Origin of the sequence: Collinsella sp. SGI.095, assembly GCF_050314535.1 — a bacterium.
In the GTDB taxonomy this organism is placed as follows: domain Bacteria; phylum Actinomycetota; class Coriobacteriia; order Coriobacteriales; family Coriobacteriaceae; genus Collinsella.
Genome location: NZ_JBNPNG010000010.1, coordinates 1 through 57,671, shown reverse-complemented (window position 1 = coordinate 57,671; position 57,671 = coordinate 1). Strand labels below are relative to the sequence as shown.

Sequence of the window (57,671 nt, the reverse complement as noted above, 5' to 3'; positions counted from 1 at the left end):
GACACGATGGGAAGCTCAAAGGCAAACCCCATCGCCAGCAAAAACCACGTGAGCGCATAGGTTGCAATTAAGGCGGCAACGAAGCCGCTCGCTACGGCGCGTTGGGAAAACACGGTGCATGCAACCGCGATCAGCACCGGAACCTCGCAGGCAGAAAGCGCCAGTACGCCTTGCAGGAACCCCGTGCGACGATCGTGTGCCATGGCGCCGGCAGCGATGCCCACCATGCCCGGCGGTGCCAACGCCAGTGCGGCGATAATGGCCGGCAGCTTCCCGGACCACATAAGCGGTCCTACGACGAGCGTCACATGGGCGCCCGACGCCAACAGCGCAGCTGATACCACGACCACAGCCCAAAGCACGCCGCATACCGCCGTCGCACCAACCATCGCCGCACGCCGGGCCGTGTGCCCCGATACCTCCATCGGGCACGGCATGAGCGGCTCGGCGCGAAGCGAGCGGGCGACATTTCGCGCATAGTGGTCGCAAAATGCCGAGAGCGCCGCCTCCACCGCAGCCGGCTCGGGACGATCTTCCTGATGGCAGGACAGGCAGGCCATGACCACGTCGAACAACTGGGCATCGACAAACGCCAGCGCATCGCGCAGATCCTCGGAATTTGGATCGAGTCCCAGCTGCTGAGCCTGTTCGGCCGCGGCAAGTGCCACATCGGGCTCGCGTCGCAGCAGTTGCGTCAAGTCGCAGCCGGGCGCGTGGGCGCCAACGGGATAATCGGGCAGCGTATCCATCTTGAGGCGATAAGGGCTGGCGATATCGCACGTCTTTTTGCGCGAGCCCGAAGTACCCGACGCACCCGGCGCTACTTCGTACGGCGCGACACCGGCGATGAGTTCGTAGACCGTACTCGCCGCTGCATACACATCGATTGCCGGCGACATGCGAAGCATGCGCAGGTCGGGGATATCGTCGGTGAGCATCTCGGGCGGGGCGTAGGCCACCGTCGCGCGGCGCAACGTGGCATAGCGCTCGGTAAACGACGCCTTGCCGCCGGTGCCGGCCACCGCAGAGGCGGGCTCGAGCGCCAGCGAAGAGCCAAAGTCGATCAAGCACAGGTCGAAGGTGCCTTCGGCAAGCTGTCGGTCGAGCGGCAGGCGCGCCGTGCGCACCATAATATTAGCGGGCGAGATATCGCGATGGACGAACCCCTCGCCTACCAAGCTCATGCGGCAGAGCAGATCGAACAGGTCGCGACCCAGGCGCGCCGCCAGGAGCGGCGACAGACGCCCGGCATCGTCCACGGCAAGGCGCGAGCGCAGGCGAGCGAGCGTCTCGCCCTCGACCCACTCCATGACAATCGCGGGTACGCCGTCAACCTCGCCCCATCCATACAGGCGGGGAAAGCCTCTAAGGCCCGAAAGGGCGCGATGGCATTCATATTCCTCGCGAAACGCCGCCTTGAACTTGGTGACCAGCGCCTCGTGGGCGACATCGTCATCAAATTCGTCGCGCGTTGGCAAGATGAGCTGCTTGAGTGCCACGGCCTCGCCCTGCGCGTTGACGGCACGCGTCACACGGCCGATACCGCCGCGGCGCATGGTGGCGTCATCGGCAAACAGCATCGTAAAACGGCGCAGGTAGGTGGGAAGCTCGTCCGGGCCCAGCGCAATGGCGGGCTCAAACCCTCCAACGCGCGCCAGGCGCAGGCCCACCATAGGGTCACGGCTGAGCGACTGGGTTGCCACAGAAGCAAGGCTATTCGTCATAGGGCGATCGCCGCCACTTTGGTATTGAAGTTGTTGAGCGCGACGTCGTCATCGCCATAATGCCCCACCCATTGGCACAGATTGGTGTAGCAACCCCATAGGTTGGCGTATTGCTGATACCACTTTGACTTGGGAGAAAACGTTTGCCGGCCAAACTCGGCACGGATGACAAACATATCGTTGGTCAGGCTATCGCACGGTCCGGTATCGCCCGTAGCGTTATAGGTCGAAACCACGCTGTTGGCGCGGGCGACATAGCCATCGAGCATGTTGTATTTGGTCACGAGCCAGCTGTGAATACTCTCCTCCTCGGCAGCCGAGAGACCACCCGAGCCCGTGTCGCCGCCGGCACCGCCGTCCGTCGAGCCATCACTCGAAGATCCACCGCCAGAGGCGGAGCCCGAACCGGAACCGCCGCCCGACGAATCGGAGCTGGAGCCAGACGAACCCGAACCGCCGGGCTGGCCTGTCTGTTGGGCGTCCTGCCCCTTCTGCTGCTCGGCCTTATTGACGACAGAAGCCACACTGTTGTTGGAAAGCTTCGTAATGACCTTGGTGTTGGTGAGCACGATGGTCTTGCCGTTTGCCAGCGTAACCTCGTTGTCCGATGTTTCTGGACTGTCCGCATCGTCGCCACCGAACACAACATGCGAGACCACGCTCGCCCACGCATATCCGGTTGTCGTTCCCAAGTCGCTTTTGGCCTTGCGCCCAATATGCAGCTCGCGCTCAGCATGCGCCTGTACCATGGACGGCACCGTCATGCCATAAGCCGAAACACCGGCTATGACCAGCACGAGCGAGCAAGACAGCAGCACGTACGCCCGAGGCGCCAGGCCCAGCCGGCGTCGAATGCGCACCGCGGCGCCATGCTTTGTCTGAGTGCTAGCGGGCCGCATGCGTTCTCCTCCAACAAAAACACGCCGCTTAAAAGCGGCGCATTCTTTCATATCCACATTTGAGTGTATCAGCGAACCCAAAAGGTTGTGCAACGAATGGGCAAATACGAGGTGCGAGTGGACCCATCCACGCGATAAGCGGATGAAAAGCAGGTTTGTTGTACAACAAATGCATGAACGCGTGCCCAATTATGAGCGCCCCGTGCGGCAGGCCGACGGGACATGCCGCGGAGCTGACGCCGCCTAGATCGCACGACGGGCCTCGATAGCACGGCCGAGCGTAAGCTCGTCAGCATACTCCAGGTCGCCTCCCACGGGCAGGCCGCTCGCCAGACGCGACACCTCGACGCCCAGAGGCTTGATGGTGCGGGCAAGGTAGCTCGCCGTGGTCTCGCCCTCAATGTTGGGGTTGGTGGCGATAATGACCTCGTGGATGTCCTCGTGGCCCAAGCGCGCCAGCAACTCGCGGATGTGCAGCTGCTCGGGGCCGATCTTGTCCATGGGGCTGATCACGCCGCCCAGCACGTGGTAGAGGCCGTGGTAGCTGCCCGTGCGCTCAATCGCCTGGACATCGCGCGGCTCACCCACCACGCAGATGCGGGTGGTGTCGCGCATCGAGTCTTGGCAGATGGAGCACTCGTCAGCGGTGGCGTAATTAAAGCAGCGGCTGCAAAAATGCACTTCCTGCTTAACCTCTAGAATGGCCTCGGCCAGGCGACGCGCCTCCTCGGCGTCGGCCTCGAGCAGGTAGTAGGCGATGCGCTGGGCCGATTTGGGGCCAATGCCCGGCAGACGGCCCAGCTCATCGAGCAGTTTTTGCAGACTATGGTTGGCACTCATATATGTGCGCGTCTTAGAACGGCATGCCCGGGATGTTGAGGCCGCCGGCGATGGCGCCCATCTGCTTGTTGGCGAGCTCGTTGACGCCGCGGACGGCCTCGTTGACGGCAGCCATAATCATGTCCTGCAGCATATCGACGTCCTCGGGATCGAGCGCATCGGGGTCGATGGTGAGGTTGACGAGCTCCATCTCGCCGTTAACGGTCACCTTGACCATGCCGCCGCCGGCAGAGGCGTCGACGGTCTGGGACTTGAGGTTCTCCTGCGCGGCGGCAAGCTGCTCCTGCATCTTGCGGGCCTGCTTCATCATCTGCTGCATGTTCATACCGGCCATGATGGCTCCTTTACGTGTGGTCGCGCGACAAGCTGCAAGGGCAGCCGGGCACGGCGGGACTTTCAAACTCAAAAATCGTACCACGGCGCGGGGCAAACGAGCGGGGCGGTCGCGCTAACTCAGTCGATGTACATGTCCTCTAGCGTGACGCGCCGCCCAAGACTATGCAAGGTCGAATTATGCAAGGTCTCACAACTCGGCGTATATACCCGCCCGCATAGTTACTCCACCGGCTTGAAGATGGTGGACTGGCCAAAGACACTACGTATGAGGGCTTTGGCCTCGTCCTCGGTCTGCGGGATGCCCGGGGCTGCGCCCTGGTGACCGAAAGGACTGCCAGCACCGGGGTTGGACTCCCAAGGGGCAGCGAGGCCGTCGTCACTTGCAGGAGCGGACGTCGCAGCCGCGGGAGCTGCGGCCGAAGCGACAGGGCTGGGCGCAGGCGCCGCGGCAGGCACGTCGAACGGAGGAAGATCTTCCCCGCTCGCATCGCCGGCGAAGCCGCCGACCATGGCGTCGTCGTAGGGTACCTGCTCGGATTCCCATGGCGCAGCCTGCACAGACGGCTGAATCTTGGGAGCAGACGCGCACTCGGACACTCGGGGCGCGGGCTCGGTCGGGAGCTTGCCCGTGGCAGGAGCACCGGCAGGGTTGTCGGAGCGCAGCCAGGGGGCCTTGGCCAGGTCGGATGACTTGGGTGCAGGCGCGGCAGCGGGCTTGGACGCGGGGATCGGAGCAGCCGGTTTGGGCACGGCGGGTTCAGTCACCGACGGGATCGGTGCCGCTACCGGTGCCGCTTTTGGCTGCGTCGCGCTGGCGCTCGAGGATGCAGGGGCCGCCGAGGACACGGGTTGCGGGTCCGCAGATGCCGCAGCCCGTGCAGATGGAGAATGCTCCTCATGTTGAGGAGCCGGCCTGACACCCCCATCCAGGACATAGTCGACGGTGCGACGACCGAAGACCGCACTGACTGTCGGCAAAAACACCGCCTGTGTATCAGCACGCCCGAGCATCTTGATAGCAAATGCCGTAGGGAACGAGACCGTGAGCTTAGAACCATCGTCTGCCGTAGCGCGAGCGTTCAACAGGAGTGCCGCATAAGAAGGTTGTTGGGCCTTGACGCGCTCGACGACCTCGACCCATTTGCGCTGGAGCTCGCCGGCATCCTCGACCGCAGGGGTCTCGGCGGCGCCGGCGGCAGCAACCTGAGCGGCAGTGTTGGGCTGGGGCTTAGGCGCCGGCGCAGCGGCAGGTACGGGAGCCGAAGCGGCGGTGGGCTGGGGCATCGGAGCCGGGGCAGGCCGAGGCGCAGGCGCAGCGGGCTTGGGGGCCGGCGCGGGCTGGGCCGCCGGAGCGGCAGCGCCGCGGTCCCAGGGCATGCCGCCCTGGTGCGCGGGCGTAGCAGTGGGAGCGGCGGATGCCACAGGGGCAGCAGCTCGGGCACCCGAAATCAGCGTCGGTTGTTGTGTCGCCACAGGTGCAGCCGCGACAGCCGCGGGCGCAGCACCACCAGCAGCAGCCACGCTCGCCGGCACCGCGGCGTTGGCGACCATGGCCTCCAAGCGTGCCACGCGCTCGGCCAGGGCCTCAATGGTCAGATCGGCCTCGGGACGTGCCAGGCGCGTGCAGGCGATCTCGAGCACCAGGCGCACGTCGCTCGCACCCCTCATCTCCAACGCGGCATCGTCGAGCACTGTCAGCACGCGGGCCAGACGGTCGGCCGGATGCCCGCCAAAGGCAGCGGCCTCGGCAGCAAGCGCCTCAGCCTGCTCGGCCCCGCCCTCAAACAGCTCGGCACGGGTACCGGCAACGCAGGCCACATACACGTCGCGCACGTGCGCCACCAGGTCGCGCGTCAGCTCAAGCAAGTCATTGCCCTCCTCGACCTGTGCGCGAATGAGCCCATAGAGTCCAGCAATATCACGCTCGGCGATGGCGCGGGCAAACTCGCCCAGGATCTGGTCCGAAACCTCGCCCAAAAGCGAGCGGGCATCGTCCGCATGCACGGCGCCGTTGCCAAAAACGCTCAGCTGCTCCAGCGTGGAAAGCGCGTCGCGCATGCCGCCCTTGGCATGGCGCGCCACGATTGCCAGCGCCTCGTCGTCGTAATCGAAGCCCTCCTGCTCGCACACGTAGGACAGGCGATGCTCGATATCCTCGTTGCCGATGCGGTGGAAATCGAAGCGCTGGCAGCGCGAGAGGATGGTCTCCAGAATCTTTTGCGGATCGGTGGTGCACAACACAAAGATCACGTGCGCCGGCGGCTCCTCGAGCGTCTTGAGCAGCGCGTTGAACGCCGCCGTCGTGAGCATATGGACCTCGTCGATGATATAGATCTTGTACTTGCCACGCACCGGGGCAAAGTTAACGGAGTTGATGATCTCCTCGCGCACATTGTCCACGCCCGTACGGCTTGCGGCATCGAGCTCGTAGACATCGGGGTGGTTGCCCTCGGCGATGAGCTCGCACTCTTCGCAAGTGCCGTCGGGCATGCAGCCGCTTGCGCCCTCGGCGCGCGCCGCCTCGGCATTGCGGCACAGCAGCGCCTTGGCCAGAATGCGCGCCATGGTGGTCTTGCCCGTGCCGCGCGGTCCGCAGAACAGGTACGCGTGGGACAGGCGTCCCTCGGTGATGGCGTGCTCGAGCGTCGAGACGATATGCTGCTGGCCCACCACGGAGTCGAAGGTGAGCGGGCGATACTTTCGGTACAACGATTCCATGGGTGCTCCCCCGGGTATACTGAGTCTTGTTGCCGCGACGGCCATGCGGTCGCACGGCATACTGCACTCATAATAACCCGTACGGCGAGCCCGCCGCGATAGGAGTCCAAAGAGCATGGCAGACGCAGAGAGCAACCTCGTTCCCTCCGAAGCAGCCGACCAGGTCGAGGTCGCGCTCGAGAAACAGGCAGCAGCCGACGACGGCATCCTGTACCTCAACGAGTATCAGTACGAAAACGACCTCGTCACCGACTTCGCCCGCTTGGTCGCCTCGCCCAGGCGTCGCGGCTCGCTGTATGTCGCCGCGGCAATTGCCGCGCTGCTCGGCATCGGCATGTTGGTGGCCGGCGGCAACTGGATCAAGTTTGGCGTCGTCCTGATCGTGTTCGGCGCCTTTTTGGCCTGGTGGAGCAAAAACCTGCACCACACGCTCGCCCGCGACTTTATCGACGCCGTCGAGGCCGACAAGTCCATGGGTGGCCGCTATCGCCGCGTCGCCGCCAACGAGGACGGCTTGATGGTTTGGGGCAAGAGCGGCAAGTCGCAGTTCTTCCCGTTTGAGAAGCTCGACCACGTACTCGACGGCGAGCGCATCTTTGTTGCCATGTTCGCAGACCAGGGCGTGACGATCCCCAAGGACACCTTTGTTCGCGGCGACGCCGAGCAGTTTGGCTCCTTCCTTAAGGCGCGCATCAACAAAAAGCTCCGCATCGAGACCAAGAAGAAGAAAATGAAGGCCGAGAAGGCTGCAGCCGAGGCCAAGCAGGGAGACAAGGCAGACAAGCCCCAGGACAACAAGGGCAAGCAGTGCAAGCAGAAGAAGGGCAAGAAGAAGCGCTAAGGCCAAGTCAGACAGGCAGCCTCGCATCCCGCTATCCTCCCCATGCACCAGAGCGTGCTACACTAGCAGCATCTATGCCACCGCGAATGGCTCGGCACCGCGCCCGCCGCTCGCAAACGAACTTTAAACGCACGAGGGTTGGCCATGCCGCTTTTCTCGCAACATACCGCCCGGTTCTCGCCGGACGTCCCTTTGGAGGGCACCAGCTCTCGCGAGCTGCTCAAGCGGTACCAGCCGCTCGAGACGCTTGCGACCGGCGGTTTTGGCTCCATCGAGATTTGCCGCGACACGCACCTGCGCCGTCGCGTGGCCATTAAGCGCATCCCTCTTATCAACGGCTCCGGCATGCCCGCCAGCGACATCATGGATGTACTGCGCGAGGCACATACCGCCGCCATGCTTCAACATCCCAATATCGTGCAGGTTATCGACTTTACGCATGACACCGCCTATGCCTACCTGGTCATGGAGTATGTCGACGGCATGTCGCTGGCCGAGTTTTTGCATCGCGTGGACGGCCACTCGCTCACCTTTGACGAGGCAGCGACCATTGCCGACGCGTTGGGTCAGGCGCTCACCTTTGCCCATGCAAACGGCGTGCTTCATCTGGACATAAAGCCCGCCAATGTGCTCATTGACCACTCGGGCAATGTAAAGCTCACCGACTTTGGCATGGCGCGGCTGTCATCTGCCGGCGGCTTTGGCGGATCGCGCGGCGGCACCATCGGCTACATGCCGCCCGAACAGCTCGATATCGAGACCGGCACGGTCGACGAGCGCGCCGATGTCTTTGCCCTTGCCTGCGTGATCTACGAGGGCCTGTGCGGCAGCGCCCCCTTTATGGCGGCAACGCCTGCCGACTCGCTCGACCGCATCATCGGCGGCGCCACCTACCCCAGCGAGCTGATCCCGCACTTTCCCCCGGGAGCCGAGGCAGCGCTCATGAGCGCCCTCTCCCCTATGCCGCAAGACCGCCCCGATAGCATCGAGGCATTCTGCGACCAACTCCTTGCCGGCTTGGGGAGCGTGCGCGAAGGCCGTCGCAGCTTGGAGCAGATGGTAAGCGAGCTTTCGGACGACGAGCACGCAGCAGACGATATGGAGTCGCTGCCTTACGAGGATAACGCCATCGAGGTCGACCCCGCGCTTGGTTGGGCGGGCACGCGCTGGAGCTGCGCGCGCGATTACACCATGCGCGGTATCTCGGCGCTAACGTGTGCAACCTTCAGCTTTTTGCTTATGCAGACAGCGGGCGTCGCGGCGCTTCCCGGGCTGGTCGCCGCGGCCATCGCTATTGGCGCGGCGGCAGGCTTGGCACCGCAGATCGGCTCGGCTATCTCGGCCGTGGGCTTTTTGGTGCTCATGGCCAACGCCACCATGCAGGCGCAGGGCATCCTGTCGATGCTGCCGGTCGCGGTCATTTTTGCCGCCGCCATGTCCGGATGGTGGATTGCCTGGGGACGCACCGAAGCGGCCGCGAGCGCGGCACTCACCTGCGCGCTTGCGCTAGGTTGTCTAACCGGCGACGCCATCCTTGCCGCCGGGGCCGCCGCGGGCTTCGCGGCGTTTTGGCTCGGCCCGGCAAGCGCCGCTGCCGCCACGGGTATAGGCGCGCTTTTTGCCCGCCTGGCCGCAGCTGCCCTCCCTACGGGAGGCGTGCTGGGGCTTGGCAATGTCGCCGCAGCGCTGGGCGACGCGTTCCTCTGGGCCGCCTTCGCACTGATTGCAGCAGCAGCCGCGGCAACGTCGCTGCTGCTCAAAGCCCATGCCAAGCGCGCCGAGCAGGGGTCAAACCTCGCCGCCATCGTCGCAATTGCCGTCGCCGGTATCGGCTCGGCCGTATCGTTTTGTCTTGCACACCATATGGAAATTGCCAGCCTTGCGGGCACGGTCGTCGCCAAGGCGGCGGTTGCGGGAATCCTATCCTCTATAATCGCTGGGATATGCCTGTATTTGCTCGGATACCAAAGAACCTATACGGAGAGTGATCTTTCGTGAACTTCCTGAACATCTTCGAGGACCACGTGGCCGGCATCTTCGGTGCCACCCGTGCCCCGTTCTCCTTTAAGAAGCTTGCCAAGCAGGCTGCTCGCGACATGGAGGATCAAACTCTGGTGATCAACGGCGTCAACACCGCGCCGGCGCTCTATACCATCCTGATCGCCACCGATGACGATCCCATGCTTGCCCCGTTCTATCCCGAGCTTTCGCGCGAGGTGCGCGAGTTTGTGAAGGCGCAGGCCGAAAAACGCCGCTACGTCTTTGTCGGCGAGCCCCTTGTTCGCTTTATGATCGACCCTCAGCTGCGCGCCGGCAAGTTCTCGGTCTTTGCCGAGAACGTCGACGCTCCCACGCTCGGCCGTCTGTACGAGGAAGAGCGCGCCTATCAAAATGGCCTGGGACAGAACAGCTCGGCCACAAGCCGTGCCGCAAGCGCCCCCCGCGCCGGTCAGCAGCAGTTTGCATCGCCGCAGCAACACCCGGCCGCCATGCCCCAGCAGCAGCCGACACCCCGCGCTGCCACTCCCGACCCGCTCGCTGTGGCCGACCCCTTTGCACCCAATGTCCCCGATCCCGCAGCCCCCATCCCTGTGCCGCAAACCGTCTCGCGCGACGCACTTGCCGGTATGGGCGGAGCGGCTGCCACTGGCGCCGCCGTGGGTCTTGGCGCTGCGACCAGCATCGCCTCCAACATGGCAAGCCCCCGCGCCCCGCAGCGTCCGCTCGCCCAACTCGTCGACGTCGTGAGCGGCGAGAGCCACAACATCACCTCCGCGCAGGTGACCATCGGTCGTGAGCGCTCGGTATCCGACATCGCCCTGCGCGACCCCAACGTGTCGCGCCGTCATGCCCAGCTCACCTTTACCGGCTCTGACTGGTCGATCGAGGACCTCAACTCCACCAACGGCACGCTCGTCAACAACCGTCGCATCACGCGCTGCCCGCTGCGCAACGGCGATCTGCTAACGTTTGGCCTGAGCACCTTTGAATTTAGGGGTTAATCGCTTATGAACATCGATATCGTCCTTTTTGCAGGCCGCATCGTACTGGTCGTCCTGCTTTATATCTTCTTGTTCGCCGTCATGAAGACCGGCGTGGGGCTCGTGCGCGGCCAGCGCCGCGACTCTGCCATCTGGACGATCGATGTGGACAAGGGCCCGCGCGGCATTCGCGGTATTCACGTGGATATGCTTGGCCCCGTCATCGTCGGTCGTTCGCCGTCATCTGACATCTGCATCAACGAGCCGTTTGTCTCTGCCTCGCATGCGCGTTTTTCGCTGCAGGGCCCGGCACTTATTATCGAGGACCTCAACTCGCTCAACGGCACCCTTGTTAACGGCCGCCAGCTGGTGGAGCCCGCAACGCTGCGCGAGGGCGACGAAGTCCAGATTGGCGACGTGGTCATGAAGGTGAACCGTCGATGATCGACGAGGAGAACAAGTCCGCAACCATGTCCGAGGCACTGGCTGCCCCCGCGGCCGTGCCGGCTCATGCCGCCCCGGCGGGCCCTGCGCCCGTTGAGCCCGAGGACACCGTGTTCTCCCTGCCTCTTTCGCATGTAACGCAAGACCATCTGATGCCCATCGATGGCCAGGATGAAGATAATTCCACCGATGCCCCCATCGGCGCGCACGCCGTTGCCGATCAACCTTCGGCACCGGAAACTACACCTGCGCCGGCCCACTTTGCCGAGTCTGTCGCCGCGGCAATCGATGAGAGCGCCGCGGTGTTTTTGGCCCCCGAGCCCACGGCACCGGTGTTTCCCGTAGTTCCAGCACCCACCGCAGCGCCCGAGCCCGCATCTACACCGGCACCCGCGGCGGCATCCTCCCCCGCGGCCGCATCGGCGCCCGAGGCCGTGCAGCCTACGGCCGAAGAGATGCCCGTCGCAGCGACGGAGGACGCCTCTCAGCCCCACAGCACGCCCGCGCCCGCGCACTTCGCGGCACCCGAGCCCGAAGCCGTCGCCCCGCAAGACGAAGAGCCTGCCGACCACACAACCAAAGTGCCCGCCACGTCTAAAGTCGACGACCCGAGCAACGAGGCCAACGCCGTCTCGCCCGGCGACACGGCCGAGATTGATGTCGCCGCCGTGGAGGCCAAGCTCAAGGACCCTGGTTCGACCATGAGTTTTGAGCCGCTGGCCGACGAGCGCATCGAGACCGATTCGACCTACGATGCCGGCACCACCACGCAACTCATGTGGGGCGCCCGCTCCGATGTTGGCTGCGTGCGTCCGCACAACGAGGACTCCTACCTGGTACAGTCGCCGCTCTTTTGCGTGTGCGACGGCATGGGTGGTCACGCCGCCGGCGAGGTAGCCTCATCCATCGCGGTCGAGACCATCGCCAAGACGGCGCCACAGGCTGCCGACGCCGCGCGCCTAGCCGCAGCCGTCGAAGCTGCCAACGCCGCCGTCATCGAGGCCGCACTCAACGGCCTGGGCAAGCCCGGTATGGGCTGCACGGCGACCTGCGCCTATATCGAAAACGACATGCTCGCCATCGCCCACGTGGGCGACTCGCGCGCCTACCTGCTCCACGAGGGCACGCTCATCCGCGTGACCCGCGACCACTCCTATGTGGAGGAGCTCGTGGACGCTGGCGAAATTACGGCCGACGAGGCGCGCGTCCATCCCAACCGCTCGGTTATCACACGTGCACTGGGTTCGGACCCCGCCATGTATGCCGACCACTTTACCCTGCACATCGAAGAGGGCGACCGCCTGATCCTGTGCTCGGACGGCCTTTCGAGCATGATTCCCGATAGCGAAATCGAAAACATCGCCACGCAATCGTCTACGGCGCAGATTTGCGTCGATAACCTGGTGGACGCCGCGCTCGCTGCCGGCGGCCACGACAACGTGACGGTAGTCGTTGTGGACCTGGTCGACGACGGCGTCATGCGCGAGGCGAAGCGTGTTCGCCGCCGCAACGTCACCATTGCCGCCATCCTGGGCATCGCTTTTGTGCTGGCGGCAGCCATCTGGGCCTACGCGGGCGTCACCGGCTCGTATTACCTGGGCACCTACAAGGACACCGTCGCGGTCTACCGGGGCATTCCCGGCAAGCCGCTCGGCCTTAAGCTGCACTGGCTCGAGAGCACGACCGCCATCAAGCTATCCGACCTACCCGAAGACACGCAGAATCGTCTGAAAGCAGGCATTCCGCAAACGAGTGTTGACGACGCGCAGGACACTATCTCCAAGTACCGTCATCAAATCGATGAGGAACAGACCCGCCAGGTGATCGACGCGCAAACGATTCGCGACAACACCGACCAGGAATCGACTTCCAAATCGAATTCCGAAAAAACCGCCGAACAGTCCGCCGAGGCCGAAGCCTCCGATAAGAATTAGAAAGGGAGTGCCGCTTATGAGTCGCCGCAACACCGAAATGCTCTTGCTCATCGCCTCGGCGTTCCCCGTCATCCTGCTGTATGCGATGTACGTGCTCACCGCAGGCGCTTCCATCTCGTTTGAAACGCTCGCCGTGCCGATCGGTCTTTTTGCCGCCTTCGCCGCGGCGCATATCGCCGTGCGCATCCTGGCGCCCGGTGCCGATCCGGCCATCCTGCCCATCGTCTTTGTGCTTTCGGGCATCGGCATCACGTTCGTAACGCGTCTGGCACCCGCCCTCGCCATCTCGCAGCTCGTCATTCTGTTTGTCTCGGTGGCACTGATGGTGGGCACGCTCGCGATGATCAAGAATCTCGATGTGGTCATGCGCTACAAGTACACCTTTGGCATCATCGGCATCATCTTGCTGATGCTGCCCATCTTTATCGGCACCACCATTTCGGGCTCCAAGCTGTGGATTCGCATCGCCGGCTTCACCATCCAGCCCGGCGAGTTCGCCAAGATTTTTATCGTATTGTTCTTGGCCGGATACCTAGCCGAAAACCGCGAGCTACTCTCCATCTCCAATCGCAAGATCTTGGGCCTCAAGGTCCCGCGCCTGCGCCTGCTGCTACCGCTGTTCGCTGTGTGGGGTGTATGCCTTCTGGTCGTTGTCTTCGAGCGCGACTTGGGCTCCGCTGTGCTGTTCTACACCATCTTCTTGCTGATGCTCTACGTCGCCACGGGACGTTTCTCGTATGTCGTCATCGGCCTTGCGCTTTTGGCAGTGGGTGCCGTGGGCGCCTACAAGTTCCTGTCGCATGTCCAGGTACGTTTCCAGATCTGGGCCGACCCCTTTAAGGATGCCCAGGGCCAGGGCTACCAGATTGTGCAATCCCTTTTCTCGTTGGCTGACGGCGGTCTTATCGGCGTTGGCATCGGTAATGGCATGGCCAATAACATCCCCGTCGTCGAGTCCGACTTCATTTTCTCGGCCATCGGCGAGGAAATGGGCCTTTTGGGCGGCGGCGCCGTACTCGTCCTGTTTATGCTCTTTGCCGTGCGAGGCCTGACCACGGCCGCCCGCGCTAAGTCCGACCTTGCCGCATTTAGCGCCACGGGCCTCACGGCCGCCATTAGCTTCCAGGCCTTCTTGATCGTTGGCGGCGTTACCCGCCTGATTCCGCTGACCGGCGTCACCCTGCCCTTTATGAGCCAGGGCGGCTCCTCGCTGCTGGCGAGCTTTATCATTGTCGCGCTTTTGCTGCGCGCCGGCGATGAGGCCACCGGTCGCGAGGCCGAGCTCACCGGTACCGGCACCATGGCCGCCATCACTGACGACCAGGTCGCTTCTGCCGCGGCGCATGCCGGCACGCGCTTCGCTTCTTCGTCTTCCTACGGCCGTGGCAGCCACTCCACCGGCTCGCGCATGCGTCGTCGCCTGCTCGATACGCCCGAATCTGGCGTGCTCGGCCGCGTGGCGCTCGCCAACCGCCTAACCCGCGCGGTGTTTGCCTTTACGGCCCTGTTCGCCATCCTCATCGGCAACCTCACCTATGTCCAGGTCATCAAGGCCAAGGATTACCAGGATATGCCGACCAACAATCACACCATCGCCCGTTCCAAGTACATCCAGCGCGGCTCCATCATCACGTCCGACGGCGTGACGCTGGCCGAATCGCTGCAACAGGAGGACGGCACCTACGTACGCTCCTACCCTAACGGCAACCTGGCCGCCCATGTGGTTGGCTATGTGAGCCAGCAGTACGGTACCGCCGGCATCGAGAGCGTGATGAACGACACGCTCACCGGTTCCAAGGATTACTCCAGCTGGAACAACGCCATCGCGTCGCTCGCGGGCCAAAACCAGCCGGGCAACACCGCCAAACTTACCATCGACTCCCGCATCCAGACGGCCGCCGAACAGGCTCTCAAGGGCTTTAAGGGCGCCGTTGTGGTCATGGACCCGCGCACTGGCGCGGTGCTCGCATGCGCCAGCTCGCCCACCTACGACAACACCAACATCGACGCCCTGCTGCAATCGGGCGGCGGTGAGGATGGTTCTATGTACGACCGCGCCATGGACGCCCTCTATACTCCGGGCTCCACGTTTAAGGTCGTCACGCTTTCGGCGGCACTCGAGACCGGCACCGCAAGCCTTTCGAGTACTTATCAGGCGCCCGGTTCCATGGATATCGGCAATGCACCGGTCACCAACTCCGCCAATGAGAGCTACGGCACGATTAGCCTGCAGCAGGCCTTTGCCGTGTCGTCCAACGTCGTCTTTGGTCAGGTGGCAAACGAGGTCGGCGCCAGCTCGCTCGTACAGTTCGCCAACGCCTTTGGCTATGGCCAAAAGCTCGGTCAGGACCTAACCGCCGCGGCGTCCATCATGGCCGACCCCTCGCTCATGACCGAGTGGGAAACCGCCTGGGCCGGCGCCGGCCAGCCCGTCGGCATGGACCACACGCCGGGCCCGCAGACCACCGTCATGCAGAACGCCGTTATCGCGGCGGCCATCGCCAACAGCGGCGTCGTCATGGACCCGTTCTTCGTTGCCCAGGTGCTCGCCCCAGACGGAACCGTGGTCAAGACCACGCAGTCCCGCTCACTGGGCCAGGCCGTCAGCGCCACCACGGCCGAACAGGTCAAACAGGCCATGCTCGACGTCGTTCAATCCGGCACCGGCACCGATGCCCAGATTCCGGGCGTCAAGGTTGCCGGCAAGACCGGCTCTGCCGAGACCGTCGGCACCAAGGTCAACTCGATGTTCGTCGGTTTTGCGCCTTACGATTCACCCACGGTCGCCATCTCGGTAGCCTTGGAGGATTACGACAAGCACGACGTCGAGGCGGCAAAGATCGCCGGCATCGTCCTGACCGCGGCGCTTGCCGCCCAGGGAGCGTGATGCCCGTGATTGATGCGCAAGCATGGGGCGTGCCGCGGCCGATAACACTAGCGGCAATGCGCCACACGGCCCCAGCGGCCTCAAATTTGGTACTACACACATCGTTGAGCGAATAGTCATGTTAGGAGCAGGAATGGAACAGAGGGTCCTCGGGGGAAGATACCTCCTCAAGGATAAGGTAGGGACAGGCGGCATGGCGACCGTCTACCGTGCACAGGACCAGGTCCTCGACCGCACGGTAGCTATCAAAATCATGCTGCCGCAATATGCCGGCGACGCCACCTTTGCCGCACGCTTTAAGCAGGAGGCCCAGGCAGCCGCCGGCCTCTCCTCCCCCTATATCGTCGGCGTCTACGATTGGGGCAAGGACGGCGACACCTATTACATCGTCATGGAATACCTGCGCGGCACCGACCTTAAGAGCGGCATCAAGAGCCACGGCGCCCTTGATCCCAAAAAGGTCGCTCAGATCGGCTCGCAGATCAGCTCCGCACTTTCGGTCGCCCACAAGCACGAGATCATCCACCGCGATATTAAGCCGCAGAACATCATGGTGCTGCCCGACGGCAACATCAAGGTCATGGACTTTGGCATCGCGCGCGCCAAGAACAGCCACCTTACGCAGGACAACAACGTTTTGGGCACCGCCCACTACGTAAGTCCCGAGCAGACCCGCGGGCAGGATCTAGGCCCCACCTCGGACATTTACTCGCTGGGCGTCGTGATGTACGAGTGCGCCACCGGCCGCGTGCCTTTCGACGGCGACGATGCCATCTCGGTCGCACTCAAGCAGGTCAACGAGCTGCCCGTGCCGCCGAGCCAGATCAACTCCGGTGTCGATGCCGATCTTGAGCGCATTATCCTCAAGTGCATGGAAAAAGATCCGGCTAACCGTTTCCAGACGGCCGACGAGCTGCGTCAGGTGCTCAACAGCTACCTGTCTGGTCGCGCCGTCAACGTGCCGGAGCCTACGCGCGTTATCGGCGCCGTTGGCGACCTGGGTGCCACCAAGACCCGAGAGCTATCCGACCAGACGCGCGCCATGGTACGCCCCGTCTCGGGCGTGAGCGGACAAAATAACGCTCGCAGCTCCGTCTCGGGTTCAACCGGCTCTTACGCCACCGAGCAGCCCAAATCCAACAAGAACAAGATCATCGCCGCCGTAGTTGCTGCGGTAGCCGTAATCGGCGTCATCGTGGCCTTTGCCACCGGACTCTTTGGCGGCGAGCAGGTCCCGGTTCCCGATGTGTTGGGTAAGGACCAGCAGACCGCCGTCGAACTGATTAAGGATGCCGGCCTTGACGTCGGAACCATTGACCAGAGCTACAACGACGACGTCGACGAGGGAAAGGTTGTCGAGCAGACTCCTAACGGTCACACCAAGAAGCCCAAGGGCACCAAGGTGAATCTGGTAATCTCCAAGGGTCCCAAGCCCTCCGAGAAGGTTGATGTCCCGCAGCTCGTTGGTCTGACCAAGGACCAGGCAGAGGCGGCGCTGGCAAGCGTCGGCCTTAAGGGCAATGCCACCGAGGAAGCCAACGAGGCCGAAAAGGGCGAAGTCTTTGAACAGGGCACCGATGCGGGCAAGGAAGTCGAGAAGGGCACGACCATCTCGTACAAAGTCTCGAGTGGACCCGACACCACCTCTGTCCCTGATCTGACCGACATGACCGAGGCTCAGGCACGCAACGCCCTCGATATGGCCGGCTTCGGCGTCGATGTAACCTACCAGGAGAACGATTCCGTCACCGAGGGCACCGTCATTAGCTGGAACCCCAGCGGTAAGCAAAAGCCCGGCGCCACGATTACCGTCGTCATCGCCAAGAAGTCCGGCAAGGCAAACGTTCCGGGCAACCTGTACGGCAAGAGCATCTCCTCCGCCGTCACCGCGCTCAACAACGCCGGATTCTACAACATCGCATTCTGCGATCAGAACGGCAACCCCGTGAGTGGTAACGAAAACGCCACCGTGACGGGCGTCTCCCCCACTGGCAAGCAGTCCACCGACAGCACGATCACGCTGACGGTTTCGATTTCTGGCTCTGGCACCGATTCAGGCGACGATTCCGGCACGACCAACTAGTCATCGAGACATTGCCCACAGCGGCTGATGCCGCAAACATATTCGCTCACAGGCGCCCGCTTGCTCCCCCAGCAAGCGGGCGCTTTCTTTATCCGAAGCAGCGAAAACTACGGCATGCCTTTAAACCAGAAGAGCCCGGTACCGCAGCGGTACCGGGCTCGATATTGCTCTGGTGCCCCCGGGCGGATTCGAAAACTCCCCCCGCGGGGAAATCGGTGACGCGGGTGTCGACGGCCCGAATCCGGCCCTTAGACCAGAAGAGCCCGGCACCGTGGTGGTACCGGGCTCGATATTGCTCTGGTGCCCCCGGGCGGATTCGAACCGTCGACACCCGCTTTAGGAGAGCGGTGCTCTATCCCCTGAGCTACGGAGGCATGTTGTACTAGTGTAGCAGATTTGCGCCACTGCCATGCAGCGCATAGCCACTCTTCGAAGTTACGGTGGGACAGCCTTCCGGAAAGCGTGTCCCACTATCCAGACGAATTCTGGAACGGGCTTTCCGGATGGGGCCTCTCTAGGAAACTACGACCCGAAATTTGAGCTCGAAACGGGATATGGTTTCCCAAATGAGCATGTTCCGGAAACTGCATCCCAGAATAGGCGCTCAAACTGGGATGATATTTCCCCAGCGAATCCCGCGAAGAGCTACAGGTAGTCATTGGGGACGTTCTTAAATGACTAGTCGTATAAGAACGTCGCAGGCGACTAGTTGCCTTTGTGGAAAAGGCCTTTGATGACGGAGGGGATGCTCTTGGCGCCCTTGGCCGTCACATCGATAAAGTCGGGCGAACGCACAAGCTTATCCTCGTCGACGTACTTGCGAACTGCACGAAGCGTCTCTTTGTCGTCGCGCGTCGAAAACGTAAAGTGGCCGTTATCCTTGGTAAAGATAGCAAAACGCGTGATCTTCTTAGTGCCGCGCAAAACCTCGGCGGCAATATAGTCGACCTCGTCCCACGGAATTTGAATAAAATCCTCGGGATTGCGCTCGTTGTAATACTCGAACGCCTTATTGCCCACCATCACGTTACCGTGGCTGGTAAGCCCCATCAGGCAGGTTGCCGGTGTTGCCAGATCGACCGTGCTGTTCTGAGATTGCGCCATGCGCGCCTCGCCCTCCAAATAAAACAATCGGACCGCATCCAGTGTACCCACCGGGTGCGGTCCGTTTCAATGGCTCAAAAGCCCTTGCCTAGCAACTCTCGGTCTTAAGCCGAAGCGCGATTACATGAAGCCGCAAACGCGACCGATGATACCGACGGCGAAGAGAGCCAGGATGATGACGATCGGGCTGACCTTCTTCTTGAGCAGCTTGCAGACGAACAGCGTCAGGCACACGGCAGCAAGGCCGGGGATGAGCTGATCGAGGTTAGCCTGAAGCGTGGTGACCTTCACCTGATCAAGGGCGGTAGCACCGACGGAGTTGTACATCGTCAGCGCTTCCTTGATGCCCTCGGCACCGGAAGGCAGGTTAGCCCAGTCAATGAAGGCGCCGGCAGACTGCGTGACCTTGGAGACGACCGGGGTGAAGGAGATGGACACCCAGCGCTCGACCAGGGCGCCGATGATGAACATACCCAGGATGGAAGCACCCTCGGTGACCTTGCCCATCAGACCGCCGGAGAGGTCCTTGGCGATGGAGGAGCCGACCTTATAGCCAAACTCCTGCGTGTACCACAGGAAGGCGTAACGGATGATGTTCCACGCGAAGAAGAACAGCAGCGGACCGGCGATGCTGCCGGACAGGGCCAGGGAAGCGCCCAGAGCGCCCAGGATCGGGCGAAGGGTGAACCAGAAGGCGGGGTCGCCGACGCCGGCGAGCGGGCCCATCATACCGACCTTGACGCCCTGAATGGCGACGTCATCGATCGGTGCACCGTTGGCGCGCTCCTCCTCGAGAGCGAGGGTAACGCCAATGACGGGGGCGGAAACATAGGGATGGGTGTTATAGAACTCCAGGTGGCGCTTAAGCGCGGAAATCTGGTCGTCCTTGCTGGTGTAGAGCTTCTTGATCGCAGGGATCATTGCGAAGCACCAGCCGCCATTCTGCATACGCTCGTAGTTCCACGAGCCCTGAAGGAACTGATGACGGAAGCAAACCTTCTTGCGGTCAGCCTTGGTGAGCTGAATCTTGTTCTCTGCCATATGTATCACTCCCCTCCTACTCGTAATCGTTCAGAATGTCGCCGAGCGGGTCACCGGAGCCACCGCCCATGCCGCCACCCTGCTTGGCCAGATCCTTGAGGCCAAGGTAGATGAGGGCAAGGGAGATGCCGATGAGGCCAAGAGCGATCAGCGTGAGCTGAGGGATGGCAGCAAGGACAAAGCCGAGGATGAAGAACGGCCAGGTCTCCTTGGTGGCCATCATGTTGATGACCATGGCGTAACCGACGGAAGCGACCATGCCGCCGCCGACAGCCATGCCGCCGGACAGCCAGTCGGGCATAGCGTTAAGCGCGTTGGTGACCGCCTCGGCCGGGATGATGCACAGAAGTACTGCCGGGATGGCGATACGAAGACCCTGCATGAGGATGGCGGCGTACTGCCAGCGCTCGATGCCGGCGAAGTCGCCCTTCTCGGCGCAACCGTCCATGGCGTGAGCGATAGCGGTAGCCAAGGTACGGCAGATCATGGTCAGGAACAGACCAGCGACCGACAGCGGGACGGCGACGGCGATGGCGGCGGTAACGGCCTTGGCCGAATCGGTGGCGCCACCGTTGAGGGCGAGCACCATGATAATCGAAGAAGCGACCGAGGCCAGAGCGGCGTCAGGCGCGACGGCGGCGCCGACGTTAGCCCAGCCAAGGGCCATCATCTGGAGCGAACCGCCCAGGAGGATGCCCTCCTGAAGGTGACCGGTTACGAGACCGATAAGCGTGCATGCCACGAGCGGCTGATGGAACTGGAACTCATCCAGAATGCCTTCCATACCGGCAAGCAACGCGACAATCGCAACAAGCAGAATAGTGATTGCAGACATGTATCGGACCCTCCTTTACTATGCTTGAGCGGCCAGTTCGGCCTTAGCTTTCTTCAACATGGCGTCGAGATCCTCGGAGGAATCCGAAGGAACCTTGCGGACCTCGAACTTGACGCCCTTGGCCTTGAGGGCCTCGAGAGTCTTAACGTCGTCATCGCCCATAGCGACGGCGTTGGTGACGACGACCTTGCCCTTGGAGTGAGCCATGGAACCGATGTTGACTTCCTTGATGTCGACGCCGGCCTCGATAGCCTTGAGCAGATCCTGCGGGTTCTCAAAGAGCAGCATGGCCTTGGTGTCACCAAAGCGCGTGTCCTTGACAACCTCGGCCATCTTCTTGATGGGCACGACGTTGGCATGGACTCCCGGAGGGGCAGCCTGCTCGATCATGGTCTTGCGGAGCTCGTCGTGAGCAACGCCGTCGGAAACCACGATGATGCGGTTGGGGTTGATCTGCTTGGTCCACGTGGTGGCCACCTGACCATGCAGCAGACGGGTGTCGATACGGACGTGGGCGATCTTGATGTGCCCATCGCCGATGACCGTTCCCGGAGGGATGGCGCCTGCAGGAGCAGCGGCGGCCGTGGCCGGCTTCTTCTCCTCGGGCTCCAGAGACTCGGGCTTGACGCGCACGCCAGCCTTAGCCTCAGTCACGAGATGTTTTGCGATCGCATGTGCAGTGTTCTTTGCGTCAAAGCGCTGCGAATATGCCTCGATGAGCATAGGCAGGTTGACACCGGTGACGATAGCCCAGGAATCGTGGCCCTCGATGAGACCGCTGATCTGGTTGAACGGCGTGCCGCCCCACAGATCAACGAGGAAGAGCACCTGCTCCTGGTCCTCGAAGGAAGCGATTGCTTCCTCGACCTTGGCACGGAAGTCGTCGGGGCCCATGCTCGGCTCGAGCGAGACCACAGCCACAGACGGCTGATCGCCAAAGACCATCGAGCCCGTCTGCTTGATTCCGGCTGCCAAGTCCCCGTGGCTAGCAAGAACAATACTTACCATCACATAACCTCCTCTTTGTCTACGTATTTCCTACACGACATGAAAGGAGTATACCTGTTCGTCCTGTAAAATTATAGAGAAAAATGCGAATGATTGGATAATTTGTTTAAACGTCTAGGTTTGTTACAAGTTGATTACGTTACTGCTTTTTGACGGATTACACGCCAAGGCGTCACTTATCAAGCCATTCATTTTACAGATACAAGCAGGCTGGTCATTAATATCGATTTTAGGCAAGCGCGAATGCGCTTGTACTGCAGTTATTTTGTTTAAACAGACATAACTTGACTATTAGCGTGACTTATGCACTAACGTAAGTAGTCATTGGGGACGTTCTTAAACGACTAGTCAAACAAGAACGTCCCCAACGACTAGGGGCTAGACGATGTGGAGGGGGTTGGCAGCGTCGACGGCATCGGGGGCGTCGGAGAGGCCGTCGGGAGCAGCATCTGGCGGGTCCTCGTCGGGGGTCTCAATCTGCTTGATCATGACCTCCTGGCCCTGCAGCAGGTATGTCTCGCCGCTACCGCAATGGGGACAGATCTTGCCGTGCTCGACCGTCGCATAGTCGCGGCCGCACGCCTCGCAATGCGTCACGGCCTCGACAGGCTCCACGATAAGCTCCGCGCCCTCGGTGATAGGCTTTTTATCTGCCGCCCAGCGCCAAGCGTCGAGCAGCAAGTCGGGAACGACGCCCGAGACCTCGCCCAGCAGCAGCGTGACGCTCGAAACGCGACTCACGCCATTGGCGCGCGCCACGTTCTCGACATCGCGAATAATGTGATAGACGATTCCCAATTCATGCAAGGCGAAAACCCTTCTGCAGCGGTTGATACGATGTCAATCCATATATCAGCGAGCGGCGATCCAGGTGCCCCAGGTTGCCCCGAAACAAGGCGTCCGCTGGGCTTTTTGCCCGCGGCGCCGCAGTTGAGGGGCAAGATGGGGTATCTGGGCGCCGCGCAGCGTCGGCAGTGCCGCCGTTCGTTAGAACGGCGGAGCCTCATTACTTCTTCCCGAATTTGATCTTGATGGCACGCTTGAGCGCGTACTTGCCCAAGCTGGGGAGCTTTTGCTCGTATTTAACCATCGTGGAGCACTCGGGGCGGTCGCGATCCAGATGGATGGCGTCGAACGCGCACTTGGTGGTGCACAGACCGCAGCCGATACACTTGTTGGGGTCGACGATCGAGGCACCGCAACCCAGGCAGCGGGCGGTCTCGGCGCGCACCTGCTCCTCGGTAAAGGTCTCGACGTACTCGCTAAAGGGCGCGGCCTTCTCGCGCTCGCGGTCGACATGTGCCACCTCGCGGGTCGCGTTGTCGTAGCTCTCGATCACGACATCGTCGCGGTCGAGCGCGATGTAGCGGCGCTGGTTGCGGCCGATGGTGAGCGTGGAGCCCGGTTGCACAAAGCGGTGGATGGACACGGCGGCCTCGTGACCGGCAGCGATGGCGTTGATGGCAAAGCTCGGACCGGTGTAGACGTCGCCGCCCACAAAGATGTCGGGCTCAGCGGTCTGGTAGGTCTGAGGATCGGCAAGGGCACCCTGGCCGCGACCAAGCTCCACCTTGGAGCCAGCCAGCAGGTCGCCCCACACGATGGACTGACCGATCGACATGACCACGCGGTCGGCGTCGACACGACGCAGGTCGTTCTCGTCGTACTCGGGCGCAAAACGGCCCTCGTCGTCAAAGACACGCGTGCAGCGCTTGAAGGTGATACCGCACACACGACCGGCCTCGTCCAGATGGACCTCCTTGGGGCCCCAGCCGCAGCTGATGTGGGCGCCGTCCTCAACGGCCTCGCGACGCTCCTCCTCGCTGGCGGGCATCTGGGCCTCGCTCTCCAGGCAGAATATCTCAACGTGCTCGGAACCCAGACGGCAGGCGTTGCGCGCGACGTCGATAGCCACGTTGCCGCCGCCCACCACGATGGTGCGGCCGGACAGCGCGTCGATCTTGCCACTGTTGACCTTGCGCAAAAAGTCGACGGCCACGGTCACGTCCTCGGCATCCTCGCCCGGAATACCGGCGAGGCGGCCGCCCTGGCAGCCAATGGCAACATAAAAGGCCTTAAAGCCCTGCTCGCGCAGCTCGTCGAGCGTCACATCGCGACCGACCTCCACGCCATAGCGGAACTCGGCGCCCATCAGGCGAATGACCTCGACCTCGGCCTCGATAACATCCTTCTGCAGCTTAAAGCTGGGAATGCCATAGGTGAGCATGCCGCCCGGGCGCTCATTCTTCTCGAACACGACGGGCTTGTAGCCCTTCTCGGCCAGGTAGAAAGCGCAGGACAGGCCGGCCGGACCGGCACCGATGATGGCGATCTTCTGGTCGAAGCCGCCGGCACGCGTCGGGGTCACCACAGGTGGGACATAGCGGGTCGCGGCATCCAGATCGCGCTGGGCGATAAACTTCTTGACCTCGTCGATGGCCACGGCCTCGTCCACGCGACCGCGGGTGCAGGCATCCTCGCAGCGGCGATTGCACACACGGCCGCAGATAGCGGGCAGCGGGTTCTCGCGCTTGATGAGCGCTAGCGCCTCGTCATAGCGGCCCTGCGCCGCGAGCTTCAGATAGCCCTGAACGGCAATGTGCGCGGGGCAGGCCGTCTTGCAGGGCGCGGTGCCGGAATCGTGTGTCTCGATGCGGTTGTCGTTGCGGTAGTTGGGCGACCACTTGGTGTGGTCCCACTTGGTGGCATCGGGCAGCTCCTGGCGCGGATACTCGGGCACCTGTCCGCCGGCCTTTTTGCTGCAGAGCTTCTGGCCGAGCTTGACGGCACCAGCCGGGCACACCTCAACGCAGCGACCGCAGGCTACGCACTTGTCCTTCTCGACCTTGGCGACATAGGCCGAGCGCGACAGGTTGGGCGTGTTGAACAGCTGCGAGGTGCGCAGGGCGTAGCACACGTTGACGTTGCAGTTGCAGATGGCGAAGATCTTGTTCTCGCCGTCGATATTGGTGATCTGGTGCACAAAGCCGTTGTCCTCGGCCTGGCGCAAGATGTCATAGACCTCCTCACGCGTCACATAATGGCCGCGGTCGGTCTCAACCACATAGTCGGCCATATCGCCCACGGCAATGCACCAGTCGGCGGGGTCGTCGGCGCAGCCCTCGCCCATCACACGACGGCTCGCGCGGCAGCTGCAGGTGCTGGCGGCATATTTGCCCTCGTATTTGTCGAGCCAATGCTCGATATGCTCGATCGGCACCGAGGTGCTCGAAGCATCGATAGCCTTCTCGACCGGAATGACGTGCATGCCAATGCCGGCGCCTCCGGGCGGCACCATCGGCGTGGCTTTGGACAGCGGCCCCTTGGACGCCTGCTCAAAGAACTTGGCATAGACCGGATGCTCCTCGAGCTGGCTCACGCGCATGTTGAGGAACTCGGCGGAACCCGGCACCAGCATGGGCAGTACCCACTGCTTGGCGCGCTCGGGATTTTCCCAGTTGTACTCGAGCAGACCCGTGTAGCTCATGTCGTCGAGCATCTTCTCGATCTGGGCCTCGGGCATGCCGGTGAGCTTGACCATCTCGGGCAGCGTATAGGGACGGCGCATCTTCATCTTGCAGAGCACTTCGGCCTGCTCGTCGGTTGCGGCCTCGGCAAACGACCAGTACTCGTAGCCCAGCAGCTCGTCGCGATGCAGCAGACGGTTGGTGCAATGCTCGCACAGCTTGACAATGGCCTCGCGCGGATGTTCCGGCAGCGGCGGCACGAACTCCGAACCGATGTCGGGCTCGGTGTAGCTAATTCCCGGTCCGTTGAGAATCATGGTTGTCCCTTCTCTTGCCGCAGCCCGACGAGGCCGCAGCGCCCCTCTTTTTTGCAGGCCGGGCATGCCCCCATGCCGTTCACCCGCCATTGTTGACATTATGTCAAAAATAGTATTGACGAACCGTCAACACTATTCAAGACTATTAGGCGAACGGTCGGGCCCAAACGGATGAAAGGCGGCAAGCGCATGAGCGATAACGCAGCGAACACCCCTGTGGCCGACGCCGTCCCCACGCCCGACAGCGCGGCAAAGCGCCTGACAGGTGACGAGCGCCGTCGCGAGATTCTCGCCGCCGTGCGCGCCGTGAGCTCCGAGCTGGGCGTGTCCCATCTATCCGTCTCGGCCGTGACCAAGCGAGCCGGCTGCACGCGCTCGCTGTTCTACCACTACTTCGTCGACATGGACGCCGCCGTCACCGCCGTCATGGACGAGGCAATCGACGGTTTTATCTCCGAGCTCGAGCAGTGGAATGCCAGCCGCATCGTCGGTGATATCGAGGGCGCACTCGACACCGTCGCCCCGCTCTTTAAGCGCCTGGTTGTGAGCGGCCACGAGCTGCCGAGCACGCTCATCTCGAGCAGCGGCGCGCTCTACGGCGGCTTTCTGCACAACGTGGTCCAGCGCGTGGCGCAATACATCTGCGACACCACCGTGGTGGACTTTGTCGCCCATCATGACCTGCGCATCGACCATGTCTACGAGACGTTTTACACCCTCATCATGGGGCTGTTGATGTACATCCGCACGCACCCCGATGTGCCCGACGAGACGGTTAAGGAGATTATCGCCTCGACACTCCACATCGAGGGCTACACCGCCAAGTATTCCGAGCGCAAGCCCAGGAACTGATGACATTTGGCCAAACTGCCCGCGACGGAAGAGGGGCCGCGGGCGTATGAAAGGAGAGCAGCATGCTGTTCGATGTTTGGGGTAGCGATACCCTTATCCACTGGGCCGGCTGGGCGATGGTCTTTATCGGCTTGATCGTACTCAACGAGGTCGGCCGCCGTACCAAGCTCGGCGCGGCCATCATCTTTGGCGTGGCTCCGCTGGCCATGACCATCTACTGCATCGCCATCGCCGTCGGCGTTTCGCAGGGTGCCGAGTGGGCGCTCACCAACCCCACCCATGTATACCAGAACAGCTGGTTCCATTACGCCAAGGTATACGCGGCGCTGGCCGGCTGCTGGGGCTTCATTGCCATTAAGTACCAGTGGGGCAAGATCGGCAAGGCGCATTGGTTCCGCGCATGGCCGTTTGTGATCGTCGCCATCAACATCTTGATTGCCGTCGTGTCCGACTTTGAGAGCGCCTATCACTTCTTTGTCCTGGGCGAGTCCACCTGGGTCACCTCCGAAGGTGCTACGCAGCTGGCCGGCTGGAACAACGTGTTCAACGGCATCGCGGGCATCATCAACATCTTCTGCATGACCGGTTGGTGGAGCGTCTACGCCTCCGAGGACAAGACCGACATGCTGTGGCCCGACATGACCTGGGTCTACATCATCGCCTACGACATCTGGAACTTCTGCTACACCTACAACTGCCTGCCCACCCACTCCTGGTTCTGCGGCTTTGCGCTGCTGCTGGCGCCCACCGTCGCCGCCTTTATCTGGAACAAGGGCGGCTGGATCCAGAACCGCGCCTTTACGCTGGCCATTTGGTGCATGTTTGCCCAGGTGTTCCCCTACTTCCAGGAGGAGTCCATCTTTGTGACGCACTCCACGCTCGACCCCGGCGCCGCCACCGCGGTCTCGATCGTCGCACTGGTAGCCAACATCGCCGCGATCATCTACGTCGCCTACCGTGCCAAGAAGCTCGGCCGCAACCCCTACAAGCAGGATGTCTTTGAGGGCACCAGCGATTGGGAGAAGGCCACTGCCCGTCGCGCCAAGGTTGATTACGCGCACGCCGAGTAACGCGCCTGACGCAAACATCGCTTGAGCACGAAGCGGCATAGCCGGCTCCGCGCAACTCAACGCACTGCAGAGCCCCCGAAACGTGATTCGTTCGCGTTCCGGGGGCCTTTTGCTGCCGCGAGGATGCGGCTGAACGATACGCTCGGGTTAAATCGGATCTTATATTTCGCATGCGCTTTATATGGCTCCATTTTTGGGTACAGTGTTGAGCCGATATTGCATTGGGGGATATATGAGCGATGAGACACGTGGCCGCGAGGATGCGGCCCAGGATGCGGAAGCATGTGCCGAGGCCCTGGAGAGCCTTGACCGGATTGCGCTAGACGAGCTCTCGTTGAGCGATTTGGCCGTCGACGCGCAGGACGAGGTGCGCGAAGGCACTGAGGACGAAGGCAGCGACGCCAAAGACGCTTCTGACGAGGCCGAAGCCGAAGCCGAAGCCGAAGCCGAAGCCGAAGCCGAAGAGGACGATAGCAGGGACGACGTCCAGTCGGAATCCGCCTCGGGAGAAGAGACCGCCCTGCTTGGCAGCTTGCCTGCCGATGACTCGCTCACCCGCGAGCTTCCTGGCCTGGGTTCTGCGCCGGCCGTCGACGAGACCATCGCCATGGGCGATATTCCCCTGCCGTCCGTTCCCTCGGCACGCGAAGCCGAGGCTCGCCATCACAAGATGTCGCCCAAGCGACGCAATTTGATGGTTGCCGGCGTCGTTGCCGCCGCGCTCGTTGCCGGCGGCGCGGGCTATGCCGCTTGGAACGGATACCAACAAGAACAGGCCGCCGTCGCTGCCGTCAACGCCCACACCATGATGTCGGTGCAGATTGGCGTACATGCCGCAGGGCTCGACTGTTCCACCGGCTCCAAGATTCCCGTGCAGGTGAGCGGGCAAGACTCTGACGGCTCCTCCGTGAGCGAGACGCTCTATGTTGATGAGCACGGTCGCGGTATTAAGCTGCTGCCTGGCGACTATACGCTCTCCATCGCTGGGTCCCCCATCGCAGCTGACGGTACCATTTACACCGTGCCGACCACCAAGGCGCAGGTTAGCGTAAAGAGCGACGGGCAGGACCTGAGCACTCAGGCATCCTTTAAGCTTAAGGTACCTTCGGCAGACACGGTGACCGACGACCAGATCGATGCCGCGGCCAAGTACGCCGAGGAGGGCGGCGCGAGCTCTGCCGCGGTCGCAAAGGTGCTCCAGCAGGCGGCAACCGCGCGCCGTGACGCCGCCGTCAATGCCATGAGTTCCCGCGAGGCGCAGGCGGCCCGCGACGCCGATGCTCGGCATAAGGCAACGAACCTGTATCAGCTCGATATTCCCGTTGAGTGGTACGGCAAAGTCGCGACTTGGCAAAACGGCAATACGCTGTGCATCTATCTTGCCAGCGACAGCAATACGCCGATCGCGACGCTTGTCGCAGTGCGCGACGGCGAGAGCTTTACGCCCGATAAGGGCGATACGGTTTTAGGTGCGGCAAGCCTTGGCAACGGCTACACGGTCTACGCCAGCGGCCCCGTCTATCCGTATGTGGTGCCCCAGACCATCAACGGGCGCACGCAAGACCCCGTGTCGACCTACCCCATGGACACGGCCATTGAGCTTGTCGAGCTTACAACCGGCAACCGCTATACCTATAGCCAGATCAAGAACGTACTGGTCGGTAAAGACGGCAAGGCAGACGCCGCGACCAAACTCGAGACCGACTACCTCGCCCAGATTCTGATGCCAAGCATCAAGGCCCAAGACTAGACGGCCGCAGCGAGGGTAGCTAATTTGGGACGGGGCTTTTTAGCTGCCCCGACCGTTAATCGACTAAACCGGCACATTACCAGCCGGGGCAGCTAAAAAAGCCCCGTCCCAAATTAGCTACCCTGCAGGAGTTAGCGCCACGGATCGGCTTCGAACATCGGCTCGCGCTCGGGGCGGCGATCGCTGTAGGGATCGTAGCCGTCGTCGTCCTCGTTCTCGGCACGGATGTAGGGGTCGCGCGGCTTGGGTGCCGGCTTAGGCGCAGGCTTGGGTGCGGCGGGCGCTGACTCAGGCGCCGGTGCGTTCGTCTCGTTCTCGTCTTTCATCTGCATAGCTCCTTGCCATGTACTCACGTTCAACATCATCGATTGTCGCACGAAAAAGGGCGGCGGACCCAATTGGATCCGCCGCCCTTGGCGTTTGGCTCAAAAGGTAGATTTTAAGGCATGGCCCAACAATCTACTCGGCGTCGGGCACCTCGTAGGTGGCAGACGGCGTGTTATCGCACACGACGGTAAAGGCACCGTCCTTGTCGACGTCAACCGTCACCTGATCGCCCTCGCGCACCGTACCGTCGATGATAGCGGCGGCGATGGCGTCCACGACCTCGCGCTGCACCAGACGCTTGAGCGGACGGGCACCAAAGACCGGGTCCAGACCGCCCACGGCGAGCATCTGCTTGGCCGCCGGGGTGATGGCAAGCGTCATGCGCTCCTTGGCCAGACGTGCGCGGACGTCGGCGAGCTGAATATCGACGATCTTTTCGATCTGCGCCATGCCGAGCGGATGGAACACCACGATATCGTCGATACGGTTGAGGAACTCGGGACGGAAAGTCTGAGCCATGGCCGCGTCAACCTGATGGCGCATCTCCTCCTCGTCCTTGCCCGAAAGATCGGCGATGGCCTTGGAGCCCACGTTGGACGTCATGATGATGATCGTGTTCTTGAAGGACACCTGACGACCCTGACCATCGGTCAGACGACCGTCGTCGAGCACCTGCAGCAGCACGTTGAAGACATCCGGATGGGCCTTCTCCATCTCGTCGAGCAAGATTACGGAGTACGGGCGACGGCGCACGGCCTCGGTGAGCTGTCCACCCTCGTCGTAGCCCACGTATCCCGGGGGCGCACCGATCAGACGCTGAACGCTGAACTTCTCCATGTACTCGGACATGTCGATACGCACGAGCGCGCGCTCGTCATCGAACAGGCACTCGGCCAGCGCCTTGGCGAGTTCGGTCTTGCCCACACCGGTGGGGCCCAGGAAGAAGAAGCTGCCGATGGGCTTGTCCGGATCGGAGAGGCCCGCACGGCTACGGCGCACGGCCGCGGCGACGGCGGAGACGGCCTCATCCTGGCCGATGACGCGCTTATGCAGCTCGCCTTCCAAGCCCTTCAGCTTGTCGAGCTCACCCTGCATCATCTTGGAGACGGGCACACCGGTCCAGGCGCTCACGACCTCGGCGATCTCGTCGGAGGTCACCTGCTCGTTGAGGCCTTCACCGTCCTGCTGCTTTTGTGCCTCGAGCGCGGCCTCGGAATCCTGAATCTGCTGCTGCAGACCCGGAATCACGGAGTAACGCAGCTCGGACGCACGGCCCAAGTCTCCGTTGCGCGTCGCACGTTCCTCTTCGCTCTTGGCCTCATCGAGCTGGCCCTTGAGCTCCTGCACATGGTCGATGGCGTTCTTTTGGTTGAGCCAACCGGCCTTTTGCACGTTGAGCTTTTCCTGGACCTCGGCGATTTCCTGGCGCAGGGTCTCCAGACGCTCCTTGGAGGCGTCGTCGGTCTCCTTCATGAGCGCCTGTTCCTCGATCTGCAGCTGGGTGAGCTGACGCGTGGTGGCGTCGATCTCGACCGGCATGCTGTCGAGCTCCATGCGCAGGCGGCTTGCCGCCTCATCGACCAGGTCGATGGCCTTGTCGGGCAGGAAGCGGTCGGCGATGTAGCGATCGGAGAGGTCGGCGGCGGCCACGAGCGCGCTATCGGTAATGTGCACGCCGTGGAAGATCTCGTACTTCTCCTTGAGGCCACGCAGAATCGAGATGGTGTCCTCGACGGTAGGCTCGGAGACCATAACGGTCTGGAAACGACGGGCGAGCGCCGCGTCCTTCTCGATGTACTTGCGGTATTCGTCGAGCGTGGTCGCGCCGATCGCGTGCAGGTCGCCACGGGCGAGCGCAGGCTTGAGGATGTTGCCGGCGTCCATGGAGCCCTCGGTGGCACCCGCGCCCACGATGGTATGGAGCTCATCGATGAACAGGATGACCTTACCCTCGGACTTCTGTACCTCCTTGAGCACGGCCTTCAAGCGGTCCTCGAACTCGCCGCGGTACTTGGCGCCGGCGACCAGCGCGCTCATGTCGAGCTCGATGAGGTCGCGGTCGCGCAGGGTGCTCGGTACGTCGCCGGCCACGATACGCTGGGCGATGCCCTCGACGATGGCCGTCTTGCCGACGCCCGGCTCGCCAATGAGCACGGGGTTGTTCTTGGTGCGGCGGGACAGAACCTGGATGGTGCGACGGATCTCATCGGTACGGCCGATGACCGGGTCGAGCTTGCCGGCACGGGCCAGATCGCAGATATTGCGGCCGTACTGTTCCAGTGCCTCAAACTGCGTCTTGTCCTCAGCAGACGTCACGCGGTCATCGCCGCGCAGCTCCTCGTAGACTTGCTCGATGCGCTCCTTGGTGACGCCTGCGTCGCGCAGAACGCGGCCGGCCTCGCCCTTGTCCTCGGCAAGTGCCATCAGCAGATGCTCGGTCACTACAAAGCTGTCGCCCATCTTGGTGGCCTTTTTCTCGGCCTTCTCGATGACACGGACGAGCTCGTTGGACAGGCCCATCTGCTGGCCCTCGCCCGAAACCTTGGGTGCGCGGTCGATGGCATCTTGCGTGGAGTGTGCAAGCTGGGCTGGGTCGGCGCCGATGCGCTCGATAATCACGGAGATATTGCGCTCGCCGACACCGAGCAGGGCGGACAGCAGGTGAATCGGCTCCACCGCGCCGGCCTGTGCGTCGGCAGCCGTGCTCATGGCGGTCTGCAACGCCTCGCGCGACGTCATTGCTAGCTTATCGATTCTCATGGAATCACCTCTCTTGGGGCGGCCGCCCTACGGGGCGGCTTCACGTTGTCCGAGAAGTATTGTTGCCAGCTTTGTACGATCTTATACACAAATCTAAGTCTCTATATATAAGATTTTCTGAGTGATTGATGGATAGGGAGCAGGCACGCTCACCCGCTGCGGCCTCGTCCCCTTACTATCTCAATCTGTAACATCTAGCGGCTGTTTATGGCTCCAGATGTTACAAATCAAGATGAAATGGCCAGCGGCAACCGTTTGTCTCAATCTGTAACATCTACTCGGCAAATAGATCTCTATCTGTTACAAATCGAGACGAACAGAAGACACCCGAATCGAAAATCTAAATCTGTAACACCAGACCCACTTTTAGCGGCCAAGATGTTACAGGTCGAGACAAACCGAGAACCGCCAAAAAGGTGCCTGCCCCCTTTGTGGCGGTTCTCGACAAAAAAGAAGCCGCCCCATTAACAGAGGCGGCATCAAGCAAGTCTATTTATTAGCGTCCCTCAAGACCCAACGAGAACGTCGCGGTAGCCCCGGACACACCTTTCCCTCGGGCGACCCTCGCGAAGCGCGTGAGCGGGCGGGAAAGGATAAGCCCCGGGCGGACAATTAAGTGCGTTACTCGGCAGCGGCCTTGAACTTGTTGTAGTTGATCAGGCAGCCGGCCTTGACGATGGCACGCTCCTCAGCCGTCATATCGGCAATGTAGAGCTCAATCTGCTCGACCGCACCATCGGCGCGCACCACGTAGGCGGCGATGTCCTTCAGGTCGCCATCGAGCGCGGCACGGATACCCGGCACAAAGACGTAGTCGCCCACCTCAAAGTTGGGCTCGGCCTCCATCTGGAAGGGCACCATGCCCCAGTTCATCACATTGGAGCGATAGCGCTTGGTGGCGTACTCGTGGACGATGTTGGCCAGACCGCCAATCACGCGCTGGCAGCTCGCGGCCTGCTCGCGGGCAGAACCGTCACCGGGCTTCTTGGCATAGAGCATGGAGCCGTACTCGGTCGCCTTGGCATCTGCCGCGACGCCGGCGCCGGCCAACGCCTCAAACACGCCGGCAAGCTCGGCATCGAGTGCCGCCAGATCGCCCGCCGCCTCGCCGGCAACGCGGCGCTTCTCCACGGCGTCGACCTCCTTGGAACGACCCACGTAGGCCGGATCGCGGCGGCTGAGCGTAAACTCTGCCAGGCCCAGCGGATTGGAGCGGAAGGAGCTCGTCTCGCCCGAGGGAATGAGCTCGTCGGTCGTGGTGACCGGGTCCATGATCTTGGAGCACACCTTGAGCAGGATATCGTCGCCGAGAGGCTCCATCGCGGGCCACGGCTTGATGTTGGGGCCTTCGACCAGCTCGTCGGCAGGCTCGGCCTTGCCAAAGCCCCAGTACACGCGCTTTTTATACGGCGCGTCGTCAAAGGTGTACTCGCAGGCCTCATCCCAAGTCTCCTCGGGCAGGTCGGTCGCCGGCGTCAGGACGCCGCCGTTGGCAGCCGTCGCCGCAATGGAGCGAGCGTCCATTAGGGCCACGGCGCTCAGCTGACCATTGCCCGGCTTGGAACCCTCGCGGTTGGGGAAGTTGCGCGTGGTGTGGCGGATGGACAGGCCGTTGTTGGCAGGCGTGTCGCCGGCACCAAAGCACGGACCGCAGAACGCCGTGCGCACGATCGCGCCGGCCTCCATAAGGTCGTAGATATAGCCACGGCGCGTAAGTTCGAGTGCCACGGGCTGGCTCGTGGGATAGACCGATAGCGAGAACTCGCCGCAGCCGGTGTTGGCGCCCTTGAGCACGCGGGCAGCCTGGACCACGGAGTCGTAGTTGCCGCCCGAGCAGCCGGCGATAACGCCCTGTTGCACGTGAAGCTTGCCGTCGACGATCTTGTCGAGCAGGCTAAAGTGCGTCTTGCCCTCGCCGATCTTGGCGGCCTCGAGCTCCACCTCATGCAGGATGTCCTCGAGGTTCTCGTTGAGCTCCTCGATCTCAAAGCCGTTGGAAGGATGGAATGGCAGCGCGATCATTGGCTCGATGCTCGACAGATCGACCTCGACGCAACCGTCGTAGTAGGCGACATCGGCGGGCTTGAGCTCGCGGTAGTCGTCGCCGCGACCGTGCATGGCCAAAAACGCGTGCGTGTCCTCGTCGGTGGCCCAGATGCTCGACAGGCAGGTGGTCTCGGTGGTCATGACGTCGACGCCGTTGCGGTAATCGGTCGTCATGCTCGCGATGCCGGGGCCCACAAACTCCATGACCTTGTTCTTGACATAGCCCTTGGCAAAGACGGCACGGATGATGGCGAGCGCCACGTCGTGCGGGCCGACGCCGGGACGCGGGGCGCCCGTGAGGTAGATAGCAACGACGCCGGGATAGGCAACGTCGTAGGTGTCGCGCAGCAACTGCTTTGCCAGCTCGCCGCCGCCCTCGCCCACGGCCATGGTGCCCAGGGCGCCATAGCGGGTGTGCGAGTCGGAGCCCAGGATCATCTTGCCGCAACCGGCGAAGTTCTCGCGCATAAAGGAGTGGATGACGGCGATGTGCGGCGGAACGAAGATGCCGCCGTACTTTTTGGCCGCGGAAAGGCCAAAGACGTGGTCGTCCTCGTTGATGGTGCCGCCCACGGCGCACAGCGAGTTATGGCAGTTGGTGAGCACGTAGGGCAGCGGGAACTGCTCCATGCCCGAGGCGTGCGCCGTCTGGATGATGCCGACGAAGGTGATGTCGTGGCTCGCCATGGCATCGAAGCGAATCTTGAGCGCCTCGGGGTCGCCGGACGTATTGTGTGCCTGGAGGATCGAATACGCGATGGTGCCGCGCTTGGCATCCTCGGGCGTCTGCGTAATACCGCGCTCGGCAGCCTCGGCCGCAGGCACAACCTCGCTGCCGCCGCGCAGGTAGATGCCGTCTTCGTACAGCTTGACCATACTGTCTCCCACTCTGCCCAAAAGATTTGGGCGCATAGCATGCATTCGTTCAATATCGTGCCATAGAACGGTTGCGAGTGGGTTACGAATCTGCACGTTCACTTTATCTCGGTAAAGTACAGGACGAGCCCGATGTGGGTCAGCAGATTTGGTGCAAGAGCGTCCCTTACGACTAGTCATTTAAGAACGTCCCCAATGACTACCCATAACAACGCCGCTGCTTTGGCAACGACAGCGAGCGGGCCCCAATGACTACCAACGACTACTGCATCCGGAGCAAGGCAACGCCGCAGGTAGAGGACGGACAGCGAGCGACGTCCAGAGCGAACAAGTTGGCATGAAAAAGGCAAGGCATAGACCTTCTGGTCATGCCTTGCCTTTTGAATGACAAATTGTCGCTCTGGGCGGCGCGCAGCGTCGACCGGTCCGCCGTTCGTTAGAACGGCGGAACCTAGAGATCCCCGCCGGCGCCCAGCAGCTTGCGCATGACCTGTTCGGGATTAACCGAGCCATCGCGCGGGGCCAGGGAGGTGATCTTCTTCTGCATCTTGTACTCGTGCAGCTCGTCCTCGAGCTGGCGCATGCGGGCGCGGAGCTTTTCGTTCTCGCGCTCGCGCTCCTCGGCACGCTCCTTCATATCGAGGATGCGCACCACGCCGGCAAGGTTGATGCCCTCGTCGGTCAGCTGGTTGATGAGCTCCAGGCGCTCGATATCGGCACGCGAATACAGGCGCGTGTTGCCGCCCGAGCGCTGGGGGTTCACCAGACCCTTGGACTCGTAGACGCGCAGAGTCTGCGGATGCATGCCGGTCAGCTCGGCCGCCACGCTGATCATGTACAGCGGTTTGTTCCTATTGTCCTCGGCCATGCTACCTGACCCCTTTCCGTCTCGTTATCGTCCATCATAAGCCCGCGGGCGTGGGCGTGCACCGCGACCGCCCTAGAACGTCGCCTTGTAACGGTTAACTTTCTCGCGGTAGTCGCGCGTGTCGGCCTCGCGCAGCTTGGTCATGGCATCGCGCTCGTCATCGGATAGGTTCGTGGGAACCTGCACCTTGATCTCGACGAGCAGCGCGCCCGTACGGCCACGGTGCTTAACGTCGGGCGCCCCCATCTCCTTAAAGCGGAACTTCTTGCCCGTCTGGGTACCCGCAGGCACTTTCAAACGGACCGTCGCACCGCCGGGCGTGGGCACATCCACCGTGCAGCCGAGCGCCGCCTCGTAGACCGAGACCGGTACCTCCATGGTCACGTCGGCGCCTTTGCGCTTAAACAGCGGGTGCTCCTCCACATGCGTGGTCACGACCAGGTCGCCGCGCTCGCCGCCGGCGACGCCATACTCGCCGCGACGCTTGTAGCGTAGCTTGCCGCCGTCGACCGCGCCCGCGGGCACCGAGACCGTAATGGTCTGCTGCTCGCCTGTCGAGGGAATGCGATAGGTGACCTTGTGCGTCACGCCGCGAAACGCGTCCTCGGCCGTCACATCGACGGTCAGCGACAGGTCGCCGCCCTTGCGAGCGCGGCTGCGACCCGCGCCGGCACCGGCAGCGCCCGCAGCCCCGGCAAAGCCCGAGCCCCAATCGCTGCCCCAGGCGCCGTTGCCGCTAAAGATGCTGTCGAAGATGTCGCCCCAGCCGCTGGCACCCGCGCCGGCACCGTAGCCGCCGCCATACGCGCCGCCTGCGCCCGGCATGCCGCCAAACATGAGCATCTGGTCGTACTCTTTGCGCTTCTTCTCGTCCGAAAGCGTCTCGTAGGCCTCGCTGATCTCCTTGAACTTGGCCTCGTCGCCGCCGGCGTCGGGGTGATATTTTTGCGCGAGCTTGCGAAACGCGCTCTTGATCTCTTTGTCGGAGGCGCTCTTGGATACGCCCAGGATGTCATAGAAGGTTTTGCCTGCAGCCATCGTAGCTCCTCTCCTGTTTTATCCGTCGCCCAGCGGGCGGCGGTTCATGCTTTCATATGGCACTAGGCCAGAAAGGGCCCCGGGTGTTGCCCCGGGGCCCTTCTCAATTACTCCTCGGTGCTCTCGGCCGTATCGGCCGCAGCATCCTCGGGCGCCGCTTCGGGCTCCGGTGTGGGGCGCTTTTCGCCACCGTAGGTCACCGTCACCATCGCGGAACGCAGGATGCGGTCCGCCATGCGGTAGCCCTTCTGGTACACGTCGTTGACGGTCTCGTCGTACTGCGACGAGTCCTCGACGCGACCCACAGCCTGGTGCTCGAGCGGATCGAACGCCTCGCCCTTGGGGTCGATGGGCTCAACGCCCTCGTGCGCAAACACATCGAGTAGCTTGGCATGCACCGCGTCGACGCCGTCGACGAACTGCTTAAAGTCGTCGGCAAGCTCTTGGCTGCGGGCATGGTCGATCGCACGCTCGATATCGTCGACCACCGGCAGCAGCGCAGTGACGAGCTTCTCTGTCGCGCGCTCACGCTCGGCGATACGCTCGTTGGCGGTGCGGCGACGGAAGTTCTCCCAGTCGGCCTGCAGACGGGCGGTGCGCTCGGTGGCGTCCTTCGCCTTGTCCTCGGCAGCCTTCTGAGCCTCTGCCGCAGCATCGAGCTCGTTGCGCACGTCGGCAAGCTCCTTCTGGGCCTGCTCGAACTTGAGCTTAAAGTCGTTGTCGGCGGCTTCCTCACCGGCGCGGATAGCGGCTTCCACCATCTCGTCCTCGGTCATCGTCGCCTCCTTGTTGGAATCCTCTACCTGGTTCTCGACAGCCTCGGCGGCCTCGGCCTCGTTGGCCTCGGTATCGTCGATGGCCTCTACGGGAATCTTCACGTCCTTCTCCTCAGAGTCAACGGGGGCGGCTCCAACGGCAGCCGCCTCCGTGCGAGCTTTACGGGCGGACATGATTACTTGTCCTCGTCGTCCACAACCTCGTAGTCGGCGTCGACGACGTCATCGTCGGCAGGCTGGGCGCCGGCGGCACCGTCGGTCTGCTGCTGAGCGTCGGCGTAGACAACCTGAGCCAGCTCGTAGGCCACGGACTGCAGGGACTCGCCAGCGGCCTTGATGGCCTCGACGTCAGAGCCCTCGAGCGCCTTCTTGGCATCGGCGATAGCGGCCTCGGCCTTGGACTTCACGTCGGCGGAAACCTTGTCGCCCAGCTCGTTGAGGGTCTGCTCGGTGGAGTAGCACAGGCTGTCGGTCTGGTTGCGGACCTCGACCTCTTCCTTCTGCTTCTTGTCCTCCTCGGCATGAGCCTCGGCGTCCTTGACCATACGATCGACTTCTTCGTCGGACAGAGCGGTGGAGCCGGAGATGGTGATCTGCTGCTCCTTGCCGGTGCCCTTGTCCTTAGCGGAGACCTTGACGATGCCGTTGGCGTCGATGTCGAAGGTGACCTCGATCTGCGGCACGCCGCGGCGGGCAGCCGGGATACCGGTCAGCTGGAACTTACCGAGCGACTTGTTGTCGCGGGCAAGTTCGCGCTCGCCCTGGAGCACGTTGATCTCGACGCTGGTCTGGTTGTCGGCAGCGGTGGAGTAGACCTCGGTCTTGGAGGTCGGAATCGTGGTGTTGCGGTCGATCATCTTGGTCATGATGCCGCCCATGGTCTCGACGCCCAGCGACAGCGGGGTAACGTCGAGCAGCAGGATGCCCTCGACGTCGCCGGTGAGCACGCCGCCCTGGACGGCAGCGCCGTCGGCAACGACCTCGTCGGGGTTTACGGACATGTTGGGCTGCTTGCCGGTCATGGTCTTGACGAGCTCCTGGACGGCGGGCATACGGGTGGAGCCGCCGACGAGGATGACCTCGGTCAGATCGGAGAGCTTAAGGTTAGCGTCGCGCAGGGCGTTGGTGACAGGCTGCTTGCAGCGCTCGAGCAGGTCGCGGGTGATCTTCTCGAACTCGGCGCGGGTCAGCGTGTAGTTGAGGTGCAGCGGGCCGGACTGGTTCATGGTGATGAACGGCAGGTTGATAGTGGACTGCTGGGCGGCGGAGAGCTCCTTCTTGGCGTTCTCGGCGGCCTCCTTCAGACGCTGCAGGGCCATGGGGTCCTGACGCAAGTCGACACCGTTCTCCTGCTGGAACTTATCGGCCATCCAGTCGATGACGCGCTGATCCCAGTCGTCGCCGCCCAGGTGGTTGTCGCCCGAGGTGGACAGAACCTCAAACACGCCGTCGGCGAGGTCGAGGATGGAGACGTCGAAGGTACCGCCGCCCAGGTCGAAGACCAGGATGCGCTGGTCGGAGCCCTGCTTGTCCAGGCCATAGGCCAAAGCGGCAGCGGTCGGCTCGTTGACGATACGCTTAACGTTGAGGCCGGCGATCTTACCGGCGTCCTTGGTGGCCTGACGCTGGGCGTCGTTGAAGTAGGCCGGGACGGTGATGACGGCGTCGGTGACGGTCTCGCCCAGATACTTCTCGGCGTCGGCCTTCATCTTTGCGAGCGTCATGGCGCTCACCTGCTCGGCGGTGTATTCCTTGCCCTCGATGTCGACGACGGCACGGCCACCCTGGCCCTCCTTGACCTCATACGGCACGGTCTTGAGCTCGGAGGTGCACTCGGAGTACTTGCGGCCCATGAAGCGCTTGATGGAGAACACGGTGTTCTTGGGGTTGGTGACCGCCTGGTTCTTAGCGGCCTTGCCCACGACGCGGTCGCCGTCGGCACGGAAGCCCACGACAGACGGGGTGGTGCGGTCGCCCTCGGCGTTCACGATGATGGTCGGAGAACCGCCCTCGAGAACAGCCATTGCGGAGTTAGTAGTACCAAGGTCGATACCAAGAATCTTGCCCATTAGAAATTCCCTCTCTCTTGTGCGTTTGCACCGACTCGGCGGTCTGCCAAGCGGTCTTTCGGCTTGTCTTTCAGGATGTAGTGTATCCCCTTATGGACCGGAATATACAAAATCTAAGTCAATTCATATAAGATTTCTTATCATTTAGAGTTTAGGTTCTCGAATGCGCAGGTAGATGCGCTGATTGAGTTCTCGGCAAATCTATCGAGATCTATGTAGAGATGGCTGAGGTTTGGGCCGGGGGCGCCTGGGGCTGCTTTACGGAAAGCTCGTCCCGGTTTGAGCGTGGATTCCGGGTCGTAGTTTCCGTCTGAAGGCTCAACCGGAAACCATATCCCGTTTTGAGAGCTGATACCGGGTCGCAGTTTCCGCTAGCGGGCCCAACCGGAAACTGCGACCCGTTTTTCGACCAGATAACGGGATGCGCTTTCCGAAAGCCCACTCAATTGCTCAATAATTCGAGTCACCTTTAGCTAACATCTGCACAGCTCACCAGTCTCACCTGTGCGTTTCTTAGTAAGCCTTGGCATACTCGGCGAATGGTATGAAGATGCCGGCCAGAGGGTATTGCAAACGGTCGCTCACGTGGTATGTTTTTGCCCGAATCAAACCGGCGCGCATCGCCTGTAGCGTCGGTCAACAGAGAGGAAACTACCATGGCTCATCCCGTAATTGATGCCGACGAGTGCATCGCTTGTGGCGTTTGCGTCGACTCCTGCCCCGCTGGCGTTCTGGAGCTCCAGGACGTCGCTACCGTTGCTGACGAGGACTCCTGCGTCGCCTGTGGCGCTTGCCAGGACGCTTGCCCCGCCGGCGCGATCACCGAGATCGTCGAGGAGTAACAGCTCTTCCACCTGCACACACTCAAAAGTACACCGTGCACAAACAAAAAGGAGGCCTCCGCATCGCCGCGAAGGCCTCTTTTTTGTGCGGATAGCTAATTTGGCACCGTCGCAGGTTGAGCATAAGTCAGCGAAAACGCCCCCAAGCGAGCAAGGTGACGTGAAAGAGGAGGGAAGCGTACTTTTGTACGCGACCGACGATTGAACGTCAGATTGCCGCTTAGGGGCGTTTGCAGCGTCGGCTACGACAGATCGTCTTCGTAGGGCATCAGGTCTGCCAGATAGCCCTTCTCCTTGAGCATAGCCTCGATCTCGTCGAGGGCTTGCTCATCCTCTGCCGCGATGCGATGGAAGTGATAGCCGCTCGTCACCGTTAGTAGTGGAAAGCTCTTGCCGCTCTCGATATCGTGCAGGTAGCGCTCAACATCGCGACGATTGCGGATGTCCAGGTCGGCCGTGATCTTACCGTACACGCGGTGGTTGACGATTACGTTGAGCACGGCGCCTCCGGCGTCGACGATACTCGTGAGCTCATCGCCTGTCTGCTCCACGCTATGGCGAACCTTGACCAGGCGCGTGGGCACGGCGGGGCTGCTGGGGGCCTCCTGCAGCACGTAGCCGCGATTGGTCGCCACGATATCGTGCCCATCGGCGCGCAGCAGGGCGATGTCTTGCACGACAACCTGGCGGCTCACACCCACCTCGCGAGCAAGCGTACTGCCGGAGACGGGGTCTTTGGCTCGCTCGAGCACGCCCATAATGGCACGGCGACGCTCGCGGGCGTCCATTATTTACCGTCCAGCAGACGCAGGTGCTTAAGCGAGAGGTCGAGAATCGGCGCAGAGTGCGTCAACGCCCCCGAGCTAATAAAGTCAACGCCCAGGTCGGCAAGCGCACGGATATTGCTGGCATCCACGTTGCCCGAACACTCGGTCTTGGCGCGACCGGCAATAAGCTCAATCGCGGCAGCCATGTCATCGTGGGTCATGTTGTCGAGCATGATGATGTCGGCGCCGGCCTCCACGGCCTCGCGCACCATGTCCAGGTTCTCGCACTCGATCTCGACCGTCGCGGTAAACGATGCATGGGCGCGCGCCATCTCGATCGCACGCGTCACGCCACCGGCGGCGTCGATGTGGTTGTCCTTGAGCATGACGGCCGTCGACAGGTTGTAGCGGTGGTTGCTGCCGCCGCCGATCTCGACCGCGGCCTTCTCGAAGACGCGCATACCCGGGGTGGTCTTGCGCGTGTCGACGAGCACGGTCTTGGTGCCCTCGAGCGCCGCAGCCATCTGGTGCGTATAAGTAGCGATACCGCTCATGCGCTGCAGGTAGTTGAGCGCCACGCGCTCGCCCGAAAGCAGCACGCGCGCATCGCCGCGCACCTGGCCCACATGGTCGCCGGCGTGCACCTCGTCGCCATCGGCAACATCAAACAGCACCGAGCTCTGCGAATCCAGCAGCTCAAAGGTACGAGCGAACACATCCAGGCCCGCGATGATGCCATCGGCCTTGGCGATGAGCTCCACCGTGGCGGGACGCGCCGTGGGGCACACGCTCGCCGTGCTCACGTCCTCAAACGTAATGTCCTCGCGCAGAGCCTGCAGAATCAGATCATCGACGACGAGCTTCATGGTAATGGGGTTCATGGTCTACTCCTCCACGGCCTGCGTGCCGGCGGCACGGGCCAAATCATCGATTGCCAGGGTGTCGGCGCTCAGGGCGCGATGACGGCCATCGAGCGCGGGCTCGCCCGCCTGCTCCACGGCGAGCGACTGGCCGGTACGCATGTGCCACGCGGCGCGACGACCCCAGACCAGCGCCTCGAGCAGGCTGTTTGATGCAAGGCGGTTCTTGCCGTGAACGCCGTTGCAGGCCGTCTCGCCGGCGGCGTAGAGCTCGGGCATCGAGGTGCGGCCGTCCTTGTCGACCCACACGCCGCCCATAAAGTAGTGCTGCGTGGGTGTGACGGGAATGGGCTCGTCCAAGATGTCGCGGCCGTCCTCCAGGCAGCGTGCGCGAATGTTGGCAAAGTGTCCGGTTACCACGTCGCGCTCAACGGGGGCAAAACTCAGCCACTCGTGCTCGGTACCATCCTGCTTCATCTGCTCGCGGATGGCGGCGGCGACCACATCGCGCGGCTGAAGCTCATCGGTAAAGCGCTCGCCGGCGGCGTTAAGCAAAATCGCGCCCTCGCCGCGGCAGCTCTCGCTGATCAGGAAGGTGCGGCCCGGCTGCGGCGAGAACAGTCCCGTGGGGTGAATCTGCACGTAGTCCAGGTGCTCCATCTTAATGCCATGCTCCTGGGCGATGTAGCAGGCATCGCCCGTGAGCTGCGGGTAGTTGGTCGAGTGGTCGTATACACCGCCGATGCCGCCTGTCGCCCACAGCGTGTGGCGGGCATGGATTTTAAACGGCTCGCCGGCATGCACGCCCTCGGCGGCATTTGCCAGCTCGTCGGCGGGGCGAACCGAGTTGTCCTCGTCCACGGGAACGGCGACGACGCCGAGGCACGCCGTGGCGCCATCACGCTCGCCCGTCAGGATGTCGGTCATGGCCACGTGCTCCAAAATCTGCACGTTATCCAGCTTGCGAACGGCCTGGAGGAGCTTGGTCGTGATCTCCTTGCCCGTAATGTCGGCATGGAAGGCGATGCGCGGGCGGCTGTGCGCACCCTCGCGGGTAAAGTCGAGGCTGCCGTCGGCCTTGCGCTCAAAGTCCACGCCCATGGCCAGCAGGTCGTTGATGACCGAGCGGCTCGAGCGGATCATGATGTCGACGCTCTCGCGGCGGTTATCGTAGTGGCCGGCGTGCATAGTGTCCTCAAAGAAGGCGTCGTAGTCAGAGCCTTCGGGAAGCACGCAGATACCGCCCTGCGCGAGCATCGAATCGCACTCGTCGACAGCGCCCTTGGAGAGCATGATCACGCGCGTGCTCGTCGGCAGATTGAGGGCCGCGTATAGGCCCGCCACGCCGCAACCGGCAATGACGACGTCGCACTCCGTGTCGGGGCATTGTTTGGTTTCCACAGGAATCCTCTCCCTTGTAATGTGGCATAAGGGGTGGTCCCTCATGTCACATCGTTCTAGCGCGCCGCGTATTCGAGCATGCGGTCGAGCGTGAGCTTGGCCTGGTCGGCGGCTTCATCCGACACGCCGATCTGCACCTCGCCCTCGCCCGTCTCCAGGCAGCGCACGAGCTTTTCGAGCGTGATGAGATCCATGTTGACGCAGGTGGGCTGCACCGCGGGGAAGTAGAACTTTTTGCCGGTGCCCTGACAGCGGCGCTCGAGCTCGTAGAGCACGCCGCGGACCGTCACGATGATAAACTCGCTCGCGTCCGACTCCTCGGCATACTTGATGATGCCGGCAGTGGAGCCGATGTAGTCAGCCTCGGCCAGGACGTCGGCCTTGCACTCGGGGTGCGCCAGCACGAGAGCGTCGGGGTGCGCCTCCTGTGCGTCGACGATCTGCTCGACGGTGATGATGTGATGGCGCGGGCAGTAGCCGTTGTTGAGGATGACGTGCTTTTGGGGCACCTGCTCGGCCACAAAGCGGCCCAGGTTCTGGTCGGGAATGAACAAGATGTGCTGCTGCGGCAGCTCGGAGACGATCTTGACGGCGTTAGAGCTGGTAACGCACACGTCACTCCAGCTCTTGATCTCGACCGTCGAGTTGACGTAACACACCACGGCCAGGTCGTCGCCATATTCGGCGCGCGCCGCGTCGACCGTCTCGTGCTTGACCATGTGCGCCATGGGACAGTCCGCGCCCGGCTCGGGCAGCAGCACGGTCTTGGTGGGATTGAGCAGCTTGGCGCTCTCGCCCATAAACTCCACGCCGCACAGCACGATAGTCTGCTGCGGCAGGCTCTTGGCGAGCTTTGCCAGGTAGAAGCTGTCGCCGACGAAATCGGCCACAGCTTGAACCTCGGGCGCCACATAATAGTGCGCCAGGATCACTGCGTCACGTTGGGTTTTTAGCTGATGAATGGCCTCGACGAGCTCTGCGGGCACCAGTGCCGCGCGCTCCGTTGCCGTCGTTGCCGATGCCAGGCCGGCCGCGATATCGCGTGCAAGCTCCGATGCATCCATGTTCGCGCTCTGTGCCATCAAGGCCCCTCTCTTTTGGCGAATCTTGGGGCTTTAGTATGACACCTGGCTTTACAGCTGACAAGACAGCTGTAAAGCCAGGTGTAAAGTTGGAATAAAGATTCAATCTTGGGGCGGGTCCATTTTCGAACTGGCAAGCTGAGGACAGTCGAGCTCTCGATAGCGCAGGAGGCATCTTTGGACGGCCGCCGCGCATGGTCGACGGCATGCCCGTGGCCGAGCACACCGGACACGGCTTTGGAACCAGGAGCATTAAGCTTGCCGTCGAGCGCATGAACGGCAACTGCCAGTTTCGCATTCACGGCGATCGGTTTGAGTTTCGCGCAGTGATGTAAGGGCGCGACAAGTCGGCGCCGCGCTCGACCCATCAGGACCGCCTTGCCGGCGCCAGTCCGCTACAGCGGTGCGGCGGCCGGGGTCAGCTGCTTGATGTAGGCCCACATGCGCTGCTTGGCGGCCTTGTCGGTCAGCGCGGCCTCAAAGCCGTCGAGCGCGAGTACGCGACGACCCTGCACGTGGGCGACCAAGCCGGGCTTGAGCATGGCGGTATCAAAGTCGTCGATCGCCACGAGCATGTCTGCGTAGGTCTCGCGCATGGTATCGGCCGCGCGATCGTCCAGCAGCAGGACCGCCTCGGGGTCCAAGGCCTCGAGCGCCTCGCGGAACAGCTCGCACGGCAGGTCCTCGCCTGCCGCAACCGCCCCGTCGCCCGCGCCGGCAACACTTGCCAGCACGCAGAAATCCTCGGGCGCGTAACCGATGGCGCCGAGCGCCTTACGCAACGCGGCGCCGTCTGGACCGGCAGCCAACTCGCCACCTGCACGCTCGGCATCGTCTAAATCACCTTTTACCAGCACAATCGGCGAGCACGCGTTGCCCGCGATACGCACGCCGCGACCCGCGAGCGATGCGAGCTCCTGCTCGGCCGCCTGGGCGATGGCTTCTTTTTTCTGGCTTTGTGACGTGGGCATGCGCTCTCCAATCGTTTGCATGCCCACCATTATATAAAAGAGCCGCCCGCGAGTGGTTGCATTGCGGGCCGTTGGGTATAAGCACGGTCGTACTGAGTTTTACGCGGCCGAGCCGCGTCGCACTATGGAGGTCACCATGGCTGACATTAAGCAGATTACCCCCGAGAATTTCGATTCCGTCGTTAACGGCAGCCTTCCCGTGCTGGTTGATTTTTGGGCACCGTGGTGCGGTCCCTGCCGTTCGCTCTCGCCCATTGTTGACGAAGTGGCCGACGAGCTGGCCGGCAAGATTACCGTCGCCAAATGCAACGTCGACGACAATCAGGACCTGGCCATGAAGTTTGGCGTTATGAGCATCCCCACGCTGATTGTCTTTAAGAACGGTGAGGAAATCGACCGCTCCGTCGGTGCGCTGCCCAAGGCCAGGCTGCAGGCGCTGCTGGAGAAGCACCTGTAATACGCCGGTCATGTGTTGCCGTCCATGAGTGGTTTTGTGCCGCTCGCCGGAGAGCCGGGTGTTGCGCCCGCGACCACGGATAGTATGGTAATCACAAACAGCCCCCAGTGAACGGGTGCGGGTCAGACGGACTCGCACCCGTTTTCTTATGCGGCGATGCGTAAAGCGGGCGTAGTAGAATCTGAACCACTGATTAGACCCGTACAAAAGGAGATTCCCATGCATGACGTCGGAATGAACATGAGCCAGCTTGCCATGAGCGTCAAGCAGGTCGACGACACCATTGAGCTCGCCCACGAGTGGAGCCATCAGCTGCTGCATGCAACCGAGAACTTTGACATGGAGCGCATTGGCGCCAAGCTCGAGGCCGCCATGGCGGCGCTCCACGAGGCGCACGATGCGCTCGAGGGCTACGAGGAGGCCATCGAGGCCGACCATAACTCCGTTGGCTCCGTAAAGCTGGTGTAGCGTGGCCGAGCACGAGCATCCGCACGGGCCGACCGGCGACGTGGGCTGCCGTTGCAGCGGCTCCGCCTCCGAGCTGGTCCGTTTTTCGGTCACCGCTCCCGACGACCTGTTGCGCCGCTTTGACGAGCAAATCGCGCGCCGCGGCGACGTTGCCAACCGCTCCGAGGCCGTGCGCGACCTGATTCGCGCCTCCATTGCCAAGGAGCAGATGCGCACGCCCGACGAGCAGGTCATCGGGTCGCTCACCATGATCTATGACCACCATACCGGCGATCTGACGCGCCGTCTGGACGAGGTGCAGCACGACTACACCGACGAGATTGTCTCGACCATGCACGTGCATCTGGACCACCACAACTGCCTGGAAATTCTGGCGCTCAAGGGTCGCGGCGAGCGTGTCTACGAGCTGGCTGACCGCCTGCTGGGCCTGCGCGGCGTTAAACACGGCGAGCTCACCTGCGCCGCCACCGAGCAGAGCCTGGGGCTGTAGCGGGTCTTTGCGCGGCGCACCTGCCAAAAAGGGACAGGTTTATTTTGGCAGGTTTAACGTTTTACCGACCAAAATAAACCTGTCCCTTTTTGGCAGGTCTCGATGAAGGAGGGTCGCATGCGGCATGTGCATATTCATGTGACGGGCATTGTGCAGGGCGTTGGCATGCGGCCATTTGTGTATCGCGAGGCCATGGCGCATGGCATTTGCGGCTGGGTGCTTAACGCGGGCGATGGCGTGCATATCGAGGCGCACGCCCTAAGCGAGGCGCTCGACGAATTTGTCGCCGCGCTTTCCGAGCATACGCCTGCGGCAGCTCGTGTGGAGCATGTCGAGGTTATGGACCTAGCGCCCGGCGACTGGGAAGCCGCCAACGAGCGGGGCTTTCGCATTGTGGCATCGCAGGATCAAACCGCCCACACGACGCTCGTCTCGCCCGACATCGCCACGTGCGACGACTGCCTGCACGAGCTGTTCGATCCCGCCGACCGACGCTTTCACTATCCCTTTATCAACTGCACCAACTGCGGACCGCGCTTTACCATCATCCGGTCGCTGCCCTATGACCGAGCGGCCACCTCGATGGATTGCTTTCCTATGTGCCCCACCTGTGCCGCAGAGTATGGCGACCCGCTTGACCGGCGGTTTCACGCGCAGCCCGATGCCTGCTTTGATTGCGGGCCGCACATTACGTGGCGCGAGGCCGGCGAAGCCGCCGCGTCGCTGACCGTCGGCACCACGCGTAAGACCAGCGACGCCATTATCGACCGCTGTGTTGAGCTGCTGGCCAACGGCGGTATCGTCGCCATCAAGGGTCTGGGCGGATTTCACTTGGTATGCGACGCCTCCAACGAGAAGACGGTAGCCGAGCTGCGCCGTCGCAAGCGCCGCAGCAACAAGCCGCTTGCCGTTATGGTGCGCGGCCTTGCCGATACTGAACGCCTGTGCCATGTCAACGACGTTGAGCGCGGCCTGCTGGCCGGCAGCATTCGCCCCATCGTGCTGCTGCGCCGACGTGCCGTTTGCGAGAGCGGCGGCTCCCCCAACGCGCTCGCACCGTCCGTCGCGCACAACCTTCCTGAGCTTGGCGTTATGCTCCCCTACACCCCGCTTCAGCATCTGTTGCTTGCCGCGGCAGAAGCCCGCGGCATGCACGCGCTCGTCATGACCAGCGGAAACCTGAGCGAGGAACCTATCGAGACCGATGATACCCTTGCATGGGAGCACCTTGTTGCCGCCGGCATCGCTGACGCGCTACTTGGCAACGACCGTGCGATTCTCTCGCGCTACGACGACTCTGTGGTGCGCGCGGTGAACGGCGCCGTTATGCCCGTTCGCCGCGCTCGCGGATATGCACCCCAGCCGCTGCCGTTGCCGGCGCTCGACGGCACCACGCCCTGCGTACTCGCCTGTGGGCCGCAACAAAAAGCCACGATTGCGCTCACTCGCATGGACTCGGACGGTCATACGACCTGTTTTGTGTCGCAGCATATCGGCGATATCGAAAACGGCGCAACTTTCGATGCCTGGAACGCCGCGCGCACGCGCTTGGAAGATCTCTTTGACTTGGCGCCCGCCGCCTTGGCCTGCGATCTACACCCCAGCTATCTATCGAGCCAGTGGGCGCGCGAGCAGGCACGAAAATGCAATCTGCCGCTTATCGAAGTCCAGCACCATCATGCGCATATCGCGAGCGTAATGGCCGAGGCTATCGCCGCGGGCCAGCTTACAACCGACGCGCGCGTCCTTGGCATCGCCTTTGACGGCACCGGCGCCGGCACCGATGGGACCATTTGGGGCGGCGAGTTTCTTGTTGCCAGCCTTGGCGGCTTTGAGCGCGCCGCGCATTTGCGCACCTGGACGCTCCCCGGCGGGGCGGCCTCCGTGCACGACGCCCGCCGCAACGCCTTTGCTCTGCTCAGTGAGCTCGGCCTGCTTGAACATCCGGGGGCCGAGCGGCTCTTGGACGGCCTAGACGAGCAAACACGCAGCGTGACGGCAACGATGATCGAGCGGAACATCAACAGCCCACGCACGAGCAGTATGGGGCGTCTCTTTGACGCCGCCGCTGCAGTTTTGGGCATTTGCGGGCAGGCAACCTACGAAGGCGAGCCCGCCATCGAACTCGAAGCCGCCGCCTGGCGCGCGCTCGGCAGCAAAATTACCCATGTTCCCGGCGATAAAGACGGCTGTTCCGCATCTGACCCATTGCGACTGGACAGTTTGTTCAGATTTGTATTAAAAACAGACCCTCTAACCAACGGTTTTGGCTCAGATTACCCCGAAGAGGGCTCTCCAGGCACCTCATTTGCGGTTAATTCGCCCGCCGGATACCCCAAATCAACCCATTCGGGGTCCTCGCAGACGATCTATACCACCCATTACCACTCTAAAAAGTACAAATCTGAACTAACTGTCCAAGCAACCTCGAGCAGGTCTCTCGTCCTGGGCCCCAGCTCACTTTTTGCGGCGCTTTTGGAGGGAACCAGAGCCGGTGTGCCCGCCGACAGGCTCGCACTCGACTTCCATGTCGCCGTCGCGCGCTCCTCGGCACGCATCGCCAGCGAGATCTGCGCGTGCGAGGGCATCGACACCGTCGCGCTCTCGGGCGGCGTGTTCATGAACCGACTTCTGCTCCAGCTCCTCACCCGCGAGCTCAAAAGCGCAGGTCTTACTGTCCTTATCCCGCATACCGTGCCCGTCAATGACGGCTGCATCGCCTACGGTCAGGCGGCGGTCGCAAGCGCTCGTCTTGCGCAAATCGCATCGCAGTAGCTCGCTCTCGCACGCCGCTGTGCCCAGCCGTCTCACAGGCGTAACGCGTTTGCCCGCGAACCCCGCGAGCGCTACCATCAACTGATGGATTATTGAGCGCCCATCCAGCGCAAAGCGTCTAAAAGGGGAACAATATGTGCCTTGCCGTCCCCGGTAAAGTAGTCAAACGCGACGACGGCCTCAAGGCCACCGTCGACATGATGGGCATCGAGCGCCCCGTGTCGCTACGACTCGTGCCGACGGCGCAGGTTGGCGACTATATTCTCGTGCACGCCGGCTTTGGCATCCAGATCGTCGACGAGCAGGAAGCGCAAGAAACGCTCGAGCTCGTTAACGCCATGACCGAACTGGCCGAAGAAGACCAACTGGCCAGCAACCCGGCCGAGGCATACTAGTGGCGGCCGGACAGCCGGCGCGCTCCGGTATCGACTTTTCGGCATTTCGCGACCCCAAGCTGGCTCGCGAGCTCATCGAACGCATCCGTGAACTCGTCGGCGACCGCACCATCAACCTTATGGAAGTCTGCGGCACGCACACCGTGAGCATCGGTCGCTATTGCTTTCGCTCCATTATGCCGGCGGGTCTCAAGCTGCTGAGCGGCCCGGGTTGCCCCGTCTGCGTTACCGCCAACCGTGACATCGACCACGCGATCGCGCTCGCCAACATAGACGGCGCCATCATCACCACCTTTGGCGACATGATGCGCGTGCCCGGATCGTCCACCTCGCTCGCAGCGCAAAAGGCGGCAGGGCGCGATATCCGCATCGTCTACTCCCCGCTCGATGCGCTCGACATTGCCGAGCAAAACCCCGATCGTCCGGTCATTTTTATGGGCGTGGGCTTTGAGACTACGACGCCCACCATCGCCGCTGCCATCTTGGAGGCCGAGACGCGCGGGCTTTTGAACTTTTCGGTCTATTGCGCCCACAAGACCACGCCGCCGGCGTTGCGCGCCATCGCCAACGATCCCGAGACCGCCATCGACGGCTTTATCCTGCCGGGCCACGTCGCCACCATCACGGGCTTGGCGCCCTTTAGCTTTTTGGTCGACGAGTTCGATACCCCGGGCGTGGTCACGGGATTTGAACCGGTCGACATCCTGCAGGGCATCTGCATGCTGGTCCAGATGGTTGTCGAGGGCAGGCCCGCGATCGACAACGCCTACCGCCGTGGCGTCAACACAGGCGGCAACCCCGTGGCGCGACAGCTGGTCGAGCAGGTGTTTGAGCCATGCGTCACCACATGGCGCGGGCTGGGGCCAATTGCCAACTCGGGCCTTTCCATCCGCCCCGAGTTCTCGCGCTTTGATGCCCGTACCCGCTTTGACGTGCCCGTTGAGGCGACGGTCGAGCCGCGTGGGTGCCGCTGCGGTGACGTACTGCGCGGGGCCATTACGCCGAGCAGCTGCCCGCTCTTTGGCCGCACCTGCACGCCCGAGCACCCCGTCGGCCCGTGCATGGTGAGCTCCGAAGGCAGCTGCACGGCGTACTACCGTTATCGCGACTATTAGGTTCCGCCGTTCTAACGAGCGGCGGACTGGTCGACGCTGCGCGCCACCCATATAATTCCACCCACGATTGGAGTTTTGGATATGTCCCATAGCATCACCGATAGTACCGTCCTTTTGGGCCATGGCTCCGGCGGTCAGATGATGAAACGCATCATCGATGAGGTCTTTTTGGATGCCTTTGGGACGCCCGAGTTGCTCGAAGGCAACGACGCCGGCGTCGCCGCGCTGCCCGCGAGCGGGCGCATCGCCATGTCGACCGACAGCTTTGTAGTCTCGCCGCAGTTCTTCCCCGGTGGCAATATCGGTCGCCTCGCCGTGTGCGGAACCGTCAACGATGTCGCGACCTCGGGCGCCAACGTGCGCTACCTATCGTGCGGCTTTATCCTCGAAGAGGGCTATCCCATGGATAAGCTCCGCCAGATTGTGCAGACCATGGCCGAGACGGCGCGCGAGGCGGGCGTAGCGATCATCACCGGCGACACCAAAGTTGTTGAGCGCGGCGGGGCCGACGGCGTCTACATCAATACCGCCGGCGTGGGCGAGGTTCCCACGGGCGTGGCGCTCAGCGGCGCCAACTGCCGCCCCGGCGACGTTATCCTGGTGTCAGGCACACTGGGCGACCACGGGATCGCCATCATGAGCCAACGCGAGGGCCTGGCATTTTCGAGCACGATCGAAAGCGATGCCGCGCCGCTCAACCACCTGATTGCCGACGTTTTGGCCGCAGCGCCCGGCACGCGTTGCTTTCGCGACCCCACGCGCGGTGGCCTGGCATCCACACTCAACGAGTTTGCCCAGGCCAGCGGTGTTGCCATGGAGATCGACGAGGATGCCGTGCCCGTGCGTCCCGACGTGCAGGCCGCCTGCGAAATGCTCGGCTACGATGTGCTGCAGGTGGCAAACGAGGGCAAGATGGTTGCCGTCGTGCCGGCCGAGCAAGCCGATGCCGCGCTGAGCGCTATGCGCGCCGCCCGCTACGGCGAGAATGCCGCGATCATCGGCCGCGTGCTGCCGCTTGGATCGGACGCCCGTCCCGCCGTGCGCGTGCGCACCGGCTGGGGCTCTACCCGCATCCTCGACATGCTCGTGGGAGAGCAGCTGCCGAGAATTTGCTAGGGCGGAATCGCACGGTCGGCGTGATGTCACCTGATATCCCTGGAGATGTTCAGATTCCAAGCACACCCAACGCGTAAGCCCAGTATTATGGGGTGCGTTTTGAAACCCAATGACGGGAGCTTTCATGGCAGCAGCTTTTTCCCATGTGATCTTCGATCTGGACGGCACCATCCTCAACACGCTCGAGGACCTGGCAGCCGCCGGCAACCATACCTGCGAGGCGCACGGCTGGCCCACGTTTGCCGTTGACGAGTATCGCTACAAGGTAGGAAACGGCATGCTCAAGCTGGTTGAGCGCTTTATGCCCGCCGAGTACGCGGGCGACGGCCGTATGTTTGAGCAGACGCTTGCCGAGTTTAGGGCTTATTACGGCGAGCACAAGGAGGACCACACCGCCCCCTATGCCGGCACGATCGAGATGCTCGACCGCTTGCGTGCCGCGGGTGTGCAGCTTGCCGTGCTCACTAACAAGGACCACGTCTCGGCGGCCCCGCTTATCGAGAAGTACTTTGGTCCCGACCGCTTTGCGCTGGTACAGGGCCGTGTCGATGCGTTTCCGCCTAAGCCCGAGGCACCCGTCACGCTGCATGTGATGGAAGAGCTGGGCGCCGACCCGGCGACCACGCTCTATGTGGGCGATTCCAATGTCGATATCCTGACCGGCCACAACGCCGGTCTTAAGAGCGCAGGCGTCAGCTGGGGCTTCCGCGGCCGCGCAGAGCTGGAAGCCGCCGGCGCCGACTACGTGGTGGACACCCAGGACGAACTTGCAGCGCTGGTGCTGGGCGAGTAGCGAAGCCGCTGCTTAACGTAGCTGCGACAATTCTTCCACGCGGAAACGGCATCCCGTTTTGGGGCTCCGGAATGGGATGCACTTTCCGTTTGAGGCGCGTCGGGGAAACGACATCCCGTTTTGGAGCAATATTCCGGGTCGCACTTTCCGCAACCCACCCCATCCGGAAACCGCAACCCAATATTCGGCCAAAAACTGGGCCGCATTTTCCCAAGCATTCGATGCAAAAGGTCGAACTGGCCTGTAAAAGAGGAAAGGGCAGACCTTCTGGTCACTCGGTCCTCTTTGGAGCAGGAAGGGTTAGGCCCGCATGTGCTGATCCTGGACGGGTAACGGGAATGTCGTCTATCTCGTCCGATTCGCAGCCACTTTTCTTTGATTCTAACGAAATGGCAACTTGAACGAAAAGCACCCTTAGGTAATTAAAATCTTATTATGCTTAGCTAGACAACCTTGCTATGTCGTCTCAAATCACATCGCTTAGCTTGGTTTAGCCGCTTAAACCATCTAAAGAACCGTTCAATTTGTTGCTCAACAAATTGAACGACCTCGCTGCTACCCTAGGTTTCGTCCAACCTTTATCAAATCGAAAGGACGAAACGATGGAACCAGAGATCACGCCCGAGAACTCGCATAAAAAAGCGCCCGTTAAGGCCATCGTCATCGCGGCGGTCAGCGCCATTGCAGTGTTGGCAATCGTTTTCGCTGTCATTATCCCCCGAGTCAAATACTCTCAAGCTCAAGCTGCTTTCGATGAAGGCAATTACGCACTTGCAGAGCAATTGTTTAGCGAAACCCATTACAAAGACGCTCCAAGCCAGGCGACACTATGTCGAGGAATGGCGTTCTTGGAAAATGGCGACTACCAAGACGCAATTGACACGATTGAAAAAATGACCGATAAGACTCAAGAAAGCAAAGCATGCTACGAAAAGGCCTGCTATCTGCGTGCCAACGAGCTATTCGAAGACAAGGAATATGAAGAAGCTACCGGCTATTATCAGAAAGCCAAGTCCTATAAAGATTCGAAAACTCGTCTAGCAGAAGCCGAGCGGCTAGCACTCCAGCAGAAGACTGAAGATGAATGGGGCAACTTCGTCGATGACGCCTACGATGCGGCATACAGCGTCATGGAAACTCTCTGGGAAGAACTCCCCGACGTTGAGGGTTATTACGATGACAATTTAGATGATCTCTCATATACATTCACCGTCTCAGACCCAACAGGAAAACTGTCCGAAGCGTGGGACAGCAATGATCAAAACGTTAAGGAAGCAATTCGTTCGATCACAGACGGAATGGATGGACTTAGCCGTGATTTTCAGGCAATCGGTCGAGACCATGGCCTCGACGGCATCACCTGCACCGTCCTACTCGAATCCAATGACACAGTTCTCTACGAGTCCATCAACGGAAAGTCTCAATAGCAAATCGCGTCAAAAAACCCAACACCCTCATAAAAGGAGAATTCAATCATGTCCAACCCAGAGAGCCCCTTTATCGAACGATGACCGTTCGTTAAGGCGATCGCATGCACCGCTCTTTCCGCATCCGCTGTCTTCACTTCAGGTTGCGCCCTATTTGACGAAAAGACAGCAACCGCAAAGGCTCTTGTCGGGTATTACGAACTGTCTGAAGCAGACGGAATTTCTGCTGATGTTGCGCACGCCTTCAAAATGCGAATTGTCTCTGAATTCAAATCAGACGGCACCGGCATCATGCACGTATTTCAATCGGGGGAACCGAGTCAAGAAGCTGAATTCTCTTGGGAGGCAACCGGCCGTGACGAGGCGAAGTTGACCGCAAATTCAACTGAGTCCACCGTAAAGATCCAGGACGATGTCCTTGAAATCACCTCTCCTGATGATGAAGTCACTCTATGGGACCCCATCACCGAGAGCGAGCTTGACGCCGCACTCGCTAAAGACAGCAAAAACTAAGCGAAAGCGGCCTAGGGCCACCTGCCCAAATTGAACAACAACCATGCCCATGAAAGGAAGCAGCATGACTAAAACTTGCCCCAATTGTGGTGCGGAACTAAAGGATTCGCAGCGATTCTGCTTGGACTGCGGAAAAGAAGCGCCAGCTCCAAACGTCAACGGTTGCGCAGTGAACAATCTTGGCGAACAGACGGCCAATCATCTTGATAATCCAGCCGCGAGCGTTAAAACTGAAGCGGTTGTCGAAGAGGAAGCTCAAAAGATTCCCGAAGGCGCCATGAAGACCGAGCAATCAACCAGACCAACCGACACCAATGATACGGCGACATGCCAGACCAATAATAATTCAGACAATCAAAAGCCGATTGCCCCTAAAACACTCATGGACAAGGTCGAGGGCAGTGCTTTGAGCGATATTACCCAAAAGATAAATAAGCATGAGATTGCCTGTCGTGCGGGAATCGTTCTTGGTATTGTTTTCCTTTTTGTCGGCATGAGCATAATCGGAGGGGCTCATGTCTCCATTTCAGCCCAAAGCGTCAGTTCGATTACTTTTGGTGCAGATTTCTATACTGAGCAGTACGGTGTAACAGCAGATATTCTTTCAGAGCTCAATAGCATTGCGCTGGGCATAGAGCAAGGTCTGAACCTAATAATACGCGCATGCGGAGCAATCATTTGTTCCCTTGGTGTGTTGACCTCGGTCCTCTCTGCCGAACGCCTATTCGCCAAGAAGCAGGCGTAGCAGAAGCCATGTTTTGTCCAAGCTGCGGCCATAAACTTACTAAGAATCTTGCGTATTGCGAAAACTGCGGAGCTCCCGTTAACAATTCCCATCAAACAACTAGCTCCGATTGCAACAACAAAACTGTTTCGACATGCGAGCACAATTCACAAGCCCCATCGACATCGATTAATCCTGAGCCCACCGCAGGCGTAAGCGGACCCGTTAAGCAATCTGGTCACACAAAACGAAATATCATCATTGCCCTCGCGATCTTCGTGGCGATAGCAATCGCCGTCGCCGCATTCGGCGGTACGCAAAAACCACCGCGCCTCAAATCGGCTTCCAGCCAACAAATAGGCCCTCTTGCTGACGAATGGTGTGTCGGCACCTGGTATGCAGCAGGAATGACCACGACCGGAGCCGATGATTTAGTCTGGGGTGACTTCAGCGGCACAACGCTAAGCGTCGACGCCGATGGCAGTGGCATCCTCATTTTCTCCGATGATGACGACGGTCCGTACAAATGCACGGTCACCAAAGCAGGAAAGCAAAACGGAATTACAACATACACGTGTACCTTTGACTTCGATGAGGGCATGACCCCTGCAACGCTCTTTGCATACGACGATCCCATCGAAAATGATTCGCTCGTATCCCTTATATTCAACGAAGACCCCAACTTTATCTTGACCTTTTGTAAAGATAAATCCACGGTCCAAAATCATCCTTGGTCGCAATTGGATTCCGGCTCCGCTAAAGGGCATTCGGGCACCGACAATTTTTCGAATAGTTCCTCGGCAACTATGGGAGAGCGCAACGCACTAGGGAAGGCAAAATCCTATCTCGACACAGTTGGAGGCTTCTCGGAATCTGGCTTACGCGACCAGCTTGAGTTCGAGGGGTTTGAAGCAGATGAAATCAGCTACGCACTGGAGCATTGCGGCGCAGACTGGAATGAGCAATGCGCCGAAAAGGCCCAGCGTTATTTGGATTCGATGAGCATGTCACGCTCCGAGCTCTACAGCCAACTCGAATTCGAAGGGTTTACTTCAAGCCAAATATCTTATGGCCTATCGAAGGTCGGTTATTAACGAATCAACAAGGAGAGAATTAGATGACAACAGCTGCAAAAAAATACTGGCTCATCGGAGCCCTATGCATTTCACTTCCACTCGCGCTGCTCATGGGGGGGCTGTTCAATTGGCGGACCAGATGAAGAAACGCAGCATGTCATTGAGCTGATTTCAAAAATCGATGATGTCTCTTTGCAGACGGCCGCAACAATCGAAACAGCCTCGGACGCCTTTGATCAGCTGGATGAAAACCAAAAAATAAGGTTGAAAACCGGGACAAATTGAAAGCTGCGGAGAAAAAGCTCGATGAGCTCATGGCCCGAAGTGTCGACGATGAGATTAAAGCCATTGGGGAGGTCTCGCTCGATAAGGAAAAGGCAATCTCCGATACCCGAGAAGCATACGACGCCTTAAGCTTAAGCCAGAAGAAGCTCGTGGACACCAGCGATCTAGAACACGCGGAAGAGCAGCTTGCGCAAATCAAGAAACAGTTTTCCGTTGGTCAGAC

Annotated in this window: 47 protein-coding genes and 1 tRNA gene (1 of these 48 running past the window's edge); 24 read left to right on the top strand and 24 right to left on the bottom strand. The window is 61.6% G+C overall.

What is annotated here, in order from left to right; all coding sequences use genetic code 11:
* The 5 genes from ACQRCA_RS05420 to dnaX all read right to left on the bottom strand — a co-directional run.
* Positions 1 to 1,724, bottom strand: partial view of a serine/threonine protein kinase gene (locus ACQRCA_RS05420; protein ID WP_427719334.1) — the 5' portion only. 118 nt of this gene lie to the left of the window's left edge; only the first 1,724 of its 1,842 coding nucleotides appear in the window; the start codon lies at positions 1,722 to 1,724; the stop codon falls past the left edge of the window.
* The gene (locus ACQRCA_RS05415; RefSeq protein WP_427719333.1) at positions 1,721 to 2,623 is read right to left on the bottom strand and encodes a hypothetical protein; all 903 of its coding nucleotides are present in this window, start codon (positions 2,621 to 2,623) and stop codon (positions 1,721 to 1,723) included. The genes ACQRCA_RS05420 and ACQRCA_RS05415 overlap by 4 nt, the downstream gene beginning before the upstream one ends.
* A gap of 243 nt (positions 2,624 to 2,866) precedes the next feature.
* Entirely contained in the window at positions 2,867 to 3,463 is a 597-nt protein-coding gene (gene recR, locus ACQRCA_RS05410) for a recombination mediator RecR (RefSeq protein WP_099432550.1), read from the bottom strand.
* Positions 3,464 to 3,476: 13 nt separating this feature from the next.
* Entirely contained in the window at positions 3,477 to 3,797 is a 321-nt protein-coding gene (locus ACQRCA_RS05405; protein WP_427719331.1) for a YbaB/EbfC family nucleoid-associated protein, read from the bottom strand.
* Between the two features lie 221 nt (positions 3,798 to 4,018).
* Entirely contained in the window at positions 4,019 to 6,517 is a 2,499-nt protein-coding gene (gene dnaX, locus ACQRCA_RS05400) for a DNA polymerase III subunit gamma/tau (RefSeq protein WP_427719330.1), read from the bottom strand.
* Positions 6,518 to 6,632: 115 nt separating this feature from the next.
* On the opposite strand from dnaX, the gene ACQRCA_RS05395 reads away from it, so the two are divergent.
* The 7 genes from ACQRCA_RS05395 (at position 6,633) to pknB (ending at position 17,687) form a co-directional block, all read left to right on the top strand.
* Positions 6,633 to 7,358, top strand: a complete 726-nt coding sequence (locus ACQRCA_RS05395) for a hypothetical protein (RefSeq protein ID WP_427719328.1) — start codon at positions 6,633 to 6,635, stop codon at positions 7,356 to 7,358.
* Positions 7,359 to 7,502: 144 nt separating this feature from the next.
* On the top strand, positions 7,503 to 9,356 hold the full coding sequence (locus ACQRCA_RS05390; protein WP_427719326.1) for a serine/threonine-protein kinase: 1,854 nt from the start codon (positions 7,503 to 7,505) through the stop codon (positions 9,354 to 9,356).
* Positions 9,353 to 10,360, top strand: a complete 1,008-nt coding sequence (locus ACQRCA_RS05385; RefSeq protein WP_427719325.1) for an FhaA domain-containing protein — start codon at positions 9,353 to 9,355, stop codon at positions 10,358 to 10,360. Before ACQRCA_RS05390 ends, ACQRCA_RS05385 begins: the two co-directional genes overlap by 4 nt.
* A gap of 6 nt (positions 10,361 to 10,366) precedes the next feature.
* Entirely contained in the window at positions 10,367 to 10,783 is a 417-nt protein-coding gene (locus ACQRCA_RS05380; RefSeq protein ID WP_055250779.1) for an FHA domain-containing protein, read from the top strand.
* Positions 10,780 to 12,717: a Stp1/IreP family PP2C-type Ser/Thr phosphatase gene (locus ACQRCA_RS05375; RefSeq protein ID WP_427719322.1), complete on the top strand. Its 1,938-nt coding sequence runs from the start codon at positions 10,780 to 10,782 to the stop codon at positions 12,715 to 12,717. The genes ACQRCA_RS05380 and ACQRCA_RS05375 overlap by 4 nt, the downstream gene beginning before the upstream one ends.
* Positions 12,718 to 12,733: 16 nt before the next feature.
* Positions 12,734 to 15,604 carry an FtsW/RodA/SpoVE family cell cycle protein gene (locus tag ACQRCA_RS05370; RefSeq protein WP_427719320.1) on the top strand — a complete coding sequence of 957 codons (2,871 nt, stop codon included), beginning with the start codon at positions 12,734 to 12,736 and terminating at the stop codon, positions 15,602 to 15,604.
* A gap of 133 nt (positions 15,605 to 15,737) precedes the next feature.
* On the top strand, positions 15,738 to 17,687 hold the full coding sequence (gene pknB, locus ACQRCA_RS05365) for a Stk1 family PASTA domain-containing Ser/Thr kinase (protein WP_154518435.1): 1,950 nt from the start codon (positions 15,738 to 15,740) through the stop codon (positions 17,685 to 17,687).
* Positions 17,688 to 17,985: 298 nt separating this feature from the next.
* Here pknB and ACQRCA_RS05360 read toward each other — a convergent pair.
* The 7 genes from ACQRCA_RS05360 to ACQRCA_RS05330 form a co-directional block, all read right to left on the bottom strand.
* Positions 17,986 to 18,061, bottom strand: a tRNA-Arg gene (locus tag ACQRCA_RS05360).
* Positions 18,062 to 18,392: 331 nt separating this feature from the next.
* A complete protein-coding gene (locus tag ACQRCA_RS05355) occupies positions 18,393 to 18,791 on the bottom strand; it encodes a DUF956 family protein (protein WP_427719318.1) in 399 nt (132 codons plus the stop codon).
* Positions 18,792 to 18,911: 120 nt separating this feature from the next.
* On the bottom strand, positions 18,912 to 19,832 hold the full coding sequence (locus tag ACQRCA_RS05350; protein WP_154518429.1) for a PTS system mannose/fructose/sorbose family transporter subunit IID: 921 nt from the start codon (positions 19,830 to 19,832) through the stop codon (positions 18,912 to 18,914).
* Between the two features lie 16 nt (positions 19,833 to 19,848).
* Positions 19,849 to 20,667: a PTS mannose/fructose/sorbose transporter subunit IIC gene (locus ACQRCA_RS05345; RefSeq protein ID WP_022094171.1), complete on the bottom strand. Its 819-nt coding sequence runs from the start codon at positions 20,665 to 20,667 to the stop codon at positions 19,849 to 19,851.
* Positions 20,668 to 20,685: 18 nt separating this feature from the next.
* The gene (locus ACQRCA_RS05340; protein WP_154518426.1) at positions 20,686 to 21,675 is read right to left on the bottom strand and encodes a PTS sugar transporter subunit IIB; all 990 of its coding nucleotides are present in this window, start codon (positions 21,673 to 21,675) and stop codon (positions 20,686 to 20,688) included.
* Between the two features lie 378 nt (positions 21,676 to 22,053).
* Positions 22,054 to 22,482 carry a hydrogenase maturation nickel metallochaperone HypA gene (locus ACQRCA_RS05335; RefSeq protein ID WP_427719316.1) on the bottom strand — a complete coding sequence of 143 codons (429 nt, stop codon included), beginning with the start codon at positions 22,480 to 22,482 and terminating at the stop codon, positions 22,054 to 22,056.
* Positions 22,483 to 22,681: 199 nt separating this feature from the next.
* Complete coding sequence (locus ACQRCA_RS05330) at positions 22,682 to 25,459, bottom strand: FAD-dependent oxidoreductase (RefSeq protein ID WP_427719314.1); 2,778 nt, start codon at positions 25,457 to 25,459, stop codon at positions 22,682 to 22,684.
* Between the two features lie 189 nt (positions 25,460 to 25,648).
* Here ACQRCA_RS05330 and ACQRCA_RS05325 point away from each other — a divergent pair, with 189 nt between their 5' ends.
* From ACQRCA_RS05325 to ACQRCA_RS05315, 3 genes are all read left to right on the top strand, one after another.
* A complete protein-coding gene (locus tag ACQRCA_RS05325) occupies positions 25,649 to 26,311 on the top strand; it encodes a TetR/AcrR family transcriptional regulator (RefSeq protein WP_427719312.1) in 663 nt (220 codons plus the stop codon).
* Between the two features lie 62 nt (positions 26,312 to 26,373).
* Positions 26,374 to 27,381 (top strand): DUF5692 family protein, encoded by a 1,008-nt coding sequence (locus tag ACQRCA_RS05320; protein ID WP_154518417.1) that lies wholly within the window; start codon positions 26,374 to 26,376, stop codon positions 27,379 to 27,381.
* Between the two features lie 232 nt (positions 27,382 to 27,613).
* Positions 27,614 to 29,131 (top strand): hypothetical protein, encoded by a 1,518-nt coding sequence (locus ACQRCA_RS05315; RefSeq protein ID WP_427719311.1) that lies wholly within the window; start codon positions 27,614 to 27,616, stop codon positions 29,129 to 29,131.
* Between the two features lie 131 nt (positions 29,132 to 29,262).
* Here the strand turns inward: ACQRCA_RS05315 and ACQRCA_RS05310 are convergent, their stop codons facing one another.
* The 7 genes from ACQRCA_RS05310 to dnaK all read right to left on the bottom strand — a co-directional run bounded on the left by ACQRCA_RS05310 (position 29,263) and on the right by dnaK (position 39,891).
* Positions 29,263 to 29,457, bottom strand: coding sequence for a hypothetical protein (locus ACQRCA_RS05310; RefSeq protein ID WP_229770727.1), 195 nt, complete (start codon positions 29,455 to 29,457; stop codon positions 29,263 to 29,265).
* 133 nt (positions 29,458 to 29,590) lie between these two features.
* Positions 29,591 to 32,218, bottom strand: coding sequence for an ATP-dependent chaperone ClpB (gene clpB, locus ACQRCA_RS05305; protein WP_427719310.1), 2,628 nt, complete (start codon positions 32,216 to 32,218; stop codon positions 29,591 to 29,593).
* Between the two features lie 621 nt (positions 32,219 to 32,839).
* The gene (locus ACQRCA_RS05300; RefSeq protein ID WP_427719308.1) at positions 32,840 to 35,140 is read right to left on the bottom strand and encodes a hydratase; all 2,301 of its coding nucleotides are present in this window, start codon (positions 35,138 to 35,140) and stop codon (positions 32,840 to 32,842) included.
* 451 nt (positions 35,141 to 35,591) lie between these two features.
* Positions 35,592 to 36,008, bottom strand: coding sequence for a heat shock protein transcriptional repressor HspR (locus tag ACQRCA_RS05295; RefSeq protein WP_427719306.1), 417 nt, complete (start codon positions 36,006 to 36,008; stop codon positions 35,592 to 35,594).
* Positions 36,009 to 36,080: 72 nt separating this feature from the next.
* Entirely contained in the window at positions 36,081 to 37,046 is a 966-nt protein-coding gene (locus ACQRCA_RS05290) for a DnaJ C-terminal domain-containing protein (protein WP_154518131.1), read from the bottom strand.
* A gap of 107 nt (positions 37,047 to 37,153) precedes the next feature.
* On the bottom strand, positions 37,154 to 37,996 hold the full coding sequence (locus ACQRCA_RS05285) for a nucleotide exchange factor GrpE (RefSeq protein WP_427719304.1): 843 nt from the start codon (positions 37,994 to 37,996) through the stop codon (positions 37,154 to 37,156).
* Positions 37,997 to 37,998: 2 nt separating this feature from the next.
* Entirely contained in the window at positions 37,999 to 39,891 is a 1,893-nt protein-coding gene (gene dnaK, locus ACQRCA_RS05280) for a molecular chaperone DnaK (protein ID WP_154518137.1), read from the bottom strand.
* Positions 39,892 to 40,481: 590 nt separating this feature from the next.
* Here dnaK and ACQRCA_RS05275 point away from each other — a divergent pair.
* Positions 40,482 to 40,733 (top strand): indolepyruvate ferredoxin oxidoreductase subunit alpha, encoded by a 252-nt coding sequence (locus ACQRCA_RS05275; RefSeq protein WP_158564522.1) that lies wholly within the window; start codon positions 40,482 to 40,484, stop codon positions 40,731 to 40,733.
* 242 nt (positions 40,734 to 40,975) lie between these two features.
* On the opposite strand, the gene ACQRCA_RS05270 is transcribed toward ACQRCA_RS05275, so the two are convergent.
* From ACQRCA_RS05270 to nadA, 4 genes are read right to left on the bottom strand one after another with little or no spacing between them, the layout of a single operon-like run.
* A complete protein-coding gene (locus ACQRCA_RS05270) occupies positions 40,976 to 41,521 on the bottom strand; it encodes a transcription repressor NadR (RefSeq protein WP_427719302.1) in 546 nt (181 codons plus the stop codon).
* The gene (gene nadC / locus ACQRCA_RS05265; protein ID WP_427719300.1) at positions 41,521 to 42,381 is read right to left on the bottom strand and encodes a carboxylating nicotinate-nucleotide diphosphorylase; all 861 of its coding nucleotides are present in this window, start codon (positions 42,379 to 42,381) and stop codon (positions 41,521 to 41,523) included. The genes ACQRCA_RS05270 and nadC overlap by 1 nt, the downstream gene beginning before the upstream one ends.
* Before the next feature lie 3 nt (positions 42,382 to 42,384).
* Complete coding sequence (locus tag ACQRCA_RS05260; protein WP_427719299.1) at positions 42,385 to 43,761, bottom strand: L-aspartate oxidase; 1,377 nt, start codon at positions 43,759 to 43,761, stop codon at positions 42,385 to 42,387.
* Positions 43,762 to 43,817: 56 nt separating this feature from the next.
* Positions 43,818 to 44,843 (bottom strand): quinolinate synthase NadA, encoded by a 1,026-nt coding sequence (gene nadA / locus ACQRCA_RS05255; RefSeq protein WP_154518146.1) that lies wholly within the window; start codon positions 44,841 to 44,843, stop codon positions 43,818 to 43,820.
* A 194-nt stretch (positions 44,844 to 45,037) separates the two neighbouring features.
* On the opposite strand from nadA, the gene ACQRCA_RS05250 reads away from it, so the two are divergent.
* Positions 45,038 to 45,178, top strand: a complete 141-nt coding sequence (locus tag ACQRCA_RS05250; protein ID WP_427719298.1) for a hypothetical protein — start codon at positions 45,038 to 45,040, stop codon at positions 45,176 to 45,178.
* Between the two features lie 60 nt (positions 45,179 to 45,238).
* Here the strand turns inward: ACQRCA_RS05250 and ACQRCA_RS05245 are convergent, their stop codons facing one another.
* A complete protein-coding gene (locus ACQRCA_RS05245; RefSeq protein ID WP_427719297.1) occupies positions 45,239 to 45,814 on the bottom strand; it encodes a hypothetical protein in 576 nt (191 codons plus the stop codon).
* A gap of 136 nt (positions 45,815 to 45,950) precedes the next feature.
* Here ACQRCA_RS05245 and trxA point away from each other — a divergent pair, with 136 nt between their 5' ends.
* From trxA to ACQRCA_RS05185, 12 genes are all read left to right on the top strand, one after another.
* A complete protein-coding gene (gene trxA / locus ACQRCA_RS05240) occupies positions 45,951 to 46,271 on the top strand; it encodes a thioredoxin (protein WP_427719294.1) in 321 nt (106 codons plus the stop codon).
* A 219-nt stretch (positions 46,272 to 46,490) separates the two neighbouring features.
* The gene (locus ACQRCA_RS05235; RefSeq protein WP_006235225.1) at positions 46,491 to 46,739 is read left to right on the top strand and encodes a hypothetical protein; all 249 of its coding nucleotides are present in this window, start codon (positions 46,491 to 46,493) and stop codon (positions 46,737 to 46,739) included.
* 1 nt (position 46,740) lies between these two features.
* A complete protein-coding gene (gene nikR, locus ACQRCA_RS05230; RefSeq protein WP_427719291.1) occupies positions 46,741 to 47,229 on the top strand; it encodes a nickel-responsive transcriptional regulator NikR in 489 nt (162 codons plus the stop codon).
* A gap of 117 nt (positions 47,230 to 47,346) precedes the next feature.
* The gene (gene hypF, locus ACQRCA_RS05225) at positions 47,347 to 50,004 is read left to right on the top strand and encodes a carbamoyltransferase HypF (RefSeq protein WP_427719288.1); all 2,658 of its coding nucleotides are present in this window, start codon (positions 47,347 to 47,349) and stop codon (positions 50,002 to 50,004) included.
* A 134-nt stretch (positions 50,005 to 50,138) separates the two neighbouring features.
* Positions 50,139 to 50,399 (top strand): HypC/HybG/HupF family hydrogenase formation chaperone, encoded by a 261-nt coding sequence (locus tag ACQRCA_RS05220; RefSeq protein WP_154518167.1) that lies wholly within the window; start codon positions 50,139 to 50,141, stop codon positions 50,397 to 50,399.
* Complete coding sequence (gene hypD / locus ACQRCA_RS05215) at positions 50,399 to 51,514, top strand: hydrogenase formation protein HypD (RefSeq protein ID WP_427719284.1); 1,116 nt, start codon at positions 50,399 to 50,401, stop codon at positions 51,512 to 51,514. The genes ACQRCA_RS05220 and hypD overlap by 1 nt, the downstream gene beginning before the upstream one ends.
* An 81-nt stretch (positions 51,515 to 51,595) precedes the next feature.
* The gene (gene hypE, locus ACQRCA_RS05210; RefSeq protein WP_427719282.1) at positions 51,596 to 52,630 is read left to right on the top strand and encodes a hydrogenase expression/formation protein HypE; all 1,035 of its coding nucleotides are present in this window, start codon (positions 51,596 to 51,598) and stop codon (positions 52,628 to 52,630) included.
* A gap of 124 nt (positions 52,631 to 52,754) precedes the next feature.
* On the top strand, positions 52,755 to 53,423 hold the full coding sequence (locus tag ACQRCA_RS05205) for an HAD family hydrolase (RefSeq protein WP_427719279.1): 669 nt from the start codon (positions 52,755 to 52,757) through the stop codon (positions 53,421 to 53,423).
* Positions 53,424 to 54,025: 602 nt separating this feature from the next.
* Complete coding sequence (locus ACQRCA_RS05200; RefSeq protein ID WP_427719276.1) at positions 54,026 to 54,850, top strand: tetratricopeptide repeat protein; 825 nt, start codon at positions 54,026 to 54,028, stop codon at positions 54,848 to 54,850.
* Positions 54,851 to 55,427: 577 nt separating this feature from the next.
* Positions 55,428 to 56,108, top strand: a complete 681-nt coding sequence (locus ACQRCA_RS05195; RefSeq protein WP_427719274.1) for a zinc-ribbon domain-containing protein — start codon at positions 55,428 to 55,430, stop codon at positions 56,106 to 56,108.
* A gap of 257 nt (positions 56,109 to 56,365) precedes the next feature.
* A complete protein-coding gene (locus tag ACQRCA_RS05190) occupies positions 56,366 to 57,181 on the top strand; it encodes an Ltp family lipoprotein (protein WP_427719272.1) in 816 nt (271 codons plus the stop codon).
* Positions 57,182 to 57,444: 263 nt separating this feature from the next.
* Positions 57,445 to 57,671: hypothetical protein (locus ACQRCA_RS05185; protein ID WP_427719270.1), on the top strand; the 227-nt coding region annotated here is incomplete at its 3' end.

Excerpts from the sequence above, each read along its gene's own strand:
- ACQRCA_RS05415 (WP_427719333.1), bottom strand. The coding sequence starts at position 2,623 with ATGCGGCCCGCTAGCACTCAGACAAAGCATGGCGCCGCGGTGCGCATT.
- recR (WP_099432550.1), bottom strand. The coding sequence starts at position 3,463 with ATGAGTGCCAACCATAGTCTGCAAAAACTGCTCGATGAGCTGGGCCGT.
- ACQRCA_RS05405 (WP_427719331.1), bottom strand. The coding sequence starts at position 3,797 with ATGGCCGGTATGAACATGCAGCAGATGATGAAGCAGGCCCGCAAGATG.
- dnaX (WP_427719330.1), bottom strand. The coding sequence starts at position 6,517 with ATGGAATCGTTGTACCGAAAGTATCGCCCGCTCACCTTCGACTCCGTG.
- ACQRCA_RS05395 (WP_427719328.1), top strand. The coding sequence starts at position 6,633 with ATGGCAGACGCAGAGAGCAACCTCGTTCCCTCCGAAGCAGCCGACCAG.
- ACQRCA_RS05390 (WP_427719326.1), top strand. The coding sequence starts at position 7,503 with ATGCCGCTTTTCTCGCAACATACCGCCCGGTTCTCGCCGGACGTCCCT.
- ACQRCA_RS05380 (WP_055250779.1), top strand. The coding sequence starts at position 10,367 with ATGAACATCGATATCGTCCTTTTTGCAGGCCGCATCGTACTGGTCGTC.
- ACQRCA_RS05375 (WP_427719322.1), top strand. The coding sequence starts at position 10,780 with ATGATCGACGAGGAGAACAAGTCCGCAACCATGTCCGAGGCACTGGCT.
- ACQRCA_RS05370 (WP_427719320.1), top strand. The coding sequence starts at position 12,734 with ATGAGTCGCCGCAACACCGAAATGCTCTTGCTCATCGCCTCGGCGTTC.
- pknB (WP_154518435.1), top strand. The coding sequence starts at position 15,738 with ATGGAACAGAGGGTCCTCGGGGGAAGATACCTCCTCAAGGATAAGGTA.
- ACQRCA_RS05355 (WP_427719318.1), bottom strand. The coding sequence starts at position 18,791 with ATGGCGCAATCTCAGAACAGCACGGTCGATCTGGCAACACCGGCAACC.
- ACQRCA_RS05350 (WP_154518429.1), bottom strand. The coding sequence starts at position 19,832 with ATGGCAGAGAACAAGATTCAGCTCACCAAGGCTGACCGCAAGAAGGTT.
- ACQRCA_RS05345 (WP_022094171.1), bottom strand. The coding sequence starts at position 20,667 with ATGTCTGCAATCACTATTCTGCTTGTTGCGATTGTCGCGTTGCTTGCC.
- ACQRCA_RS05340 (WP_154518426.1), bottom strand. The coding sequence starts at position 21,675 with ATGGTAAGTATTGTTCTTGCTAGCCACGGGGACTTGGCAGCCGGAATC.
- ACQRCA_RS05330 (WP_427719314.1), bottom strand. The coding sequence starts at position 25,459 with ATGATTCTCAACGGACCGGGAATTAGCTACACCGAGCCCGACATCGGT.
- ACQRCA_RS05325 (WP_427719312.1), top strand. The coding sequence starts at position 25,649 with ATGAGCGATAACGCAGCGAACACCCCTGTGGCCGACGCCGTCCCCACG.
- ACQRCA_RS05320 (WP_154518417.1), top strand. The coding sequence starts at position 26,374 with ATGCTGTTCGATGTTTGGGGTAGCGATACCCTTATCCACTGGGCCGGC.
- ACQRCA_RS05315 (WP_427719311.1), top strand. The coding sequence starts at position 27,614 with ATGAGCGATGAGACACGTGGCCGCGAGGATGCGGCCCAGGATGCGGAA.
- ACQRCA_RS05310 (WP_229770727.1), bottom strand. The coding sequence starts at position 29,457 with ATGAAAGACGAGAACGAGACGAACGCACCGGCGCCTGAGTCAGCGCCC.
- clpB (WP_427719310.1), bottom strand. The coding sequence starts at position 32,218 with ATGAGAATCGATAAGCTAGCAATGACGTCGCGCGAGGCGTTGCAGACC.
- ACQRCA_RS05300 (WP_427719308.1), bottom strand. The coding sequence starts at position 35,140 with ATGGTCAAGCTGTACGAAGACGGCATCTACCTGCGCGGCGGCAGCGAG.
- ACQRCA_RS05295 (WP_427719306.1), bottom strand. The coding sequence starts at position 36,008 with ATGGCCGAGGACAATAGGAACAAACCGCTGTACATGATCAGCGTGGCG.
- ACQRCA_RS05290 (WP_154518131.1), bottom strand. The coding sequence starts at position 37,046 with ATGGCTGCAGGCAAAACCTTCTATGACATCCTGGGCGTATCCAAGAGC.
- ACQRCA_RS05285 (WP_427719304.1), bottom strand. The coding sequence starts at position 37,996 with ATGTCCGCCCGTAAAGCTCGCACGGAGGCGGCTGCCGTTGGAGCCGCC.
- dnaK (WP_154518137.1), bottom strand. The coding sequence starts at position 39,891 with ATGGGCAAGATTCTTGGTATCGACCTTGGTACTACTAACTCCGCAATG.
- ACQRCA_RS05275 (WP_158564522.1), top strand. The coding sequence starts at position 40,482 with ATGTTTTTGCCCGAATCAAACCGGCGCGCATCGCCTGTAGCGTCGGTC.
- ACQRCA_RS05270 (WP_427719302.1), bottom strand. The coding sequence starts at position 41,521 with ATGGACGCCCGCGAGCGTCGCCGTGCCATTATGGGCGTGCTCGAGCGA.
- nadC (WP_427719300.1), bottom strand. The coding sequence starts at position 42,381 with ATGAACCCCATTACCATGAAGCTCGTCGTCGATGATCTGATTCTGCAG.
- nadA (WP_154518146.1), bottom strand. The coding sequence starts at position 44,843 with ATGGCACAGAGCGCGAACATGGATGCATCGGAGCTTGCACGCGATATC.
- ACQRCA_RS05250 (WP_427719298.1), top strand. The coding sequence starts at position 45,038 with ATGGTCGACGGCATGCCCGTGGCCGAGCACACCGGACACGGCTTTGGA.
- ACQRCA_RS05245 (WP_427719297.1), bottom strand. The coding sequence starts at position 45,814 with ATGCCCACGTCACAAAGCCAGAAAAAAGAAGCCATCGCCCAGGCGGCC.
- trxA (WP_427719294.1), top strand. The coding sequence starts at position 45,951 with ATGGCTGACATTAAGCAGATTACCCCCGAGAATTTCGATTCCGTCGTT.
- ACQRCA_RS05235 (WP_006235225.1), top strand. The coding sequence starts at position 46,491 with ATGCATGACGTCGGAATGAACATGAGCCAGCTTGCCATGAGCGTCAAG.
- hypF (WP_427719288.1), top strand. The coding sequence starts at position 47,347 with ATGCGGCATGTGCATATTCATGTGACGGGCATTGTGCAGGGCGTTGGC.
- ACQRCA_RS05220 (WP_154518167.1), top strand. The coding sequence starts at position 50,139 with ATGTGCCTTGCCGTCCCCGGTAAAGTAGTCAAACGCGACGACGGCCTC.
- hypE (WP_427719282.1), top strand. The coding sequence starts at position 51,596 with ATGTCCCATAGCATCACCGATAGTACCGTCCTTTTGGGCCATGGCTCC.
- ACQRCA_RS05205 (WP_427719279.1), top strand. The coding sequence starts at position 52,755 with ATGGCAGCAGCTTTTTCCCATGTGATCTTCGATCTGGACGGCACCATC.
- ACQRCA_RS05200 (WP_427719276.1), top strand. The coding sequence starts at position 54,026 with ATGGAACCAGAGATCACGCCCGAGAACTCGCATAAAAAAGCGCCCGTT.
- ACQRCA_RS05195 (WP_427719274.1), top strand. The coding sequence starts at position 55,428 with ATGACTAAAACTTGCCCCAATTGTGGTGCGGAACTAAAGGATTCGCAG.